We start from the raw sequence: 57671 nt of genomic DNA, 5'->3' as shown, positions 1-57671 counted from the left end.
CGGGTGGCGCACTGATTGATGTTGCGGGTAATTTAATTGGTGTGAATACAGCAATTTTCTCACAATCTGGTGGTTCTTTAGGAATTGGTTTTACTATTCCAGCCAAAATTTGTCAGCAGATTATGAATGCCATTTTAAAAGATGGACGTGTTGTACGCGGTTATATTGGTATTAGTGTACAGTCTGTGACAAATGATGATGTGTTTGATGCGAAACAGCAAACTGGGGTAATTGTTGCGGATGTTCAGGATGGTGGTCCTGCTGCAGTGGCAGGCTTAAAGCGTGGTGATAAAATTTTGAAAGTGAATGATGAACAGATGACATCTCCATCAAATCTAATTAACTACGTTGCATTCCAAGCACCAAACACGACGGTAACATTGTCTATTGAGCGTGATGGAAAACCAATGAACTTAACAGTAGGTATTACTGAACGTAAAGTGAAAAGTCGTAATTCAAATTCGCAATATATTCCTTTACCACGTTAATTCGATTTATATTGAAAGCACCTGAAAAGGTGCTTTTTTTGCATAATGTTTAAATAGCCGATAATAACTCAACAATAAAAGAACAGCTGATGTAAATTTTGGTTGCAAAATAAGCAGTATGAATAAAATTGCGTTAGGCTATATTTAAGTCAAAATAACAACTGAAGAGCATAAAAATGAGCTTTATTAGCGCAAAAGAAGCAAAAGAATTTTCTACACATGCCAATTTAAATATTGAGCAATACAAAATGCGTTTAGCACAACAAATTGAAAGCAATGCCAAACAGGGCAATACTGCAGTTTTTACTGTACTGCCTAAGCATTTACCTTTAGATCAAATTCGTGCTTTGTCTGCGGAATTAACACAGCTGGGTTATCAAGTGCGTTTTGAAGTAAACGAATTTTTTTATAGCTTTAATGTTTACTGGATTTAAACCTATTGCTCAGTGGCAAACTGAAACGGCATGAAATAGGCACATATTTTGCTAAATGGTAAAATATATATCTTATAAAGGCCATTCAATGCACTATCAGATTCATCGCTGTATGCTCAATCCACATGCAGATTATGTGGTATTTTCATCAGGTTTAGGCGGGCATGGCGCATTTTGGCAGCCTCAAATTAACGCCTTTCAGCAACATTTTCATGTGGTGCTTTATGACCAAGAGGGCTGTCATGCGGGTGCAACGCACCTTCCACAAGAATACAGCATGCAACTGATGGCAGAGCAACTGCTAAACATTCTATTAGATACTGAAATTTCCACATTTCACTTTATTGGGCATGCGTTAGGCGGGCATATTGGTATAGAACTAGCGCGTTTGATTACTCAACAAAAACTTCCATTAACTATGAAAAGTCTAACGCCCATTAATGCATGGAATGAATTAGACCCGCATACGCAGAAATGTTTTCAAGCACGTATTAGCTTATTAAAAAACAGTGGTGCAGAGGCTTATGTACGAGCTCAAGCTTTGTTTTTATATCCGCCACAGTGGATTTCAATACATATTGAACAGCTCACACAGGCTGAAAATGCTCAGCTTAGTCAGTTTCCACCGCATGAAAATATTTTAGCGCGGTTAAATGCATTACAACAGTTTAAAGTGGGGCATGCACATGTTGAGGCTTTAGCACATATACGTATGCACTACGTGGCCAATCAGGATGACTTTTTAGTTCCTGTGCAAAAGTCAGCAGACTTAAAACAGCAAATTGGCCATGGCCAACTGAGTATTTTTGCACAGGGTGCTCATGCATCAACGCATACGCAGACGGCTCAAATCAATCAGGCATTGCTGGATTTTTTACTACAGTCATAATTTTGCTACCTATTCATTTTAGCTTAAAAAACCCGAATTTTTATTCGGGTTTTTTTAATGAAAGTTAAATTTTCAGATTGAGTGAAATATACATGATCTGATGGTGTGCCTAGCTGTATCTTAGGTCGCAATGTGCACTGTTTTAATACAGAACTACCTAAAACAGATCACAGTGCTAGGTATTGTTTTTTACTAAAAAGTAAAATATAAAAATATTAAATATTTGATAAATATAGATAAAATATATTTGGCACAGCATTTGCTAAATATTCATTAAGAATGAAAGGCTGATTAAAAACAGCTGTTTTTTATCAAAATGTAAAAAGAGGTGGTGTCTATGAAAATCGGTGTCTTCTGTCCAATTGGCAATAATGGCTGGCTACTTTCTGAAAATGCGCCACAGTATAAACCTAGTTTTGAAATGAATAAACAGATCGTGCAACGCGCAGAACATTATGGTTTTGACTTTGCATTGTCGATGATTAAATTACGCGGTTTTGGGGGAAAAACTGAATTTTGGGATCATAACCTCGAGACATTTACTTTAATGGCGGGCTTAGCCGCAGTTACCAGCAAAATTAAAATTTATGCAACTGCAGCAACGCTGGTAATGCCACCCGCAATTGTAGCGCGTATGGCTTCGACCATTGATTCGATTTCCAATGGGCGCTTTGGCCTAAATGTCGTAACGGGCTGGCAAGCGCCAGAATATACCCAAATGGGCATGTGGCCGGGCGATGAATACTTTGCTCAACGTTATGAATATTTATCTGAATATGTACAGGTATTACGCGAACTTTGGGCGACAGGAAAATCAGACTTTAAAGGCGATCATTTCCAAATGGAAGATTGCCGTGTAAGCCCAAAACCGCAAGCAGATATGAAAATTATTTGTGCAGGTCAGTCCGATGCAGGCTTAGCATTTTCCGCACAATATGCAGATTATAACTTTGTCTTTGGTAAAGGTTTAAATACACCAACTGCGTATGCAGAAATTAATGACCGTTTAAAAACACATACCGATGCGACGGGACGTGATGTACAGACTTATGTGCTGTTTATGGTGATTGCAGCTGAAACAGATGAAGCTGCATTTGCAAAATGGCAAAGCTATAACGATGGCGCAGACATTGAAGCCATTAATTGGTTAATGAATCAAGGTGGCAAAGACACCAAATCAGGTGCGGATACCAATATTCGCCAAATGGCTTCGAGTGTTTCGCCTGTGAACATCAATATGGGCACATTGGTGGGTTCATTTGAAAATGTTGCAAAAATGCTAGATGAACTGGATGAGATTGAAGGCACAGGCGGTATTTTACTGACCTTTGATGATTTTATTCAAGGTGTAGAAGATTTTGGCCAGCGCATTCAGCCTTTAATGAAAAGCCGTCAAGACATCGTGGTTGACGCTGACCCAGCACCACTTTCTGTACTGGAGAAATCAGCATGATTGAATTAAATAGCAAAGATACCGTATGTAGCACTTTTACAGCCAAAGCAGGAACTGGCAAGTGCCTTGTGGCAGCACCAGAGTCCATTATGCTGGCACCTGAGCAAACGGCGCTGATTGTGATTGATATGCAAAATGCCTATACATCTCAGGGTGGCTATTTGGACTTGGCAGGTTTTGATGTCTCTAAAACCAAACCTGTGGTCGAAAATATAAAAAAAGCAGTTGATGTAGCGCATGCTGCTGGCATTCAAGTGATTTATTTTAAAAATGGTTGGGATGAACAATACCGTGAAGCGGGCGGTGCAGATTCACCGAATTTTCATAAATCCAATGCCTTAAAAACTATGCGTAAAAATCCTGATTTGCAAGGCACATTACTGGCTAAAGGTCATTGGGATTTTGAGTTAATTGATGAACTGCAACCTTTGGATCATGACTTAGTCATTGAAAAGCCACGTTATAGCGGTTTCTTCAACACAGCCTTAGACAGCATGCTTCGTTGCAGAGGAATTCGTAACCTCGTGTTTGTTGGCATAGCGACCAATGTGTGTGTGGAATCAACCTTACGTGACGGTTTCTTCCTTGAATATTTTGGTGTGGCTTTGGACGATGCCTGCTATCAAGCAGGTCCAGTAGAGGCACATGAGGCGAGCCTATTTAATATTAAAACATTCTTTGGCTGGGTATCGGATACGGCAAATTTTGTCGAAACATTTCAACCCAAAGCGCAATTAGATAAATCAGCATAAATACAGATCAACCATTTAGAGGCTCCAAATATGCCAAAAGAAATCATTGTTCCAGAAGGAACGGCTAAACCACTCGCACCTTTTGTACCTGCCACCAAAGCAGACAATATTGTTTATGTGTCAGGTACTTTAGCATTTGATGAAAACAACAATGTGGTGCACGTTGGTGATTGTGCGGGCCAAGCACGCCATATTTTAGAAACCATTAAAAAGGTGCTGGAAACTGCTGGAGGCACAATGGATGACGTGACTTTTAACCATATTTTTCTTAAAGACTGGGCCGACTATGCCGCATTTAACACGGTCTATGCAGAATATTTCCCAGGGGATAAACCAGCACGTTATTGCGTGCAGACGGGCTTAGTAAAGCCCGAAGCTTTAGTCGAAATTGCATCCATTGTGCATGTATAACTAAATGAATAACTTAGGCTGAAAACGCTAAGTGATGAACTTGGCATGTATTTTCAGTCTGCGGAGCAGGCTATGAACAGCAAAATTAGCACATCGGATGCGATGCATACGTTTTCTACACCGCATATTCCGACACTCGAAACGGTAGAGGCGCAAACCTGTAAGGCGGTCGATCAAGCCACTTTTCGACAAGGCATGGCCAATTTAGGTGCAGCAGTCAATGTGATTACCACCCAAGGAGATGCTGGCCAAGCAGGCTTTACGGCATCCGCAGTGTGTAGCGTGACCGATATGCCACCCACATTATTGGTATGTTTAAACCGCTCTGCATCTGTCTTTGAAACATTTAAAGCCAATAAAGTGCTGTGCGTAAATACGCTGCATGCACAGCAAAGTCATCTATCCAATATTTTTGGCGGTAAAACTCCAATGCTGGAACGTTTCTCGCATGGTGTTTGGCGCACATTAATAACGCAAGCGCCTGTTTTAGAAGATGCTTTAGTGTCTTTCGATTGCGAAGTAGTACAGAGCATGTCTGTGGGGAGCCATGATGTACTGATTTGCGAAGTGAAAGCCATGCAGAGTCAAGAAGGCGCGAATGCCTTGATGTATTTCAATCGTAGCTATTGTGAACCTCAACCTATGAACTAAGATCCAGTCCCATCTGAAGGAGGGGAGCCGAATGAACGCAAAAGAACCGTGGTTTCCAAAATTTAAGCCTTATACAGGCAACCTAGATACAACGCCAGTACAAACTGACGAATACTTACCCCCTTCAAAGAGCATGGTCTTGGGCCTGCAACACGCATTTGCCATGTTCGGCGCGACTGTGCTGGCTCCCTTGCTGATGGGTTTTGATCCGAACCTGACCATTTTTATAACAGGTATTGGCACCATTTTATTCTTCCTGATGACTGGCGGACGCATGCCGAGTTATTTGGGATCAAGTTTTGCTTTTATTGGTGCAGTGGCTGCCGCAACAGGATATAGCGGTGTCGGTTCTAATCCAAATATTGCATTAGCGCTTGGCGGTACGATTGCATGCGGTCTGATTTATGCAGGTATTGGCCTTGTGGTAATGAAAACAGGTACAGCATGGATTGAAAAACTCATGCCACCGATTGTGACGGGCGCCATTGTGATGATTATTGGTTTGAACTTAGCGCCAGTAACTATTAAGAGCGTATCTGCGAGTACTTTTGATACGTGGATGGCAGTAGTCACCATTTTATGTATCAGTGCTGTGGCGGTATTTACCCGCGGTATGGTACGCCGTTTACTCTTGTTGTTGGGACTTGTTGCTGCTTATGTGCTGTATTTCTTGCTCACAAATCTAATGGGCTTTGGTAAGCCGATTGATTTTGCTGCAATTTCAAATGCCGCTTGGTTTGGCTTACCAACATTCCATGCACCTGTCTTTGAAGCTAATGCGATGTTGCTGATTGCTCCAGTTGCTTTAATTTTAGTGGCAGAAAATTTAGGGCACTTTAAAGCCGTATCTGCCATGACGGGTAAAAACCTTGACCCATACATGGGCCGTGCATTTTTAGCGGATGGCGTGTGTACGACTATGTCTGCTTCAGTCGGTGGTACAGGTATGACGACTTATGCTGAAAATATTGGCGTAATGGCGGTCACCAAAGTGTATTCAACAACGGTGTTTGTAGTGGCAGGGGTATTTGCGGTTTTACTGGGTTTATCACCAAAATTTGGTGCAGTGATTAGCACTATTCCCGTGGCATTGTTAGGCGGTGCATCTATTGTGGTGTTTGGTTTAATCACCATTGCTGGCGCTAAAATTTGGATCGATCATAAAGTCGATTTCACTAAAAACAGTACACTAATTATTGCTGCGGTCAGCTTAATTATGGGGGCGGGTAATTTTAGTTTGCATATTGGTAGTTTTGATTTGGGCGGTATTGGTACTGCAACATTGGCTGCGATTTTCTTAAACTTTATGTTGAACCGTGGTGAAGAAAAAGATGCACCAGTTGAATCTACAGAATCTAAGGATGATGCTGCACCAGCAGTAGTACACCACTAGGAGATAATTTTGAAACAAACTGTGGCATTTATTGGTTTAGGCGCGATGGGTTGGCACATGGCTTCCCATTTACCTAAAACAGGTTTAGATGTTTTGGTCTGGAATCGTACTGAAGCAAAAGCACAACAGCACGCATCACACTTTGCCACTCAAGCGGTGACAATTGAGCAAGCGGTTCAAGCCGATTACATATTTTCCTGCTTGCCCACCAGTGCAGATGTAGAGCAATTAATTCAAGCACATCCACCTAAAGCGGGTAGTGTTTGGATTGATTGCACTAGTGGTGTGCCAGAATCAGCGCAAAAACTCAGTAAACAATTGCAAACGATAGGCGTCGCTTATTTAGATGCGCCTGTGTCTGGTCAAACCATTGGTGCAGAAAATGGTACTTTAACCGTGATGGTGGGTGGCGATGCACTTGCTTTTGAGCAAGCAAAGCCCGTGATTCAAGCCTTTGCTGGTTTGATTGAGCATGTTGGTGATAGTGGTTCAGGCTTTGCAGTAAAAGCTGTGAATAATACGCTCATGGCGACACATTTATGGGCACTAGCAGAAGGTATGACGTTATTGAAGTCTAAAGGGGTTGATTTGGCTTCTGCGCTGAGCTGTATTAATCATTCTAGTGGTAAAAGTAGCATGTCGGAAAATATTATGGCGCAACGTGTCCTAAACCGCGGCTTTAATAAAACCTTTGCGCTGGATTTACTGCAAAAAGATATCGGCATCGCAGTAGATTTAATTCAGCAGGAGCAACTTCAATTGCCTGCTATGCAAATGGTGCAACAACAATTTACCCGTATTGAAAAATCTAAAGCGCAAGATTTGGATTTTTCTGCAGCGGTACAAAGCCTTGAGCAAATGAATCGGATTGAATTGTCATAATCTTTCAGGCAGATCATTGGGCTACCTGAGTATTTAAATAAAAAAACCGCAGTGAACTGCGGTTTTTAATTTCGAATTGGCAAATCCTGTTTTATTCAGGCTTTTGATATTCGTTAATCACTTCTAATGCTGCACGAAAAGCTTCTTGTGTTGCAGGTGCACCGCAATATGGCAGGCTATGTAATAACACTTCCTGAATTTCTTCCACGCTTGCACCATTGTTTAATGCACCACGGACATGGCCTTTGAGTTCAGTTGGGCTCTTTTGCGCGGTTAAAAATGCAATGGTAATGAGGGAGCGATATTTACGTGGCAATACACCTTCGCGTTGCCATGTTGAACCCCATGCATGTTCATTAATCCAATCTTGTAACGGTTGCGTAAATGCTACGGTATTGTCTTGTGCGCGTTTAACAAAACTTTCCCCCATGACTTCAGTACGTACTTTTAGGCCATTTTCATAATCTTGTTGCGACATTTTTACCCTCGGTTTTTATATTTCTGCTATAGCCTATACCTCTGAGGGATCAAAGCCATTGGCTGATAGTCGTATAAATAACCCTTCAGCAGTCGAATATCACCGAAGGGTTAAGATTTCAAAAATAATTGAAAATACTATTTAAAAGCGAAGGAAGGCCTCAGGCTCGTCATTGCTATTTTGCGAAGATGTATTCTGTTTTTCAGGCTGGCTATCGTCGTGTGGGTTGACCAGCTCAAGCTCATCTTGAAGTTCTGCATCAAAAATATCGGTCAGCATGCTGTCATAGCGCTGAATGTTGTAGCTTTTCAATTGTTGCACTTCTTCAATAGTGATAAAGCCAGTCGCTTCAGCATCTGTTAAATGTTCCTCAAAGCTCAATCCTTTAAATTGGCCTTTAGATTCAGCCTTCTTAAATTTATCCCACAGTGGTTCAATGCGAAGTAATTGTAAAAATGCAGTTTCCATGCGGCCATTCACATCATCTGGTTCTACAGAATAATGTACATGCTGTTTTAGTTGCTGACGGAAAGCATTATCTTGCATAAAGGCTTCGGACACTTTTCTTTTTAACTCATCGCTTGGTTTGTTCAGTGGGCGACCAAATGGGAAGCAGATGAATTTCACTAATATTGCGGCAAGGCGCATAGGGAAGTTTTCAAACAGGCCATAAAATGCTTCTTGCGCCTGATACAGTGCTTTGTCTAAAGCCAATTGCGCATGCAACTGTTCAGCTTCAGTCTTTGAACCATGTTCATAAAACTTTAAAATAGACGTAGCAATAAATAGATATGAATGCATATCTGCCAAACGTCCAGAGAGCATTTCTTTACGTTTAATATCACCTGCGAGCAAGCCCAGGCACATATCCGCGGTGAGAGCAAAGTCTGTGCTCAAACGGTTAATGATTTTGTAGTAAGGCGCTGTAAAGTCATCTGAGTGCTCAGAAGCATTGCTCGAGTCACCTGTAAAGCCATAGGCGAAAGCACGTGCAGTGCGGTTAAAGGTATACGCGAGATGTTTAAATAACAGTGTGTCAAATTGAGGAAGTGCTGCTACACTGTCTTCTGCTTGTAGGAGCTGCAGTTCTTCATATAAATAGGGATGGCAACGCATAGAGCCTTGTCCAAAGATCATTAGTGAACGGCTCAGAATATTGGCACCTTCAACAGTAATTGAGACAGGGATCGCTTGATAATTCAAAGCCAAGAAATTTCTTGGCCCATGCTGTACCGCGCGACCGCCAACAATATCCATACCGTGATTGACCACGCGTCGCATTGTTTCAGTGGCATAGTATTTGGCCATTGCTGTCATCACAGCAGGTTTACCCCCTTGGTTTAAACCACAGGTCACCATGTAACGGAAAGCTTCAAGCATATAGGTATCACTGGCAATATCACTTGCAACTTCCTGTACGCCTTCAAATTTACCTACAGAAATTTTGAACTGTTGGCGAACTTTGGCAAATGCACCGACATTTAAATAACTCATTTCACTTGCAGCTGTAGACAATGCGGGCAGGGAAATACCACGACCAACAGCAAGACACTCCATTAACATGCGCCAGCCTTTACCTGCATTTTTGACCCCGCCGATAATCCACTCCAGTGGGATAAAAACATCTTTACCTTCCACAGTCCCATTCATAAATGGCGAACCTGGATTATGACGTGCGCCAGTCACTACGCCGTGATGGTGAGCAGGGAGCAATGCACAGGTAATGCCATAATCTGATTGATCTGGATCGCCCAGCAAATGTTCTGGGTCGTAGAGCTTAAATGCTAAACCAATCACGGTAGCAATGGGTGCCAAAGTAATCCAGCGTTTAGAGAAATTCATATTTAAGCCCAAAACTTGCTGGCCTTCATATTCGTCATAGCACACCACGCCAGTATCGGGTATTGCACCAGCATCTGAGCCTGCTTCTGGACTGGTCAAGCCAAAGCAAGGAATTTCCGTTCCTTTTGCAAGGCCCGGTAAGTAACGATCTTTTTGTTCTTCAGTACCGTAGTGTAATAGTAACTCGCCTGGGCCAAGAGAGTTTGGCACCATGCAACTCACGGCAGTGGTTAATGAACGTGAAGCGATTTTGCTCATGATACGACTTTGTGCAAATGAGCTGAACTCACGTCCGCCGTATTCTTTTGGAATAATCAGACCTAAAAACCCATTATCTTTAATGAAATGCCATGCTTCTGGCGGTAAGTCTTTATATTTATGATGGATATCCCATTCATTTACCATGTTACAGAGTTGTTCAACTTCGTTATCTAAAAAGCTTTGCTCTTCTGCGCTGAGCTGTGGATATGGATACGCATCAAACTTTTTCCAGTCTGGTGCTCCCATAAAAAGTTCTTTTTCCCACCAGCTGGTGCCAGCATCTAACGCTTCACGTTCTGTGCTACTCATACTCGGCATTGCATTGGCTAGCGTTTTATAGGCTGGCTGACTGATAAATTTAATCCTAAGTGGTTCAATCAGTACAAGTAGGCTAATCAGAATGAGCGGTAGACCTAGCAACAGTGACCAAGGACTGATCCACGCCACAATTAAAGACAGTATGATCAGCGTAGCACTGCCAGCGATACGGGAGAGTTCAAAAAAGAAGATGGCCCATAAGGCTACGACAAGTAAAATAATGCAAAGCAGGAATAACATAGAACTGTGCTCCTTTGGCTTGCGCCGGATTGTGCATCAGCACGGTGAGATTAATAGATTGAAAAAGCGGTGTGCTGTTGTTTTAAATGTGTTATGTCATACAGTTATAAAGTCTTAATGCTCAAAATCTGACAGAGCAAAAATGCATGTTTTAAGGCTGAATAAAAAATGATCGCTATACAATATTTTTATGTTTTAGAAATGTATTTTTAGGTAATTTGGCCGTGTTGGTATTGCTACAACAAAGTCATTAGCAAAATAAAAGCCCTCTATATGAGAGGGCTTTTATTTTCAGTGTGCGGGAAAGACACTTAAAACATTAAGCTTCAATTGTTTGCACAGCAATTTTTTTAGCAGGGTCAGTTTTACGGCGTACTTGAGGTACAGGCTCGCCATAATATTGACGGTCTGCAAAGTAGCTTGAACGTACCATTGGTGCGGCCCAAATATTTTTGAAACCTAATTTCTGACCATGCTCTGTATAACGTTCAAACTCTTCAGGAGTGACAAAGCGGTCAAGTGGCGCATGTTGCTTAGATGGCTGTAGATATTGACCAATAGTTATATAGTCAACATCATGCGCTTTTAAATCATCCAGCAATGCCAAAACTTCTTCTTCTGTTTCACCAAGACCCACCATCAAACCGCATTTTGTAGGTACGTCTGGGCAGTATTCTTTAAACATTTTGAGCAAGTTTAAAGAGTGCTGATAGTCAGAACCTGGACGCATTGCTTTATATAAACGGGGTACAGTTTCGATGTTGTGGTTAAATACATCGGGTGGGCACTCAGTCATAATGCGAAGTGCAATATCCATACGCCCACGGAAATCTGGTACCAAAATTTCTAAAAGTGTTTTTGGGCTGAGCTCACGTGTTTCTTTAATACAATCTACAAAGTGCTGCGCACCGCCATCCAGTAAGTCATCACGGTCTACAGAAGTGATTACGGCATATTTCAAACCTAAATTTGAAATTGTTTCCGCCATGTGGCGAGGCTCATCAGGATCAAGTGCATTTGGACGGCCATGGGCAACGTCACAGAATGGACAACGACGGGTACAAATGTCGCCCATGATCATAAATGTTGCAGTACCGCCACCAAAACATTCTGGTAAGTTCGGGCACGCCGCTTCTTCACATACGGTATGTAGTTTTTGTGCACGCAATGTAGTTTTAATGCGCTGCACTTCTTCTGGTGCAGACATTTTTACACGGATCCAGTCTGGCTTACGTGGCGTTTCAACCGTAGGAATAACTTTTACAGGAATACGAGCGACTTTTTCTGCGCCACGAAGTTTGACACCCTGTTCAGGTTTACGGTTTTCAGACATATTCAACTTTTCCACTGTTTCAGACGGGGAGAGATACGAAAATAAGTCCCAATATTATAGCCGAGTTAAGCTTAAATGTGGGAAAAACGGTATTCATTTAAAAAATGTTGTTATCATCTAATATGTGTGAGCTAAATACAGCAAAAGCACAATATTTGCGTCATAATATAGGCCAGAATCAAGCAATTTTGAATTTTTAGATTTTTTAAGGAGCGTTGAATGCCACGTAAAAAAGAGGTCGTTAGTGGGAATTTCGTCAAGTACGATGCGGTAGTTCTCGGCTCGGGCCCTGCGGGTGAAGGCGCTGCAATGAAACTTGCGAAATCTGGTAAGCGCGTCGCAATTGTAGATATGCGTGAGCAACTTGGTGGTAACTGTACACACGTAGGTACAATTCCAAGTAAAGCATTACGTCAAACAGTTTCGAGCATTATTCGCTACCAGCGCGATCCGATGTTCCAAAAAGTAGGTGAATGGAAACAATTCACCATGAAGCAAGTGCTTCGTAATGCACATAAAGTGATTCAGTTACAAGTAGACACGCACTCACGTTTTTATGACCGTAACAAAATTGATATCTATCATGGTCGTGCTTACGTACAAGACAAAAATACCGTGATGGTATTTAGTGCGGATGGCATAACAGAAACGCTTGTTTTCCAACAATTGGTGATTGCAACAGGTTCACGTCCATACCGTCCAGACATTTTAGACTTTAATCATCCGCGTGTATTTGATTCAGACAAAATTTTGGATCTAGATTTTTCTATTAAGAAAATCATTATTTACGGCGCAGGTGTAATTGGTTGTGAATATGCATCGATCTTCATTGGTCTCGATCATAAAGTAGATTTGATCAACACGCAGCATAAGCTTTTAAGTTATTTAGATGATGAAATCTCTGATGCATTGTCTTATCACTTACGTGAGCAAGGTGTATTAATTCGTCATAATGAACAAATCGATTTCTTAGAAACCTTTGATGACCATGTTGTCATGCACACACAAAGTGGCAAGAAAATTAAAGCTGATGCGATTTTGTGGTGTAACGGCCGTTCAGGCAATACTGATGGTTTAGGCTTAGAAAATGTAGGCTTAAAACCAAATAGTCGTGGTCAATTGACGGTGAATGAGCAATACCAAACCGAAGTTGAAAACATCTACGCGGCGGGTGATGTTATTGGCTGGCCATCATTGGCTTCTGCTGCTTATGACCAAGGGCGTAATGCTGGCGGTAACATGAGCGGTGAAGAAGGTTTGAAACCTGTCACTTCTATTCCAACGGGTATCTATACTATTCCGGAAATTTCATCTATTGGTAAGACTGAACAGCAGTTAACTGAAGAAAAAATTCCGTATGAAGTGGGTCAAGCATCTTTCCGTCATTTGGCACGTGCGCAAATTACTGGCGATACCGTGGGCGAATTGAAGATTCTATTCCACCGCGACACTTTAGAAATTTTAGGTGTACATTGCTTTGGTAACAACGCAGCGGAAATTATTCACATTGGACAGGCTGTTATGAATAGCCCGAATAATACGATTAAGTACTTTGTAGAAACAACATTTAACTATCCAACGATGGCGGAAGCTTACCGTGTGGCAACCTTAAATGGTATGAATCGCTTGTTCTAAGTCTAGAGCAGATTAAAAAACCCGCTACGGCGGGTTTTTTAATGCCTTTAAAACAGATCAATATGCAACGAATGGTGGGTTAAAAAGACTTCACTAAAAAACACGAAAAGTGCATAAAAATTACATCGTGTAAATGCAATGAAAAAAATAGCATAGTTAGATGAATAGGGCATAAAAGAGTGGGACAGGGCAAAGATGATAGAAAGAGTGCGTTTAGCATCATGGTCTATGTTGTGCCTAATTGTGTTCGAGTTGATTGGTGCAAATACAGTCGTGGCACAAAGCAGAATTAAAGATCCAATACAAATGACCTATAGTCAGCAACAGGCATGGAAAGATATAGAACAGTTTTTACCTAGAGACTTCCATTTAAGCCCCGATCATTTACCCACAGAAGAGTGGTGGGCGTGGCAAGGACATAATATTCATTTAGACACTTTTCGAAACCCTCAAGCTCAGATTAAAGTGATTTTATTTCATGGCGTGGGAACAAATGGACGTCAATTGAATTTGGTTTTGGGTGGTCAATTGGCCAAGCGTGGTTATGAAGTCATTGCCATAGATTTACCAGGCTATGGTATGACACAAGTTGGCGCTGGAATTAATATTGCCTACGACGATTGGGTGCAGGCAGGAAATCAATTGATTATCAATGAGCAAGCCCACGATGAACGACCTATTGTACTGTATGGATTAAGTGCAGGAGGCATGCTGGCCTATGATGTAGCAGCAGAAAATAAGCATATTAAAGCCATCGCAGGCATGACATTTTTAGATCCACAAAATAGTGTCGTTAGAGATCAAATTTCACTGAATAAATGGATGAGCCGTGTAGGTTCGAGTACTGCACACTGGACAGCCAAGTCGGCTTTTAAAAATACTAAGATACCCATTCGTTGGGTGAGTAAAATGTCTGCTTTGGTAAATAATCCACAAGCTTTGGACGTATTTTTGGCTGATAAAAGTTCTGCGGGAAATATGGTTTCAGTGGCCTTTTTAGATTCATATTTAAACCATACACGGGCGATTCAACCTGAAGACTTTAACCTTGCACCAATATTATTAGCTCAACCAGAGAAAGATCGTTGGACGCCACTGGCATTAAGTGAATTATTTTTGAAGCGGATTCAGCATGTGCCTGTAAAAACGGTCATCTTAAAGAATGCAGGACATTATCCTTTAGAACAGCCGGGCTTAAATCAAATGGTGAATGCGATTGATGCGTTTTATAAAGCCAATGCATATCACTAAATCATCACATTTTAAAAATAAAGCACCACACAACAGTGTTGTTGTTTTGAAGTATGGTGCGCGCAGATTAGAGTATTTATTATTGTTTTAACTTCTTTTTATTGCACATTTTTGTTGAGGCTAAACGTTTAAAACGGCCGGCCACCAGCCAAACTAATGCGCTTCAGTAAGCGACGTTGCTCGGATGGAAATGGGCGACGTGAATGTAAGGTCACTTGATTGTCCCAAAATACAATATCGCCTATTGACCATTGATGTTCATAACGAAACTCAGGCTTTAAGATATGCTCGCGCAATTGTGCAATCAATTCACTTCCTGCTTGATCATCATAATTCACCAATTCAACTTCATTGTGAGTACTGAGCCAAAGTGCTTTACGGCCTGACTCTGGGTGGATTCTTACCAGTGGGTGGGCATAGGCATCGCCAACAATCGGTTGGTCTTTAAAACGATAACGAGGAAATACGCCATAACCAGCACTTGGATCTTGTGCTTTATTTTGAGCTATACGTACAAATGGGTTGTAGGTAATGAGCTGTAGCTGATCAATATGCTGTTTGGTAGCATCATCTAAAGCATCGTAGGCTTTAATGGTGTTGTACCAAGAAGTTTGGCCACCATCTTGTGGGAGTTCAATTGCATAGAGCAAAGAGCCAAAAGAAGGTAACGGTGTCCATTGATGATCGGCATGCGGAGTCAGTTCACCATAACCAGTATAATCACCTTGTCCGACCGCATTCGATACAGGCACTACATCAGGGGGAGTACCCGTGTCTTTTTGAGTCGCCAAGACAGGCGTGTCTGCACTTGGACGAAAGATTGAACCGAAGTAGCTGGCAAAAGCGAGGTACTGTAGATCATCTAAACTTTGCTGTTTAAAAATTAAAATCAGATGTTCAGCCAAGGCCTGTTTTAAGCGAAGAATAGTTTCGCCTGCTTGCGCTTTTTTTGCATCGAGTCCGTAGACTTCCGCACCCAATGCTTCACCTGATAAAGGCACAATTTGAATTTCATTGGGGTTCTGAAATTGATCCGCTTGATGCCAACGTGGTGCATCATGTATAGCTTGAGAAAGTTGAGTTAAAGCTGTCATTTTTATTTCACAGAAGTTGTATTTGGATTCACAAAATTTATGAAATAACAAACACATTGAGAAATTAAAAAATAAGATAAGTTTATGAAAAATTAATAAAAATAGCTTAAGTAAATGATTTATTTTCTTTTAGTCTTTCTTGCAAAAATATCCTTAAAATCAGCTAAAAAATGTCAAGTTTTTGACATTTTTTAGCTCAGGTTTTGCGGTTTAATAGCGTTAATGCGCACAAAAAGCTTGTTGGAAATGGGTAAATAATGACGGCGTTTGCATCCATAAAGCAATCGACAAGATGAATAACAGAGCGATGCCTGCTGAAATGGAAAATCTAAGCCAAAACATGGAATTATTCATGAACTACTGTATCCTCATTAACCCACAAATGCACCAATACACCAAATACACTGAGTAGAATGGAAAATGCCCAGACCATATTGTAGTTACCCGTCATGTCGTGATTTAGACCACCGAGCCAACCGCCAAAAAATGAGCCTACTTGATGGGTGAAAAATACAATACCACTGAGCATGGTTAAGTATTTAACACCAAACATATTGGCTACAATACCATTGGTCAGCGGGACTGTAGATAACCATAATAAGCCCATCGTGACACCAAAAGCATAAATCGTCCATGTGCTTAGAGGCAATAATAAAAACCCGATAATTGCGATACCACGTAAGCCATACAATAGCATGAGTAAATGAGGCTTTGAATATTTGCCACCAAGCCAACCTGCGCCGTATGTGCCCACAATATTAAACAGTCCGACTAAGGCCAGAAAGATAGTGCCCGTGGTGGCATTGTAGCCGTGGTCGCTTAAATATCCTGGTAAATGAATGCCAATAAACACCACTTGAAAGCCACAAACAAAGAAACCTAGTGATAAAAACCAAAAAGGTTTGTGCTGTTTTGCAATCACTAAAATTTGCTTAAAGCTTAAGCTTGGGTGTGGACTCTGTGCAGGAGTATTCGGGGCGATATACATGGGTGCTTTAAGCATCCATGCTAAAGGAATAATAAGCGCGACTAAAATTGCACTGACCACAAGGGCTGCTGACCAACCAATATGCTGTAATAGCAGTAGTGTGGAGGGGAGCATAATAAATTGCCCAAATGAACCTGCCGCACTGGCAATGCCCATTGCAAGGCTACGTTTTTCTGGAGGTGCCGCACGCCCTACAGCAGACAGTAAAACGGGAAATGAAGTCGCTGAAAGCGCTAAACCTAAAATTAAACCTACGCTTAGATTTAATAATAATCCTGTGGAGCTAATTGCCATAAGCAGTAAGCCAATAACATACAGCATGCCCCCAATCGCGACGACAACTTTACTGCCATATTTATCGGCAAAGGCACCTGTAATTGGTTGAACTGCACCCCAGATAAGGTTTTGCATAGCAATTGCAAGGCTAAAAACATTGTGTCCCCAGCCAAATTCATGGCTCATTGGAACTAAGTACAAGCCAAAACCATGACGTATGCCCAAAGACAAAGCCAAAATGAAAGCACTACCAATTAACATATAAATCAGAGGCTTGGAAAATCGGGTTTCTGTCATTAGCGCAGTACATTACAGTAAGAGTATCGTTATTTTATGCTAATACACTCAGTGTTACGATTAATTAAATTTAACCTGATAATAAAATTTTGTTATGTAAGACTGGCCTAAAAGCCAATAAGACAGCAGGGAGCTGTCTTATTGGTGTTGTGATTATGATTTAAAGAAGACAGTTTAAAGTTTAGAAACGTATACCTACACCGGCGTAAGCCAAAATAGGGTTAATGTCGATATCTGCTTTAGAGCGAATGAGCTCGCCTTTAGTTGCGTCACTGACTGTAATAGTGGTATCGCCTTTAAGATGTGCATAAGACACAGAGCCTACGGCAAACCATTTGTCATTAAAGTCATAAGTAAAGCCCACTGTGGCAACAGGTGCAAAAGCACTAGAGGCTTCTAAATCAACTTGAGGGTTTGCACTACTGGTTTTTCCATCAAGTGCAGCACCCGCTTTACCATCTTTAATATTGGCAATCATGTGACCAGCATTGACTAAATCTTGCTTAATTTGTGGATTCATTTCTAGTTCATTGAAGTAAGCATACATCACGCCTACTCCCACATAAGGGCGGAATTTGTTGACACCCGTTTTACCAAAGTGATATTGCAACTCAGCAGCAGGGGTCCATGCTCGTGCGGTAGCTGCAGTACCATGAGCACTTAAATCGGTAATTTCAATATCTTTTTTCAGGGGTAAATCACCTAAAATAGAACCAATACTACCAGGTGTGGCAATACCGCTAAGTGGTGCGTAAATTTTGCCTGTACCTTTTAAATCAACTTTAGGTGGAATCCCTGCTTTCATTTCTAGCGATAGATTATCGGTAAAAAAGTAGTTGGTCATAATGCCGAGCGTGGTCACGTTGTCGGCTTCTAGTCCAGTGCCCGGATTGTTCCAAGTTGATAAGCCATCAAGTTCCGCTTCGCCAGCTATGCTACTTTTAAGGTATTGTTTTCCATCACTGCCTTTAAATGAAATTAAGCCCTGTTGGGTGATGCCTGTGTCTAAAATGGCTTCTTCACCTTTTAATAGGCTAGAAAGCAAAGATTTTTTGGTGGATGCACCACTGACTGATGTATCAATTGCATCGACGACAGAGCTACCGAGTACATCGCCCACTTTAGCCTTTGTGCCTTCAGCTACAATAGTATCAACTTGAAAAGGTTGTGCTTTGCCTTGAGGCATGACATGCAATGCGCCAACTGAAACAGAAAAACGTTTAAAGCCATCCCCATCTTTGAGGCTAAAGTAGGGGGATTGAGCATGGCTGAGCATGGGTAAAGCCATACAGGATGTTGCGATACATACGAGTGTTTTATTCATTGTTTGGACTCCATGTCCGTATACTGCTAATAATTTTTCTAAGTTTTTTATTATGCAAATAACGTTATTAATTTATTGTTTCTTAAAGCGAATATTTAAGTAGTTATCCTGTTAAGGCAATGCAATTATGTCGTATTTTGTACGCTTTATTTGTTTGGTTCTGTAAATATAGAAACAGTATGAATTAAAATTTTTATGTTAAAGGGACTAAACCGTAAAGGGTTCATAGAGCTATCAGTACATAAAAAGAGTAGTGCTTTATATTGCCTTAGTGCGCTTTTTTAAGTTTCAGTATGCAAACCATAGCGCATGAAGGCTGTTTTTTTTGTACAATATACTTAGAAATTGTTGAGTGAATCACATGAGCACCCAAAACCCTCCCAAGAAAAAAGCCTTAGTACAGTTGCCTTTTCCAATGCCAGTGGCAGAAGAGTCAACTTTAGATTCTGCACATAATCAGGTTCGTCCAAAGCCGAAACAATATGCAGATGCGACTTTCCCACCGCCACGTGGCACACGTCGTTCTATGGGTAAGCGTTAAGCGTAAAAATAAAAAACCTGCATTTTTGCAGGTTTTTTATTTTTAACGTTTAAATATTTTAGGGATGGTTGAGGTTTGCATAGTAGTCTTTCTTTTTTTGGTACATCACAGCATCTGCGCGTTTCATAGTGTCTTCAATCTGCTCATCTTTGAGAGAACTGGCATGACCAATTGAGAGACTGATAGGATGATTAGAATAGAATTGATTATCTACATGCAATAGCTCTTGTAAGCTACTCAGGCAACTCTGTAATGAAGTTTCATCAGCATTGGGGAGTAACAATACAAATTCATCACCACCAATTCGTGAAGCGCTATATTGGGTGTTCAGAATTAACTGATTCAGCATTTGCCCCATGCGACGTAATTGTTGATCACCTGCATCATGTCCAAATTGATCGTTGATATTTTTTAAACCATTTAAATCGATAAAAATACACGATACAGGTCTTTGTTGACTGCGTTCTAATCGATTGATCTCATCAATGTAAAAACTACGGTTATAGAGTTTGGTAAGTGCATCATGCTTGCCGAGATATTCTAAATAATTTTCGGCTTTTTTACGCGCAGTAATATCAACCAATGCGACTTGTACGGTGCTCCAGCAATTTTCAAAACCTGGGAAAACAGTAAATTGTAAGAGCACATGGCGTATGCTTCCATCTAGGGCGTAATTCACAGCTTCGTGTTGATGATGAATTTTACCTGTCCATAGGTCCAAAAGCTGTGCGCGAAATGTTTGAGTCATTTCTTTGGCAAAAATTTTATGCGTATTTTTTAAAATACTTTGTTTGTCTGGTGCGCCAAATAAATCGAGTGTGGCTTGATTGACATCTATAATTACAATGTCTTTGATACATTGCTGAATAAAATCGGGGTGCACATCTAAAAAAGTATTAAAGTCTTCGATGCCAATATGACGTAAGTGATCTAATCTTTTTTTAATTTGGCTGAAGTCTTCAACCCAAAGCGAGGTAGGTGAGTAAATAAACCGAGCTTCTGCCAACTGGCGGTTTTTTTCCTCTAATCGACGTGCATTTTGGTATGGGGTGATGTTTTCTGTACTAATTAACACTTGTGACCAATCTTCTGCATAATCGGGCAAAATGGTACAACGCAGTTGGATATCTAAACGTTTGCCATAAATGGTGTAGTTAATGGCAGTATTGATGTAGTGCGTTTTGCCTTCCCAAAGCTGTACTAGCTCATCAATATGTGTATGCAACATTTCCTGCTGAAAAATTTGATCAAGATGTGCACATAAATGGCTAAAATCATTGGCTTCGTATAGCGCTAATGTTTGTTCATTCACCTGTAAAATTTTAATTTTTTTAACACTTTCTCGGACTAAATCTAAGTTTTGCAATAGATGCTCGGACAAGTCTTCAATACCATCCTCACGCCACTGGTTTAACTGCTTTTTGACTGCGCTAAAGTCTTCCAACCAAAGTGGGATAGGGGACATATTAAATATAGCATTGTCGTGGTGGGTCATGATGAGCTCGAGAGAGGATTAACTTCAGGCTTAAGCTTGAAAGGTATTATTGTAAAGTGTGCTTTAAGTCACAAAAATAACCGAAAATTAATAAAAAGCCAATCATTAAGATTGGCTTTTTTCGATCTATTTTTTTGCTTTATGGGCGGGCTTTGGAGGCATAATTTCGCGTTGCCCCAGCCAAATGTCGGCAAAGTCTTTTTCATTAATATTATACAGTTCTAATAAAGACAAAATGACGCCTCCAAAAATCATAGGGCCTTCAGAATTACTTTGAAATTCGAAAATTTTGCCATTTAAGTTATGCAAAATATCCGCAATTTCAAATACACGATCACGTCCATTACTGTCAGTTGGATACATTTGTGTATTGAGCAAAATTCTGGCTAAACTTTTCTCATTGTCTGTAAGTGCTAAAACATCAATTAATTCATCACTCACAGGAGCAAAAATAACAGAATCACGGAAGATGGTATGCAATAGTTTTTTAGTGAGTTTAGGCAGTGGGCGTTCTACAAAAGGACGAAACGACACAGGAAAAATTACGTTATGTGAAATGCCTTTAAACATTGGTGCGATTTCTTCAACTGTATAGCCCGCAACACCACAGCCTATAGAAGTTAAAAAGTATTTTTGTTTTGGGTGATTTTTGGTGTAGATCTTAAAATCATCAACATAGTGTTGAATTTGTGAAAGTGGCATTTGTTGAAGATGTTCATTCATGGTTGGAATAGCAAAACTTTGCCCTGACCAACCACGTCCAACACCTTTGAGTGCACCAAAATATTGTTGTGCTGTTCGTGCGGCACCACCAGCATGTTGACCTGCTAAATTACTGCCAAATACGAAGATGGTATCTTCTGCTAAAGATTTCACGATACTTTCGTCATGGTAATGGTAAGTCATGCGTATTCACTTATGCTGTGGTTTCATCTCATGGTGCAATTGCTTGATGACTTGGTCAAGTCATGAACAGGTTATTTTTCTGATTTATAGACATTTTGATGCATTTATTGATTAAAAGGATTGAATTTTGCTTTGCTAAATTGAGTGGTTGAAGGGCTGGTCCTTGATTTCACACGATCATTGATCGTTGTGTATGTTTGAAGTGACTGACAATGACCATTCAACATAGAGGTGAAGTTTTTACAAGTTTAGGTTGTATCGATTACATTAGCCCTCATAATTGATAGTGATGTTAAGTTAAAGAATAAGCCAAAGCCTATGAGTGATGCTCTGTCATTTGAATTAGTTACGAACTTTGAACCTGCTGGTGATCAGCCACAAGCCATTGAAAAATTGGTGAAAGGCGTAGAGCAGGGTATGCATGATCAATTGCTATTGGGGGTAACCGGTTCGGGTAAAACTTATACCATGGCCAATGTGATTGCACGTACGCAACGACCGACCATTATTATGGCGCATAACAAAACTTTGGCCGCGCAACTATATGGTGAGTTTAAGTCTTTCTTTCCGCATAATGCTGTGGAATATTTCGTCAGTTATTATGATTACTATCAGCCAGAAGCCTATGTGCCATCATCAGATACATTTATAGAAAAAGATTCTTCAATTAATGATCATATTGACCAAATGCGTTTATCGGCAACGCGTGCACTTTTAGAGCGTCGTGATGCAATTATTGTCGCATCGGTATCGGCAATATATGGTTTAGGTGATCCAAATGCCTACATGAGCATGTTATTGCATATTGTGCAGGGTGATCGAATTAATCGTGATGACCTGATTCGTCGTTTGGTTGAAATGCAATATACCCGTAATGAGCTGGAGTTTTTGCGAGGGACTTACCGAATTCGCGGTGAAATTCTAGATATTTTCCCTGCTGAATCTGATCAATATGCGATTCGTGTGGAGTTGTTTGATGATGAAGTGGATTCAATTCGTTGGTTTGATCCAATCACAGGCAAAATGGTACGTAAAGTACCGCGTATCACGATTTACCCAAAAAGCCATTACGTGACGCCAAAAGATAATTTGCGCCGTGCCATAGACACGATTCGGGAAGAATTAACCGAGCGTTTGGGATTTTTCAGAGCTAATGACAAATTGCTTGAAGCACAGCGGATTGAACAACGCACCCGTTATGATTTAGAAATGATGCAACAATTGGGTTATACCAATGGCATCGAAAACTATTCACGGCATTTATCGGGCCGTCCAAGTGGCGAAGCACCACCAACTTTATTTGATTATATTCCAGAAGATGCTTTATTAATTATCGATGAATCGCATGTGACCGTGCCACAGATTGGCGCGATGTATAAAGGCGATCGTTCACGTAAAGAAAACTTGGTGAATTATGGTTTTCGTTTACCAAGTGCCTTGGACAACCGCCCAATGAAATTTGAAGAATGGGAACGCATTGTACCTGCGACTATTTATGTGAGTGCAACACCCGCACGTTATGAGTTAGAAAAATCTGAGCAAATTGTAGAGCAAGTGGTAAGACCGACAGGTTTGGTCGATCCAACCATTGAAATTCGACCTGTGCTTACACAAGTGGATGATGTGCTCTCAGAAATTAATAATCGTCGGGAATTAAACGAACGTGTGTTAGTCACTACGCTGACCAAACGAATGGCCGAAGATTTAACTTCATATTTAAAAGAATATGGTGTGAAAGTGGCCTATTTGCATTCGGATATTGATACCGTTGAACGGACCAAAATCATTCATGAACTACGTTCTGGTGTGTACGATGCTATCGTCGGTATTAACTTATTGCGTGAAGGTTTGGACATGCCAGAAGTATCGCTGGTGGCAATTTTAGATGCCGATAAAGAAGGCTTCTTACGTTCTGAACGTTCACTCATTCAAACTATTGGTCGTGCTGCACGTAATTTAAATGGTAAGGCTATTTTATATGCCGACAGAATTACGGATTCAATGCAAAAAGCGATTGATGAAACCGACCGCCGTCGCGCAAAACAAATTGAATTTAACCAAATTCACGGCATTGTACCACGTAGTGCTGTGCGTAAAGTCGTACAAGAAATTGATACAGGTGAAGTACTTACAGACGATGAGGTAGAAGTACAAATCGCAGACCAAGCAAAAGCCTTAAGTGCAGATCAACAGTATTTAATGTCAGATCCGAAATTATTGGCAAAACATTTGGCTAAGTTAGAAAAGGAAATGCTCAAAGCATCTAAAGAACTTCAGTTTGAACAAGCGGCACGTCTGCGAGATGAAATTTTGCATCTAAAATCGCAATTATTGCAGTGATTTTGTCGCTTTAAGGGAGATTGAGTTCATTACATAATTTAGACACATGGTCGAATTTTACACGTTATTGTAATTGAGAAACTTTGAGCTTAAATATGTTTTTGAATCAAAATTAATCTATTTATATAAAAATGTAGGACATTATTTATGGTGAATCATCTCCCAAAAGCTGGCTTTAAATTGGCAAAAATTGTTGTAGGTGGTGCGGTACTGGTGGGATTAGGCGCTGTCACTATGGCTTATGCTCAAACCAAACCATTGGCTGTTGTGGAGCGAGTTGAGCTCGATCGCTATTTAGGAACATGGTATGAAGTGGCACGTAAGCCCATGGTCTTTCAAAACAAATGTGATCGTGATGTGACTGCGGTATATACCTTAAATGAAAATGGCAATGTGAATGTAGATAACCGCTGTGTGATGAAAGATGGCAAAGTTAACTCATCGCAGGGTGAGGCATTTGTGCAAAATGCACCATTTAACAGTAAGTTAAAAGTGAGCTTTTTACCTGATGCAGTTCGTTGGTTACCTGTAGGTCGTGGCGATTATTGGGTACTCAAAATAGACGAAGATTATCAGACAGTTTTAGTGGGTGAACCTCGTCGAAAATTCTTATGGGTTTTATCGCGTGATCCACATCCAGATCAGCATGTGATTAATGAATATTTAGACTATGCCAAAGGCCTTGGCTATGACTTGAGTGATGTCATTCATACCAAGCAAACCAAAAAAGCACCACATTAATTTAAGCTTATAGAACAAATGATAAAAAACCATGCTTAGCCATGGTTTTTTATTTGCTAGAATAGTCACTTATATAGATACTGTTTGCTGTTCATTTGAATATGCATAATCCAGAGGTCACTTGAGGTGAATGATGTATAAAGGCGTTGCATTGTCTGTTTTGGCCTCAGTTACTTTTGGTGTACTGTATTTTTATACTCAATTTTTACAGCCCTTAGATAGTGAGCAAACCTTTGCTTGGCGTATGTTGGCCACATTGCCATTTTTAACGCTGTTTATGTGGTATTCAGGTGATTTAAAACATGTCAGCGCAATTTTTAAACGGATTGTGCAACAACCTGCTATTTTGATTTGGCTGATCATCAGTTCTTTATTATGTACCACACAGTTATGGCTGTTTTTATGGGGTCCTATTAATGGTCGTGGCCTGCAAGTTTCTTTGGGTTATTTTTTATTGCCTTTAGTGATGGTGCTGGTTGGATGTATTTTATATAAAGAAAAACTGTCTTATTGGCAGTGGGCCGCCGTAATTCTAGCTGTATTAGGAGTAGGGCATGAAATATGGCGAATTGGGAGTATTGCTTGGGAAACCATTTATGTTGCACTAGCTTATCCCTTATATTTCTTTTTGCGACGTGTTTATAAAACAGATCATTTAGGCGGTTTTTGGTGGGATTTATTACTCATTATTCCTGTCGCCATTTATTTAGGATTTTTCTATAGCGACAGTATTCCTTTGATTGCGCAATTTCCGCATTTAATTTTTGCAGTCATTGGTTTGGGTATATTAAGTGCATTTGGTTTAGGTAGTTATATTCTAGCTAGTCGCATGTTGCCTTTTGTCATCTTTGGTTTATTAAGTTATTTAGAGCCAATTTTATTGGCTTTTGCCTCTTTGGCTTTAGGCGAGCGTATTGAAGCCAACGAATGGTTCACCTATATTCCAATTTGGTGCGCTGTATTGCTATTAATGTTGGAAGGCACAGTACATTTATTTAAACAAAAGCAAAAAGAAAGCATGTTGAAAAAAAATGTCGATGCTCTGCAAAAGCGTTTAGATTCATAAATATCTATAATGAGTTAAAGGATTGCTTTAAAGCGAACGATATTAATCAAAAATGATAAATACAGATGAAAGCATCATTTTGATTGATATCGCGACAATAAAAATTGTTCAATTAAAAAATAAAAGATTTTGAGAACCACTTCCTCTTAGAAAATACGATGATTTTTTAAAATCAGATAAACCGTTTATCTTTTCGCTCAAAGACAGAATCACGCTATTGATTAAAAAATGATAACTGTTTAACATTTATGCTTATAAAAAGACGAATGCTTTAAACTTAGATAAATTTCATAACATTTGAGGGCTAGGACATGCAAAATAGCAGTATTCCATACCAAATACGCGCCGCATTACTGCAGCTAGAGCCTAGCCTTGATGTGGATTGGGAGGCTCGACTACATAAGATTCTGGATGAGTCTGATATGGCGTTGCGTGAAGAAATTGATCATCAAATTTTAAAGAGCAAAGAAATCTATTGGAACCGTATAACAGGTGGTTTTGAATACAAAGCATCATCTAGTCTTGCGATTTTAAAACACAGTCTTAGCAATGACCGTATGCAACATATTGCTAAAACGCTGAGTGAATCTTTAGAAGACCTCAAATCTATTCAAGACAGCACACAAATTGCCGATTATTTGGAAAATGCCATCGAGCAAATTGACCAAATTTCTGTAGATGAAAACTTTGTGTTGCAACGTGAAAAATTAATGATTCGCCGTACATTTTTACTGAATGCGGCCAAAGTCATTCGTCGTATGGTGATTACACCGCCAGAAGGCATCCGTAAGCTGACAGAATCACAAATTAAATGCTTTATTATTGAAGTGTTTATTAAGCAACAATTATTAGGCTATTGGTTTAAGCCGTTATTGAAGCGCCATTCGGAAATTATGAAACACCCTATTTTCCGATATTATCTCAGCAAGCAACAAAAAATCCGCCATTTTGAATTGGTCAAAACCTCACAATATATTTTTGTCACGGCACCTGTGATGCAAGTAGAGCAAAACCCATATTCAATTCGACGCTTCTTAACCGAAGAAAAAGGGGCAATCGAAGCGCAAACATTTTTAAATGTCATTGTGTTGGATATGCAGGCCACTGAAGAAAATGAATATATTGATCACTTCAAATCTTTAGTTGAATGTATGGTGACCGTACAAAGCCAAATTCATGTTGATGTGATGGATATTGTGCTGCAATTAGAAGAAGTGTGCGAAAAGTCTTTAATTCCTTTACTGATTGAACCAATTCAATTTGTTGCTAAAAATGCAGATGTTGTTGCACAAATGCATTTGAAAAAATTTGAAAATATATTAACGGCTGATTTTTTTAAACCTGTGTATGAGGCGATTAAATCGCATTTATCACATATAGAAGAATTTGATTATTTATATTTAAGCGTACATCGCCTATATTCAGAATTACTTGCCTATTATCGTGAGTTTAAACAGCAACCTGCATTGGTGTTTAATCAGCATGTGCAGTTATTTGAATATAAAATGGTCGGCTATTTAAAGTTATTAGAAAAACGCCGACAAGATACTTTTGTGCCTCTGAATCAACATGAGTGGGAAGTCATGCATCAACGCTCACTGAAACCATTGCAAGATATTCGTTTTGCCATGACAGAGCACTTGCTGGATTACCGTGAACTGACAATCTATATTAATAAATTGAAACGCCAACAAAATGCGGATAAAGGTTCTTTCTTCAAGAGAATGACCAAGAGCAATCAAGCAGAGCGTGATTTGGCTGAGGCACACAAGCTGGGGCAACAGATGAAGCACAAAATGTTTATGAGTGTTTTGCAGGCACCACGTCAAAATCCAAAATGTTCAGTGTTTTTAGAGTTTGAAACCCTACATAACTTTAGTGAACATGAGCGCCACTACGCATTCCCATGTGGAGACAATGGCATTACGCGGTTGCCAATTTTATTACGATTACCCGAAACCTATTCAGATTTTGATGTAGAAGACTTTAATGCTTCTATTAATTTTGACCTTAACTTTTCTGTGGCGTCAAAAGCTGAAAAAACCAGTTATGAGTTAAATTACTCGCATTGATCAGGACTTTAATTGTAAACAGCTTAATTCACTGATTGATAAAGAAACGATTAAATAAAAATGTATTTTAGGGCTACTAAAATGCATTTTAAAAATCTTTTAAAACAAAATCATAAAAATAATTACAACTATTTTTATAATTTATAGTGAATATATAAGAAAATAAGCCTCCAATATCAGCTTTTGGATTCTATCTTTTAGATAATTCCATTACAATTGTCGGGTTTTGAAATTTAAGCTTCGATTTACAATTAATTAGAGGACGTATCTGTGAGCAAAGACACTATCGTTGCCCTACATGCAGAGCACCAAGGTCGCTGGAAAAACCGTGAAGAACTTGCGGAACGTATGATTGCCCTAGTGGGTCAGTTATACCGTGAAAAAAACATCGTAGCTACAGTATACGGTCGTTCTTTAATTAACCGTTCAGTGATTCAAATTCTTAAAGCTCACCGTCGTACTCGCGTATTAGACGTTGAACTTTCAGTAGTAAACACATTCCCAATTCTTGAAGCTTTGGCGAAAGTTGAAAATATCGGTACTGCTGAAATCGACTTGGGCAAACTTGCTGTTGAATTTAAAGAAAAAGGCGGCGACATCGACGCATTTGTTGCTGATGCTGTTAAATCATTACAAGGTAATGCTGCATCTGTAGAAAACAAAGATGTAGTTCTTTACGGTTTCGGTCGTATCGGTCGTATCCTTGCGCGTTTAATGATTGGTCAATCTGGTTTAGGCCGTGGTCTTAACCTAAAAGCAATCGTTGTTCGTAAATCATCTGACGGTGACCTAGAAAAACGAGCTTCTTTACTTCGTCGTGACTCTATTCACGGTCCATTTGCAGGCACAATTTCTGTAGATGAAGAAAACGAAGCAATCATTGCAAATGGTCAATTCATTAAAGTGATTTATGCGTCTAATCCAACAGAAGTTGATTACACTGCATACGGCATTAACAATGCACTTGTGATTGATAACACAGGTAAATGGCGTGATGCTGAAGGTCTTGCACAACACCTTCAATGCCCAGGCGCTGCTCGCGTAATTCTAACTGCACCTGGTAAAGGTGACATGAAGAACGTTGTATTTGGTGTGAACCAAGCAGACATCCTTGATGAAGATACAATCATCTCTGCTGCAAGTTGTACAACAAACGCAATCACACCAACACTTAAAGTGTTACATGACAAATATACAGTTCTTGGCGGTCACGTTGAAACAGTTCACTCGTTCACAAACGATCAGAACTTAATTGACAACTACCATAAAGCTGACCGTCGTGGCCGTGCTGCAACACTGAACATGGTTATCACTGAAACTGGTGCTGCGAAAGCAGTTGCGAAAGCGCTTCCTGCACTTAAAGGTAAGTTGACTGGTAACTCTGTACGTGTACCTACACCAAACGTTTCTCTTGCAATTTTGAACCTGACTTTGGATAAAGAAGTTGAACGTGATGAAGTAAATGAATACCTTCGCCAAGTTTCAATTAACTCTAACCTTCAAGGTCAAATCGGTTATACAAACTCTACTGAAGTTGTATCTTCTGACTTTATCGGTTCACGTACTGCAGGTGTATTTGATGCGCAAGCAACAATTACTGCTGGTAACCGCTTAACTGCATACGTATGGTATGACAACGAAGTGGGTTATAGTTGCCAAGTACTTCGTATTGCTGAGCAAATGGGTGGCGTAAGCTATCCAAAAGTTCCTGCTGAAACGAATGCATAATTAGTTCAGTTTGATATAAAAAAGAGTCTCTTATGAGGCTCTTTTTTATTGTAAATAATGTCGCTTAAAGCGTAGCTGATGAGTTGTTTTGAATGGATTGATGAACAAAAGTAAAAATAAAGAACTGTTTATACAATCAATACTTAGCATGTTGTAGATATTAATAGGTGGTCTAATTACAGCACTGAAGTATAGGCTTTTTAGAATTCGAAGAAACAATTTATGCTAAGTTAAACGCGATTAAACTATTTCTAATAGAAGAATATGTTAAATATTGAGATTAAAACTTTAGATATCAATGATGTTGAAGATTTTAGAACGATTAGACTTTCAGCTTTAAAAAAATCACCAAAAATATTTGGATCTACTTATTCGGCTGAGGTAAATCAATCATTAATATTTTTTGAAGCCTGCTTATCAAATTCGAGTGTACTTGGTGTATATCACAAAAATAAAATCATAGGCTTAGCCACATTAACACAAGAAGTTGGAGCAAAATTTTCTCATAAAGCACATTTATCTAGTGTTTTTATTGAGCCTGAATTTCAACAAAAAAGTATTGCAAATCAGTTACTAAATATAATTATAAAATATTGTAAAAACAAGATAGAACAAATTCTATTGACTGTTGCAGATGATAATAAGGTAGCAATTCATCTTTATGAAAAATTTGGTTTTCAAACGTATGGAATTGAACATAAAGCTTTAAAAGAGAATGATGGGTATATTGATGAGCGGCTAATGAAGTTTTTTGTGATCTAATATTTATATTTTTAAGAATATATTAAATAATTTATTTAATATCATATATTTAAAATAAATAAATCCTGTTTTAATGCATGAATTTTTAGGCAGGTGTCATTTTTTATGCCTATTGAATAGCTCATTTATACAGTTTCATACAGTCCCGCTTAACTCTAAATAAGAAAAAATACCCAGCTGGAACCAAAATAGAAATCTAAACGGTTACCGATTTTGCAAATTAACATACAAAAAATTGCACACCTGCATGTATTTATTGCGCACACTGAGATATTCAAAAATAAAAATACAAGGATAGGTTTTGCAGGCAAAGCACATGCTAAGTGGATTAGCATTAATTGTGTTGGCTTCCATTTGCGGTGTACTCATCGCGATTTGGGTGTTTAAACACTTTAATATCTATATTCCACTCGAAAATCAAAGCGTAAGTATTGATTTACAAGAGCCTTTACAAGCAGAAGTGAAAATACACGATGCACTTAATGTTGATGTTTCTGGTCGAGTGAACGCTTCTATTCCAATACAAGAACAGTTGCACATTCCACTCACACAAACCTTAACACCACGCGTGTATTTTGATAATCAGGTGCCTATTCAAACGGTTATTCCAGTACGAGAAGTGCTTAAAATTAATCAAGACATGCCCATTAATACCAAGGTTCAAGTGCGTGTGCTAGGGCGGGATATCACTCTACCTTTAAAAGGAAATATTCCAATTCAATTAGACGTGCCTATTAATATCGATGTACCTCTATCGCAAAAAGTTCATTTAAAATTTGATGCTCCCGTCAAAACACAGCTGAAAGAAAATTTAAATATTCCATTAAACACGAAAATTAATGCCAATATTCCTATAAATGGCCATTTGAATGTGCCAATTTCAACAGCACTGAAGGCAACTGTTGATGTGCAAAATACTTTACCAGTCAAAATTAAGCAGGGTGAATTGGTCATTCCACTCAAAGACATGACATTGTCTCGTCAAACTTCTAGTACGACAGGCAAGTAGGCTATGAAAAGTCATTATTCTATAAAGTACTGGCTATGGGGATTTGTTGCGATCACCAGTTTGGTGGCATTGCTGTTTTGGATCTATCTCAATGTACAGGCATCTTTGCAGGTAAAAGCACAACAAGCCAATATTCAATTATCACATTCACTGCCTACAATTATTCACGTAGGTAATTATTTACAAGCACATGCGCGTGGCACTTTAGATACAAAAATTGATTTAAAAAGACAACTGGACTTACCTTTGAAAGGTAAGTATTTGGCAGATTTAGCATTTACTGTAGAAGTACCGATTCAAGTTGATTTGGACTATCAAACACAATTGAAAATTCGACAAAATATGCCATTGGAAACCACAACAGACTTAATTTATCAAAATAAACTTTTGCCTAAATTCCCTTTAAAACTCGATATTCCGATTCATTTAGATGTGCCGTTTCATTTAAAGCGCCAATATCAGCTACCCGTAAAAATTATGTTTCATGGGCCTGTTTATTTCGACTTTAATGAGTCCGTCCATTTATATGTAGATCATCAATTTACGCCAAAGCTAAACCTCAATGATCCAATTACCTTACAAAACATCGCAGCTTTTCATGCGACCATGTACAACACTGAGCGTAACACCAAAGCCAATTTAAATATGCAAATGAATTTGCCACTCAAAAATATTCATCCTTAATATGAAGTGCTTCACGTGATTGAATATTCAATTACGTGAAGCTATGGGGGAAATTTCAAGAAAATTGAATATTATTTAAACAAAGCTTCTACTTGCGATTGAATGGAGATGGTTTTACGGCCAAGTAATTGTTCTAAATCCGTACGGTCACTAAACATCGCACCATTTGCTGTTTCCACATCAGCTTGAGTGATTAAGTTCACTACAGGTTCTGGTAAGCCTGCTTGAGTAAGCCCTTGAGCGAAGCTTTCTGCATCAATTTCTACATATTGCACGGGTTTAGATGCTGCATTTGCAATATAAGTCGCTAAGTCTGCTTTGGTAAAACTTTGTGAGCCAGCGAGTTCATAAGTTTTTTGCTCATGGCCCTGAGTTGTTAAAACTTCAGCTGCTGCTTCTGCATAGTCAGCACGAGATGCCGAGCTGATAAGGCCATTTTGTGTTGCACTAAAGAGTTTTCCAGACGCTACATTGTGCTCAACGCCCGCAAGATAGTTTTCGCTGTACCAATTATTGCGTAATAAGGTATAGCTTAAACCGCTGGCTTGAATAAGCGCTTCGGTCTCACGATGCTCTTGTGCTAGGCCTAAAGGTGAGCTGTCTGCACGTAATAAGCTGGTATAGGCAATATAAGGAACTTTCGCCAATTGAGCTGCTTCAATCACTGCTTTATGCTGTGGTGTACGACGGCCAACTTCATTGGCAGAAATAAGTAATAATTTGTCGATGCCTTGTAGCGCTGGTGCTAAGCTTTCAGGCGCGTCATAATCAAAATGACGTAATTCAACGCCTTGCTCAGACAAAGCTGTTGCTTTGCTTTCGTTACGTACTAAAGCCACAATTTGATCCGCACTGACGCGTTTTAATAAGGCTTGAATAACCAATTGACCGAGTTGACCTGTTGCACCAGTGATTGCAATTTTCATCTATAAACCCTCATGTTGTTGTATGAAAAATAAACTTGATGCATAAATACTAATCTGTTAACTTACTAAATGTAAGTACGTACCAAAAAGTAAGTTTATTACCATTAGGAGAGATTTGATGTCTAACTACGCTTCAAGTAAATTATTAGGTCAAGTTTTATCCACGAATTGTCCATCACGTGACATCTTGGAGCACTTAACCAATAAATGGTCGGTGCTGGTATTACGTTGTTTAAATGATGGTGTGCATCGTTTTAGTGAACTTAAACAACGCATAGAAGGCATTAGTGAAAAGATGCTGGCGCAGACACTGAAAATGCTCGAAAGTGATGGCTTTATTTTGCGTACAGTTTATCCAGTTGTACCGCCAAAGGTTGAATATCAGCTGACCATTACAGGCTCACAAGCCGCTGAAAAAGTACTGTATTTGATTGGTTGGATTGAAACAAAATTACCCGATATTTTAGATAATAAAGCAGCCGTTTCTAAAGTGTCTTAGTTTATAAGTTGATAAATTTGTCTACCTAACGACTAAATCGGGCGTGAACAAGGTTGCTTTCTAGCAACCATAGCTCACCTATTTTGAGTGTACGACACTCGTTAAATCATACAGCCCTAGTTTAATATTGTTGTGTTGTATATGTATCAGTCTTAACGTGCTTGGGTGGCTGATTGCATGGTTCTAAAATCCAAACGGTCGAGGATTAGAATACCAAGCGCGAAAATAAAGGCACAGCTAACACAGCCCAACCAGCCCCAATGTTGCCATGCATATACGGCTGTTAAAGAGCCTAAAGCTGCGCCCGAAAAGTAAATGGTCATATACACTGCATTAATGCGGGATCGTGCTGTTGGGTTAATGCGATAGACCAAATTTTGGTTCAGTACATGAAATGCAGTTAGACCAAAGTAGCTCATAAGCACGCCTATGGCGTAGGCCACAATATTCAATTGTGCAAAAGCCATTGGCAGGCAAGACAATAGCATAAGACTGATGCAGATCAGCGCGACTTTATTTTCCTGACCTAAGCCGACCTTACGCCCAGACCAGCTGGATGAGTAAATACCAATCACGCCCAGCAAGCCAAACAAACCAATCTCAAAATCTGAAAAGTGATAGGGCGGATTGGCCAGCACAAAGGTCATAGAAGTGAAAACCATTGATAAAATGGCAAAACCTAAAGCACCAGCACAGGCGCGTCGGATTAAATGCGGTTCTGATTTTGCAAGATTAAATAGCGACTGATAAATTTTTGCGATTGTGAGCTGTGAATTGGCTTGAGTGTTGGGCAGTTTGTGCCACATCAGTAGTGCAAATAAAAGTGTGGTAATCCCACTGCTTAAATACACCATGTTCCATGACCAATAGGTAGATACGAAACCCGCAAATGTTCGCGATAAAATAATGCCCATGACCAAACCACTCATGAGTTTTCCTACTGTGGCTGCACTTTGAGCGGGTGAACTGATGCTTGAAGCAAAAGGAATTAAAATTTGAGCTGAAATTGCGCCAAAAGTCGCACAAAGAGTGAAGCTATACAGCCAAATCACGTGAGTGCTAAAAGATAAAAGAACTTGTGAAATGGCCGCAAAGACCATCAGGCATACAATAAGCTTTCTTTTGTTGAGTAAATCCCCCAAAGGCACAAGAAGCATAAGTCCTAAGCCATAGCCAACCTGAGCCAATACCACAGACAAACCCGCTTGATCTGTAGTAATTTTAAGGCTGTGCTGAATAGAATAAATCAGTGGCTGATTAAAATAAGCTGAACCTGCACATAAACCACATGCAAGCGCCATTAAAAGGACAAATTGAGCAGAAAGTTCAGATTGCATTTCATTGCTATACTGAGGAGGCATGATATATCCCTATAACATCATGTCAGAAATATATCGATCTGATGAAATGAAGACAAATAAGTTTAAAAGATGAGCCGATATATAAAACCAATTAATGAGGTAAATTTTTCCAAAAATTGCTGGGTAAATGCCAATTACTGACTAGGTATCGCACAAAATATCGCCCATAAAATAGAAATACTCAGCGAATGCTGAATAATTCTATTCGAGAAATTCTTTAAAATATGGCAGAATAGGCGGTTTTAAAGTTTTTAGAGGATTGGCAATATGCGCTTTGTTGATGAAGCAGTCATTACCGTAGAGGCTGGCGACGGTGGCAATGGCGTAGCCAGTTTTCGCCGTGAGAAATTCGTACCATTTGGTGGTCCAGATGGTGGTGATGGTGGCCGTGGCGGTAGTATTTTTGTTCAGGCTGATGAAAATACCAGCACACTTGTAGATTATCGTTATACCCGTAAATTCCGTGCAGAACGTGCGAAAAATGGCCGTGGTGCAAACTGCGCAGGTCGTGGCGGTGAAGACACAGTGTTATTTGTTCCAATTGGAACAACGATTGTAGACATCGATTCTGGTGACATCATTGCTGACTTAATTGAAGATGGTCAGAAAGTGATGGTTGCTCGTGGCGGTGATGGTGGTTTAGGTAATACTCACTTTAAATCATCAACGAACCGTACTCCACGTCAGTGCACACATGGTAACAAAGGCGAGTTTCGTGAAATTCGCTTAGAGTTAAAAGTGTTGGCAGACGTTGGTTTATTGGGTATGCCAAACGCGGGTAAGTCAACATTTATCCGTGCAGTATCAGCGGCGAAGCCAAAAGTTGCAGACTATCCATTTACCACGATGGTACCGAACCTTGGTGTGGTCGATGCAGACAGTCACCGTTCATTTGTAATGGCCGATATTCCAGGTTTGATTGAAGGTGCGGCTGAAGGCGCTGGTTTAGGTATCCGTTTCTTAAAGCATTTGGCACGTACACGCATTTTATTGCACATTGTAGATGTACAACCAATTGACGGTTCAGATCCCGCTTATAACGCAAAAGCAATTTTGGGCGAATTAGAAAAATTCTCTCCAACATTGTCTAAACTTCCAGTGGTATTGGTGTTGAATAAACTGGACCAATTGCCAGCGGAAAGCCGTGATGAGTGGTGTAATCATATTCTTGAAGAGCTTCAATGGACAGGTCCAGTATTTAAGACGTCTGGTTTGACATTAGAAGGCACGAAAGATGTTGTGTATTTCTTGATGGATCAAATTGAGCAGCAAAAAGAACGCGAGATTGAAGACCCTGAATATGCAGCAGAGATGAAAGCATTCCGTGATCAGCTTGAAGCTGAAACACGTGAACAAACGATTGCTGCGAAAGAAGCGTATCGTGAAATGCGTCGTCAACAACGTCTTGCTGGTATTTTGGGTGATGACGAAGATGATGATGAAGATGGCGAAGATGCAGCAGAGTCGTATTACGTACGTTAAGCTCTATAATTAAGAGTAACTGAGGACAAGATGATACAAGTGGTAGATGGACAGCGTCAGCTTAAGGATTGCAAAAGAATCGTTGTTAAAATCGGATCTTCTTTACTCACAGCAAACGGAAAAGGTTTAGATCTAGATGCAATCTCGCATTGGGCGGGGCAAATTGCAGATCTACACAATGCAGGGCACGAGATTATTCTAGTGTCTTCTGGTGCTGTGGCTGAAGGCATGGTTCGAATGAATCTAGACAGCCGACCCACAGATCTACCCAGTCTTCAGGCGTGTGCAGCCATTGGCCAAATGGGCTTAATTCATACTTGGTCAAGTGTATTAGAACAACGTTCTATTCGCACAGCCCAAGTGCTTTTAACCCATGATGACCTTGCAGATCGTCGCCGTTATTTAAACTCATGTGATGCTTTGCAAAACTTGATCGACTGGCGTGTCATTCCAGTGATCAATGAAAATGACACAGTATCTACAGACGAAATTCGTTTTGGTGATAACGATACATTGGCTGCTATGGTTGCGGGTCAAGTTCATGCGGATCTTTTGGTGATTCTAACGGACCAAGAAGGCATGTTTGATTCAGACCCTCGTTCAAATCCTAATGCCAAATTGTTCCATACAGTACGTGCTATGGATGAGTCATTGTTTGATATGGCTGGTGGCGGTGGTAAGTTTGGTCGCGGTGGCATGTTGACCAAAGTTCGTGCTGCTCGTCTTGCTGCAAAATCGGGTTGTCCTACTGTTATTGCCAGTGGTGATAGTGATTGCGTACTTTCACGTGTAATGGCGGGTGAGTTATTAGGTACGTTATTTATTACTGATAATGACCGAGTCACTGCACATCAACAATGGTTGGCAGCGCATTTGCAAACTGCTGGCCGTCTCGTGATTGATGATGGTGCTGTAAAAGCAATTCGTGATAATCATCGTAGTTTATTGCCTGTAGGTGTAAAAGCTGTTGAAGGGCATTTTGAGCGTGGTGATGTGGTGGAATGTGTGGATACACATGGCCATCGTATTGCAGTAGGGCGTGTGAATTTTAGTTCGCGTTCTGCGGAAATTGTCAAAGGCTTAGCTTCAGACAAAGTGCATCAAGTTTTGGGCGAGGCACGTTCACTTGAAATGATTCATCGAAATCACATGGCGATTTACTAATTGGCATAAAAAACAGCTCTCAGGAGCTGTTTTTTTTTCATTCAAAATTCTGATTTAGCAGAGTAAAACAGATTTATTTAATAATGCCTTTTTCAATTAAAGGGCGAAATAATTTTTGATGAACATTCATCACCCACATCATGATTTGGTCTTTATATTTATTCCACAGTTTTAAGCCAGAATAATTAACCACCCATGCAATAAAGAAACCGCCAAGCATATCAATTGGGAAATGTACGCCAACATAAACACGTGACCAAGCCACCAGCCATGCGACGGCAATTAAAAATCGGCCAATATCTCGACGTTCAGAAAAATAATATGAGAAAGCAATCGAACTCAAGATAGCCATGTGATTACTTGGGAAAGAACCGGTAGGCGAGTGTTCAATCAGTGTTTGACCAACGTCGATCACAAAGGGGCGTGGGGTATCAAAAACTAAGGAGAGGATTTCGCCAATAGAAAGGGTAATTGCGGTAAAAATAAATGCTTTTAGAATTAATTTTTTAGTTTGAAAGCTCCCTCTCAACCAGCAAAAAATAAAAATAAATAGCATGAGATAAATCAGATCATGCGCCACAAAAATAGCATAATTCATCATGCCATTAGAGGCTTGCTCAGGCACATTCAGTAGTTGATACAGCCATAAATTTAAATGTTCAAGTGAAATAGGCATAGCGAAAAATAAACGAAAAAATATGCGACAAAATGTAGCAAATTTATGAAATAACTATGTAATAAAAATGCAAAAAATTAAGACTAAATATTAAATAAAAATTTAGCCCGTAGTTTAATGCTACGAGCTAAAGAGAAAACCATCAATTAGGCTGATTTTTCAATGACATCAAATACTGGTGAATAATCAGACTATTTCAACTGAATTGTACCTGAAGCATTCACGCTAATTTTTGACTCACCGCCAGCCATTTGCTGATCTGCAATTTCAAGTGAATTAGATGATGCTTTCATCATGGCCATACGAGGTACAGGCTGACCACCATAATTGCTAGTGTTTAAATTAATATTCACCAAGTTATAGCCTGATTTATTCCACGCTTGTGACAATGTTTGCGCACGTTGTTGAAAGTTTTTAGAGGCCTCTACGACAAGCTCATTTTCGACTTTTTTGCGTTGGGCATCAGATACAGTAAAGTTGATGGATTGTGTTTGGAAATTCTGTTGGAGCTCACTAATGAGCTGACTTGCATTTTTGAAGTCTGTACTTTCAATACGGATTTCTGCACGGCCTCGCCATTCTTTTAATTTTTGGCTGTCATTGTCGTAAATTGGGTAGGTACTTTGTGAACCTGTTTCAATTTTGATGCTTGGATATTTTTTTGCAGTCTGTACTGCTTGTGACATAAGTTGATTAATTTGATTGGCCAACTCTGTCGGCTGTTTGTTGGATTTTTCAATATAAAGTACGGCATTCATTTCGTCATTGCTCACTTGACGACTCGCCTCAGCCTGAATGTTAATGAGGTTGTAGTTAATCGTCTCATTACTTTGAGCAAAGGCTGTAGTACTTAATGCTAAACCCAATAGAAGGGTGCTATAAGAAAAGCTACGCATAATTTAACCTTTTATATAAAATTCAATTGTGAAGAGTTATGTCAGATACTAAGCCTGAATCGTGGTTTATTTTAGAAAATATTGTGAGGAGTTTGTAAAAACCGATATCGATTTTGAATATGGTTATATTTAATAATATTTATTTAAAACAATAGTTTGATCAGTGGAATTTAGTTTAGATGAGTTGTGTGAATTGATATTTTAAAAAACAACGAAAACATACTATTTTCTTTGGTCTGTCACAATGTAAGATGATAATTCATTCTAACGGTGAGCTTGATCCCTTTTTTCAATTAGGAAACTAGATATTTGGTTCGAAAAGTTATTTATTTTCCTGAAAAAAACTGTATCATCCGCCCTCTAGTTAGCCAATACAGAAATCGTTTTTCTGGACTAACTAGAAACTCATAAAGCACCGAGTCAAAGGACCGCAAGTCACCCGACTTATTTCTTTCAACCCATATCAGAGATGGTAATTCGATATGAGCGTTTCTTCTGTAAACCCTGCCACTAATTCTACTAACGAATACTATTTGACTCGCCAAAGCCAGATGGAATCCAATGTTCGTAGCTATCCGCGTAAACTTCCACTTGCGATAGCAAAAGCTTTAGGCTGCTGGGTTACTGATGTTGAAGGTACAGAGTACCTCGATTGTTTAGCTGGGGCAGGAACATTGGCATTGGGCCATAACCATCCTGCGGTAATTCAAAGTATCCACGACACACTTGCAAGTGGTCTCCCATTGCATACTTTGGATTTAACAACGCCTTTAAAAGATGCATTTACTGAAGCATTACTTGAGCAATTACCTGGTGGTAAAGAAGAGTACTGCTTACAGTTCTGTGGTCCATCTGGTGCAGATGGTACAGAAGCAGCAATTAAATTAGCAAAAACTTACACTGGTCGTAGTTCAGTAATCAGCTTCTCAGGTGGTTACCATGGTATGACTCACGGATCTTTAGCAATGACAGGTAACTTGTCTGCAAAGAATGCTGTGAACGGTTTAATGCCGGGTGTTCAATTTATGCCATATCCGCATGAATACCGTTGCCCACTAGGCATTGGCGGTGAAGCGGGTGTAGATGCATTAACTTATTATTTCGAAAACTTCATTGAAGATGTAGAAAGCGGTGTAACTAAACCGGCTGCAGTTATCTTGGAAGCAATCCAAGGTGAAGGCGGTGTGGTAACTGCACCTGTAAAATGGTTAAAGAAAATCCGTGAAGTGACTGAAAAGCACAACATTGTGTTGATTCTTGATGAAGTTCAAGCGGGCTTTGCACGTTCAGGTAAAATGTTTGCCTTTGAACATGCAGGTATTGAACCAGATGTTGTTGTAATGTCTAAAGCCGTAGGTGGTAGCTTACCGCTTGCAGTACTTGGTATTAAACGTAAGTTTGATGCATGGCAACCAGCGGGTCACACGGGTACATTCCGTGGTAACCAATTGGCGATGGGTACTGGTCTTGCAACGATCAAAACCATTAAAGAGCAAAACTTGGCTCAAAACGCGCAAGAGCGTGGTGATTTCTTACAAGCTGAAATTAAAAAGTTAGCTGTTGAGTTCCCATGTATCGGTAACGTGCGTGGCCGTGGTTTGATGATTGGTGTTGAAATCGTTGATGAACGTCAAAAAGCTGATCACATGGGTTCTTTACCTGGTGATTCTCAATTGGCAGCGGCAATTCAGGCAGCATGCTTTAACAACAAATTGTTGTTAGAAAAAGGTGGTCGTAACGGTACTGTAATTCGTTTACTTTGCCCATTGATCATTAATCAAGCTGAATGTGAAGAAGTGATTGTTCGCTTCAAGAAAGCACTTGCTGAAGCACTTGTTGCAACTCGAGGCGCATAAGTCATGGTAGATTTTGCAGAACATCGTAAAGCGTTATTCTGCAATGATGCACAATCCATTGCTGACTATGAGTCAGTAATGGGCGAGGCGGTGAAAGCCGTTTCTGCATGGTTGCAAAATGACAAAATGTATACGGGCGGTAGCATTAAAGAGCTTCGCTCTGCAATTGCATTCAATCCTTCTAAAGAAGGTATGGGCGTTCAAAAATCATTAGACCGTATGGTTGAGCTTTTCTTAAATAAAAGCTTAAAAGTGCATCATCCGCATTCACTTGCGCATTTGCACTGCCCAACTATGGTGACAAGCCAAATCGCAGAAGTGTTGATTAACGCAACCAACCAATCTATGGATTCATGGGATCAAAGTCCAGCGGGTTCATTGATGGAAGTTCAGTTGATCGATTGGCTTCGCCAAAAAGTAGGCTATGGTGCGGGTCAAGCAGGTGTATTCACCTCTGGCGGTACACAGTCTAACTTGATGGGCGTTTTGCTTGCGCGTGATGCATGTATCGCGAAAAACTGGAAAGACGAAAACGGTAATCCGTGGTCTGTTCAGCGTGATGGCGTACCTGCGGAAGCGATGCGTAACGTTAAAGTCATTTGTTCTGAAAATGCACATTTCTCTGTGCAAAAGAACATGGCGATGATGGGCATGGGTTTCCAGTCTGTCGTGACTGTTCCTGTAGATGCAAATGCACGCATGGACATGGACGCACTTGAGAAAACCATGGCACACCTTCAATCTGAAGGCAAAATCGTGGCATGTGTGGTAGCAACTGCGGGTACAACCGATGCAGGCGCAATTGACCCACTCAAAGAAGTACGTGAAATCACCAATAAATATGGCGCGTGGATGCATATCGACGCAGCATGGGGTGGTGCACTGATTCTTTCAAATGACTATCGTTCAATGTTAGATGGTATTGAGCTATCTGACTCAGTAACGCTTGATTTCCATAAGCATTATTTCCAAACGATTTCATGTGGCGCGTTCTTGCTGAAAGACGAAGCGAACTATCGTTTCATGCATTATGAAGCTGAGTACTTAAACTCTGCTTATGATGAAGAGCATGGCGTACCTAACCTAGTATCTAAGTCATTACAAACAACTCGCCGTTTTGACGCGTTGAAATTGTGGATGACTGTTGAAGCGCTAGGTGAAGAGCTTTACGGTTCAATGATCGATCACGGTGTAGGTCTTACACGTGATGTTGCAGATTATATCAATGCAACTGACGGTCTAGAAATGTTGGTTGATCCTCAATTTGCATCTGTGTTGTTCCGTGTAATTCCTGAGGGTTACCCTACAGAATTACTGGATACACTGAACCAAAACGTGGCAGACGAATTGTTTGCACGTGGTGAAGCGAACATTGGTGTAACTAAGGTTGGTCAAGTTCAATCATTGAAAATGACGACTTTAAGCCCAGTAGCAACTTTAGATAACGTGAAGAATTTGCTTGCTCTTGTGCTTGCAGAAGCTGATCGTATTAAAGATGCAATCGCTGATGGTACATATACACCTGCAATTGACTAATCAATTGTTTGTGTAAAAAAGGAGCTCAATAGAGCTCCTTTTTTTTAATGAAATGGAGCTTGTTATTGCACGGCCACAATTTTTCATTGAGTAAGGATATTTTAATTCGTACGCAGATTGTTACTTTGATGGATCAAAGTAACCAAAATCCTTGTTAGGCAAAAGGCACATCCATGTAACCTTTGCCTAACGGCGACATCCATGTCGCCAATCACGATAGTAATTGATGGGTGAGAAATTCATGGGCGAGGTTCCACAAAATTTCAAAGAATAAAAGTTCGCAACCTAGGTTCCTTTTCTCTTAGGGATAAGCATAGCGCGAGAGGAAGAGAGGGTAATAAATTTGATCGATAATGGATATCTATACACGTTTACAAAATCGGTGATATTACTTATGCTGCAAACAACGGGCTAAAGCCTTTCTTACGCAATAATTTACGGTACATACTTGAACTGCGGTCAGCAGGAAAATGTGCTTCTATGCTCAAATCCAATGGCAAATATTCAGGCTTTTGTGATTCGGATACTAACCGGTCTTCTTCAAATATTTTCAGGTTAAAGTCATAAGCATCTTCTACAGGCAAGTCTTTGTCATAATTACGGCAAATAGGTGCAAATAGGCGTGTAGAACGGGCTGTCATAGGACTGGCAGCATTCATAATTACTTGTTTGGCATTGTTTGGAAAATGGATGGTCAGTGTTGCAGTAAAAGGCAAGTGAATTTCAAAATGACGTAGCCACTGGAAACCGTCTTTGCCTCTTTGATCTAAACCAATAGGATAACGTCCTACGCTGCTCCAATAGTCTGCGTTAAAGCCTGTTTCAGTTTCCACAGTTTTATAATCGGGCACTTCGACATTTTCAGGGTCACCAAAGGTATCAGGATGTACCCAAGCAAAATGTGCAACATCTATAAAGCCTTCGAGCTGACGACCTGCAAAACATTGAAAATCTACAGTGGGGCAAACCAATTGCTGAAACTCGGCGTTATCCCAATTTGGCATACATGGAATATTGGGTTCAGCATCTTTATTTGCAGTTAGGCAACACCAAATTAAACCATAACGTTCTACAGAGGCATAAGTGCATAAGTTAAAGCGTGGAGAAATTTTGTGTTCGGGATGAGCGGGAATTCGGTTGCACTGACCTTGTTTGCCAAAGCGTAAGCCATGATAACGACAGACGACACCTTGGCCATCATTTTTACCTAAACTAAGTGGCACGCCTCGATGCGGGCAGGCATCTTTAGCAACAATCAGTTCATCTCCCATTTTATAAATCACCAATGGCATGTCGAGTAACATCGTGCCATAGGGCTGTTCGCTAATGTCTCGCGCAAGTGCGATGGGGTACCAATATTCCGCTAGCAAATGCCAGTCATGTTCTTCAAATGTCATGTGGACTGGCAAATCAGGATTAAAGGTCGCAATGGTTTTGCTATTCATTTTTCTGTCATCAAGCTGGCTTTTTTTGAATATAGGTCAAGCTGGTGTGTATAGAAATTTCAATTATTGGAATGAAGCGTATGTTAAATCAGAACACTATATTTAAAAGATGAGCATCGAAGCAGATTTAAATTGAAGATTTATGCAGGCCGAGCGTCATTCACAGGTCATTAAAATATGACACCCTGTTGAAGTGTTACGAAAAAGTATGAAAAAATGCTTTAAGAACATATTTGGTAAAATTAACTTACACATTGAATTTTAAAGAAAATTATTTAAATCAAAGCCTAGTGATTAATTATCATCAAAGCGTCATAAAGTTGTAACTTAGTTGTCATATTCTAAAATCAAAATGCAGTTATCCAAATAAGTACAAAACTTAATAACAAAGTGGCGTACTCCAAAAATGCATCAACTGAGAGAGATGAGAATGCGCTTCAATAATATCGCACTTGCATTGGCACTAACTGGCGCGGCTGTAGCAACAACTGCAAACGCTGCGCGTGACACGATTCAAATCGCTGGTTCTTCTACAGTTTTACCGTATGCAAGTATTGCAGCGGAAGAATTTGGCAACACATTCCCACAATTTAAAACACCAGTTGTAGGTTCTGGCGGTACTTCAGGTGGCTTGAAACAATTCTGTAATGGTGTGGGTGATAATACAATTGATATCGCAAACGCATCACGCAAAATTAAAGATACTGAATTAGCAGCATGTAAAAAAGCTGGTGTAAACCAAGTATTAGAAATCAAAATTGGTTATGACGGTATTGTATTTGCATCTAACTCACATAAAGCAGCATACAAATTACGTCCACAGCACGTATTTGCAGCTTTAGCAGCAGAGCTTCCTGCAGATGGCAAAATGATTCCTAACCCGTATACACGTTGGAATCAAATTGATAAATCATTACCAAATGAACCGATTACTTTAGTCATTCCTGCATCTAACCACGGTACACGTGAAGTGTTCCAAGAGAAAATGGTAGATGCTGGCTGTGAAACTTATGAAGCTTTCGCAAAATTAGATAAAGATGCTCAGAAAAAAGCATGTTCTAACTTCCGTAAAGATGGCAAAGTAATTGAAATTTCTGGTGATTATACAGAAACATTGGCACGTTTAAAAACTTCTCCAAGTGCAGTAGGTGTGTTTGGTCTAGGTTTCTATGATCAAAACCGTGACAAGCTACGTGTTGCAACAGTAAACAACGTTGTGCCTTCTGAGAAAACAATTCTGAATGGTTCTTACCCTGTATCTCGTCCATTGTTCTTCTACGTGAAAGGCGAGCACTTAAAAGCAATTAAAGGCTTAAAAGAATATACAGAATTCTTTATTAGCAAAAAAGTGACAGGTAAAGGCTCTAAGCTAGAAAAAGCAGGCTTAATTTCAATGTCTGATAAAGAGCGTGCAAAAGTACTTGCAGACTTTAAAGCAGGTAAAGCAGTTAAGTAATAGAAAGACCATTGGCTGATGGCAGGGAAACCTGTCATTGGCTTTTTGCAAATACATTTTTTTCAAAGAATGAAAATTGAAAAAATGGTGGAGAGTACATGAATCTACTGCTTATAGGGGTGCTACTGGCAATTGTAGCAATAGCCTATCAGGTTGGTTTAACCAAAAGCCGCAACTTGGCTGGCAAGGGAAATAATTCGGCAATGTTGCATTCGCGTCCAGGCTATTATGGCGCGTTAGTTGCACTTTGGTGTGGTATACCTGCTTTTTTAATTTTGATTGTTTGGAATATTGTTGAACCCACCATTTTTAAACATGTGGTGTTAAGCAATGTGCCTGAGCAAATTAAAGCCACGATGGATCCTGCTAGTATTAGTGTGCTGATTGATCGTGTGCAATCGATTGCTTCAGGCTTTGGTGTGAGCGATACGCCTGCTCAGTATGAAATAGCGGCAGCAGAACACCTAAAGCACGTTGAGTCGATAGGCACTTTTGCAAAACTGGCCGTAGTTCTGTGTGCTGCGCTAGTAGGATTGGTCTGGGCGAAGCGTCGAGTTGCAACGCAATTTCGTGCACGTAATCAAGTCGAAAAAGTCTTAAATATTGGCTTGGCATTATGCTCGGGTGTCGCGATTTTGACGACTGTTGGCATTGTGATGTCGATGTTTAGCGAAGCAATGCGCTTTTTCAGCTTTGTGAGTCCACTCGATTTCTTCTTTGGTACTGTATGGAATCCAGGTTTTAGCACCTCAGGTAATGCTGAAGGCAGTTATGGTTTATTACCATTGCTGTGGGGTACGCTGATGGTCAGTGGTATCGCCTTACTGGTTGCAGTGCCTGTTGGTTTGATGATTGCTATTTACTTGGCAGAGTATGCCAAACCAAGTTTCCGTGCATGGGCAAAACCAGCAATTGAAGTGTTGGCAGGTATCCCAACCATCGTATATGGTGTGTTTGCACTGATGATTATTGGCCCATTCATTAAGCAAATGGGGGCTTATATTGGCCTAGACATTAACGCAACCAGTGCTTTAACTGCTGGCTTCGTCATGGGCATCATGATCATTCCTTTTGTTTCATCACTCTCAGACGACATTATTACGCAAGTGCCACGTGCACTACGTGATGGTTCACTCGGTTTAGGGGCAACCAAATCTGAAACCATTCGCCAAGTGGTGATCCCAGCAGCATTACCAGGAATTATTGGTGCATTTTTATTGGCAGCTTCACGTGCAATTGGTGAAACTATGATTGTGGTGCTTGCTGCAGGTAATAGCCCACTTCTTCATGTGAATCCTTTAGAAGCAGTTTCAACTGTAACGATCACCATTGTGAATCAGTTAACAGGCGATACAGATTTTGCTAGTCCACAGGCATTGGTGGCATTCGCATTGGGTTTAACCTTATTTGTGATTACCTTAGGTCTCAACATTGTTGCACTGTATATCGTGCGCAAATACCGTGAGCAATACGAATAATGAGTACTTCAAATACATCTTCTATGGATCAAGCAATGGATCCACGTGTTGCAGCAGAACTGCGAGAAAAGCGTAAAAAAACTATCGAAAGCTCTTTATCTAAGCGCCATCGTAAAGAAAAAGTGTTTCGCATCTTTGGTTTTTCAGCAGTCATCACAGGGCTATGTTTTGTTGTCTTATTATTTGGCAGTATCTTAATTAAAGGACTTCCAGCATTCTGGCAAAGTTCGATGAATGTGCCAGTCTATTTTGACCCAAGTATTATTACGGCAGGGCCAAAGCCAATCCAAAAAACTGGTGAATCTCCAGCGCATTATCAAGAACGCTATATTGCATGGCAAACTGAAATGGGGATGGTGGATTGGGATGCACTTATCGTTAATGGCATCATTTCGAAAGACAAAGCACTTGAAGCAAAACGTGACGATCTGAGTAGCTTATATACCAGTTCTGAAGCCTACCGTTTACGTGATATGGTTTTTGCAGATCCATCATTGGTGGGCAAAAAAGAAGACCTGAAAATTTTAGCGGATGCCAATGTAGATGTTTGGTTAGCAGGCAATATCAATCGTTCATTACCTGATGATCAGCAACAGTTAAGCCCTGAAGTACGCCAATTGGCAGACCAGTTAAAAGCTGAAGGAATTATTAGTAGCACCTTTAACACCAATATTTTCACCAGCCCAGACTCACGAAGTTCGCCTGCAACTTCTGGTTTAGCGGGTGCATTTATGGGTTCATTATTCATGATGCTGATCGTGATTGTGATCTCCATTCCAATTGGTGTTGCTTCAGCTATTTACCTTGAAGAATTTGCACCTAAAAACTGGGTGACAGACGTGATTGAAGTCAACATTAATAACTTGGCGGCTGTTCCATCAATTGTATTTGGTCTATTAGGTGCTTCGATCTTTATTGGTTGGCTACATTTGCCATTATCTGCACCGTTGGTGGGTGGTTTAGTCTTAAGCCTTATGACGCTTCCGACAGTAATCATTACTACACGTGCATCATTAAAAGCAGTACCACCTTCAATTCGTCAGGCAGCTTTAGGCTTGGGCGCATCGCGCTTGCAAACTGTGTTCCATCATGTGTTGCCTTTGGCTTTACCTGGCATTTTAACAGGTGCAATTATTGGTGTAGCGCAAGCATTAGGTGAAACTGCGCCATTGCTACTGATTGGTATGAGTGCCTTTGTTGCCAGCGTACCTGCAACACCATTGGATCAATCTTCAGCATTACCTGTACAAATCTTTTTGTGGCAGGGCAATGAAATGCGTAACTTCTTTGAAGGCCGTACTGCAGCTGCCATTATCGTATTGTTGGCACTCATGATTGGCTTAAATAGCTTGGCTATTTGGTTACGAAAGAAATTTGAAGTTCGTTGGTAATAGGATTAAAACATGAATACAGCAACGGCAACATCTACAACGAATTCCTCAAATCAGGATAAGTCAGTGAATCAAAACGAAACGCAATTTACGTCTGATGACGCAGTCGCTCAAGCTCCTGCAACGTCTTTTGTCTCTCAATTTGATACGCAAGCTTCTGCAAAAAAAGATGCAAAGAGTGCGAATGTAAAACTGAGCACGACAGATGTGCATGTTTATTATGGTGAAGCTGAAGCGATTAAAGGCATTGATCTGAACATTTATGAAAATGAAGTGATAGCTTTTATTGGCCCATCGGGCTGTGGTAAGTCAACATTCTTACGTACTTTAAACCGTATGAATGACACGATTGATAGCTGTCGTGTGACAGGTAAAGTGATGTTAGATAGCCAAGACATCTACGATCCAAATTTGGACGTGGTGTTATTGCGTGCTCAAGTCGGCATGGTATTCCAAAAACCAAACCCATTTCCAAAGTCTATTTTTGATAACGTGGCATACGGTCCAAAACTACATGGTCTGGCACGTGACAAATACGATATGGAAGAAATTGTCGAAAACAGTCTGCGTAAAGCTGGTTTGTGGGATGAAGTAAAAGACCGTTTAAGTCAACCGGGTACAGGGTTATCTGGTGGTCAGCAGCAACGTTTATGTATTGCCCGTACTATTGCAGTTTCACCTGAAGTAATTTTGATGGATGAGCCTTGTTCTGCACTTGATCCAATTGCAACAGCAAAAGTAGAAGAGTTAATTTCAGAGCTTTCTACTCAGTACACTATTGCCATTGTGACGCACTCAATGCAACAGGCCGCGCGTGTATCTGACCGTACGGCATACTTCCATTTGGGTGATCTTATTGAAGTGAACTCAACTGAGAAAGTATTTACACAACCCGACCATCAGTTAACTGAAGCCTATATTACAGGCCGATTTGGTTGATTTCTTAGATTTATATTTATTAAAAACAGAGCCTTATGGCTCTGTTTTTTGTTATGATGATTTAATATGAAAGATAAAACCATCAAAATAACGCAATATGAAATATTCCAAACCACAAGCATCGGCTGAAGATATTCAGGATTTAATCAATAAAGCTTTATTTGGAACAGAGCATATTGGAAAACTCTATGCATGTGTAATGGTCACAATAAGTTTGATCTGTGCGATGTTCATACCGCATGATGGTTTTTTTGCGACATCGCAAAGTGTGGGTATGAGCAATTATCATCGCTGGCTATATGATGTTTTTGTTATCACCTCATGTGTTATGGGTTGTATGGTATATCTACGTTTACAGCATAAAAAACAAGATTTGAAATTTCGACGCTTATGGTTTAGCACAACTAAACTTATTGCAGAAGCAAGGTTTAGAGAATATCAATATGCTCAATCACAACATAAATCGACCATCATGTATTCAAGTAAAATCATATTTTACATGGTGATGTTAGTAATGAGTGTTGGGGTGGTCGCGATGTATATATGGATGACACCCTATACAGGTACATATAAATCTACATTTTGGATTTTATCGTGGTGGCCAATCAATGCTGTAATTATCTGGACATTTTATTGTTGTCAAATTTATCTTTTTCTAAGACTTTATTCTACTGAAGATATGCATAAGCATTTCCAGAGGATGCAAGCAGAAGCAAAAAGGCAAGAACAAAAAAGTCTTATACAACAAGAGGAAGCTTAAGCAAAAACTTTATTATGCTCTTCATATCCGGATTGAATTCATAGAATATGATCGAAATAGATCACATTTTTAAGGGAAAAATCCTTCAAGCTATTGCACTATGAGTATGAAAGCTCATGCTTAAGCTGGGTGAGTATACAATTTTTGAATGTGATAGCTTATTTTTATTTTATAAAAACCTAATATAATACATATATTTAAATTGTATGTTATGGTGGTTGTAATATTTTAATGAGTGCGTGGGAGCCACATGACTCCAGATAAACAGCAAGCTGAACTATTAAAACAGACCCAAAAAAAACTCTTTGCAGCTATCTTTGGCACGCCTCATATTGCATTGTTGATTGCATTTATACTGGTGGCAGTTAGCCTGATTTTAGCTAAATTTTTACCCTATGAAGGTCTATTCGCTACAGCCTCTAGTTCTGGTATGAGTAATTATCACCGTTGGCTATACGATATATTTGTAATTGCAAGCATCATAATGGGACCCGTACTGTATGTTTTAATTCATCGCCAGTTTAAGCGAGGTGAAGGACGACAGGTCTGGCGTGAATATACGCGGACACATGCACAGTTTAAAATGCGTAGATTTATCAAAGCAGAAGCTGAAGGGAAAAAAGCGATATTAGACAGCTGGCTTTCGGAAGGGCTGGTTTTCATTATGATCATTACTGTTTTAATTCTCATGTATTCGGTTCTGACACCTGATGGATCTGGTCGTCGAGGTTATTTTTGGATTCAAACATGGTGGCCGATTAATGCGTCGCTGATCGGACTTTTTTACTACGCTATTTTTTGTTTATATGTTCGGTTCTTTGCTCTCTTAGAGATAGATCGTCAGTATCAGTTATTACATGCTCAAGCAGAACGAGCGCTACGTAAGCAGTTAGAGGAAGATGAGCAACAACTGAATGAGGATGCCTAAGTTGGATTTAGCAAGTGAGTTAAAAAGCTTAATTGTTCCGAAAAAGCGTTTATTCGCAAAAATGCTATTGAAAAAACATACAATTGGCCTAATCTAAAAATATAAGCTTAGCGCCGATTTGAGAAAAGAAAATATTATGTTATTTCATACATCTAAACTGCCTGCAGAAATCCGCATCAGTCATTTGAATGCGCGTATTAATGAACAAAGAAAAAAAATAGCGCAAACCACGGCTTCAAAATTTGAGCTCTTACAACTTACGCAGCAACTGTCAAAAGAAGCTCGCGTACGCAAAAAGACCAATGAAAAAATTTATGTCTTAGACTTTAATGGTGATACAGCAGCATCTGCTGTTGCAAGCTTACGTGAAGAAATTACCTTAATTTTAGCCACAGCAAAAGCTGGGCGCGATCGTGTGGTACTACGTTTAGAAAGTCCAGGTGGCATGGTTCATGGTTATGGTTTGGCAGCAGCACAATTGGTGCGTTTACGTGATGCTGGTTTTCACCTAACGATTTGTGTTGATAAAGTCGCGGCCAGTGGTGGTTATATGATGGCGTGTATTGCCTCTGAAATTGTATCTGCACCATTTGCAGTGGTTGGTTCGATTGGTGTGGTTGCGCAAGTGCCAAACTTTAATCGTTTGCTCAAAGAAAAGCATATCGACTTTGAACTTTATACTGCGGGTCAGTTTAAGCGTACAGTCACCATGTTTGGTGAAAATACAGCGGAAGGCAAGGCGAAGTTTGAAGAAGAATTGCAGCAAACGCATAATTTATTTAAGCACTTTGTAGAAAAATACCGCCCGCAGTTGAATGTAGAAAAAGTTGCTACTGGTGAACACTGGTATGGTCAAGATGCAATTGATCTGAACTTGGTGGATCAGTTAAAAACATCGGATGAATATTTGTTAGGGCTTTTGCCACAGCATGATGTGTATCTGATTCAAACTCGTAAAAAACCAACTTTGGGTGAAAAATTGGGTCTGCAAGCGGCTCAAATGGCAGATTCATTGGTGCCTGCTGTCATGTCTAAAGTGATGGAGTCATTGAGTAAAGCCAATGCAAGCTTGGTACAGCTACGTGATCCAAAGTTATAAAAGTTTTTTGATTTAAAGTATTTAAAGCTCACTTCGGTGGGCTTTTTTTATGTAAAGCGATCCTGATGTGATAGATTGCTTAGGTATATATATTTTGACGATAATCATGTCTAATTTTTTGATTATTTTAGGGTTAATTCTATTTTTCTTTTGTTTTTTTGGGTTCATGGCCACCTTGGTTATTTATTTGCCTAAGGCTGAAAAAGATGGGGAAAAATGGGCGATCTGGCCTTTTGCTATATTTTTAGGAATGTTAGTCACTGGGATAGCATCGTATCATTTTGGTATGTCGATGAAAAAAGACAAGCCAATGGAGCGCTCTAAAGCTTGTGCAGTGGTATTGGGTTATAAGCACTATAAAAATTGCAGTGGGCGTGACCAGACACGCTGTAACCCTTATGAAAAAATAATATTGAAGCTTGATGGTTCAGCATATAGCCGTGATATGCGGTTTGATACGAGTTTAGCCCGAAAGCAAGTGAACGAAAGGGTATGTTTTAGCTTTTATGATCGGTATAAATACTCACATTTAAAAAATTCACAAATTGTTGAGTGGCTTGCGCCTTAAAATGTCATCCAGGGGATCATCATGTTTAGTTTTATGATTTTTATTGGCATATTAAGTTTAGTAATGATGCCATTTTTAACGATCATTTTTATCGTGCCTAAGTTAAAGGATAAAAATCATAGAGATACTTTTCCATATTATGCTCTACTGCCAGGTTGTTTAATTTTGGCTTTAGCGGTGTATTTAAAAGAAGAAAAACCTGTTTTAATTTCGCATGCCTGTGGTGTTGTGCAATTTTATAAGACCTATTCAATTAAGCATGATCATTTTGAGCGAATCACGATTTTATTTGACGGCCGAAAATATAATCGGCATTTACGTTTTGATGAACAGATTGAAAGAAAAAACAAAGGTGAAAAAGTCTGCTTTGAATATTTAGATAAGTTTGAATATCCAGATTTGGCTGAATCTAAAATTTTAAAATGGGTTGATCGTTAGTTTGGCTTATGATTGCAGGTTAAGGAAATTAGACACATGATGACGCTGCTGTTTATTTTAGCTGGTGTTATTTGCATCGGTGTTTGGCCATGGGTGTATTTGCTCCATGTGCGCGATAGTCATACATCTGTATTGATGCCGTATACGATGCTATTTGGCCCAGCAGCAATTTTGTTCACAGGCTATATTTACTATTCAGCACAGCAAACTGAAATACGCTCTCAAACTTGTGGTACTGTTGTGGCTTATCAAAGCTATGTGAGCAGTGGAAATAAAAATAAAAGGCAGTCATTCGAGCGTGTGGAAATGATATTTAATGATACAAAATACGCACGCCATTTACGCATGGATAAAGATTTGCAAAAGTTGTCCGTAGGTTCCAAGGTGTGTTTTGAATATTATGATCGGAAACTGAATCCGCAGCTCAAGGATTCAGTTTTAATTCAATGGCAACATTAAGCTTTTGGTTTTGCTGTTTTGCATAAACAAATTGTACCAGTGATGATTGTGCCAAGTGTGGCCAGTAGCATGTCTTTGTGTGCATCCCAGATATCACCTTGTTGTCCATTATAATTTTCAGCTTCTTCGGGTGATAAGCCAATCGCAATCAGCCATTCGATCCATTCATAAAATAGGCTGGTGGCCATTACAAATTGAATGACCAATACATACAGCGTCAATGGTTTGAGTGAAGGTAGCCACACTTGAAATAGACGTAGAAACAGTGGGTATAAAAACAAACCATAAGCGAAATGTACCAGCCGATCGTACATATTACGCGACCAACCCATGGTTTGATCGAGATTGAAGCCAAAAAGCGCTTGAGTCCAATCACTATAAGGTACATAAGAATAGAGATAGTGTGCGCCTACAATGTGAATAAGTAAAAAACCAATGTAGAGAGCGAAACTAGCAAAGCTCAGGCCGATTTTATAGAAGCATAAAAACAGTAGGCCAAGCATGAGTAGTGTGCCAATTTGATGCAATAAATAAGGCACATATTCGAGAGGGTGAATGCTGGCAATCACGATGGCAATAAGTAAAATGCCAAGCATAATCCAGTGCTTTGGCTGGAGTTGAGTTTCAATCATTATTGTTATTCGCTAAATATTAAAAAAGTATAGTTATTCGACTGTGCGAGTTTAACTGAAAACTCAGCTTTTACAGTTGAAACTGAGTAATCAACTTTGAATGCAGTGTTTTAGATTTTAAGTAATGCATTTAAATTTAAGCTATCAAATTAGCTTATGTTTTAACCTTCACATAAAATATGGAATTGGGCATTATAGGCTTGAATCCGTTACACTTGCATACTGTATTTTAAATTGATTCGAGACAGCGCATGGCGGTTGTAGAAGCATTTGTTGCACAGCAAAATTGCTATTTTAATTATGAGTTTGAAGAACTGAATCATTTAGATGGTGATTTCCCAGAAGAGTTATCGGTCTCTTTGCGCGGTATGTTATACCGACATGAAATTGAATATCCAGAAGCGACTTACTATATTTATTTTAGTGACTTACTGACAGGATGTGAGTTACAGCGTATGAAGGATGATTGGGCTAAGTATTGTCCTTTGGAGGATTGTTAGGCCGACTGTGAATAGGATAGCCTCTTCATTTTGCGAGGTGGGGTATATAGCTTCATCAATGATTAGGATGTTAATTTTTAGCTCAGTATTCTTTAAAAAGAGCTTTTTAATAAGTCACAAAAAACGAGGCGCAGGGCCTCGTTTTTTTACACAATTTTAATTAGATTTTAGCAATCAAATCTTTGATTTGTTTCGCTTGATCTGCAGCATTACCTGTGTAAGTTGCAGGAGTCATTTCTGCAAGACGTGCACGGTCAGCAGCAGGTACAGCTTCTAATTCGTTACCGTTTACGAAATTAACCATCATGTCACGAGTCATTGCTTGACCACGTGTAAGCGCTTTAAGTTTTTCGTATGGTTTTTCAACTGCATAGCGACGCATTACAGTTTGAATTGGTTCAGCCAAAACTTCTTGAGCATGGTCAAGATCTTCTAGAATACGTGCCGCATTCAATTCAAGTTTGCCAATACCTTTTAAGCAAGCTTCAAAAGCGATTAAGCTTTGTGCCATACCTACGCCCATGTTACGAAGTACTGTTGAGTCAGTTAAGTCACGTTGCCAGCGAGAAATTGGAAGTTTTTCGCCAAGGTGAGCCAAGACTGCATTTGCAATACCTAAGTTGCCTTCAGAGTTTTCGAAGTCAATTGGATTCACTTTATGCGGCATTGTTGAAGAACCAACTTCACCTTCTTTTAAACGTTGTTTGAAGAAACCAAGAGAGATGTAGCCCCAAACGTCACGGTTAAAGTCAATTAACACTGTGTTGAAACGACGAAGTGCATCGAACATTTCTGCGATGTAATCGTGTGGTTCAATTTGAGTTGTGTACGGGTTAAATGTTAAACCTAAAGATTCAACAAATGCTTGTGAGTGAGCAGGCCAGTTAATTTCTGGGTAAGCAGAGTAGTGCGCATTGTAGTTACCTACAGCACCGTTAATTTTACCTAGAAGTTCAACATTGTTGAATTGTTTGATTTGGCGTGCAAGGCGATAAGCCACGTTTGCCATTTCTTTACCCAATGTGGTTGGGCTTGCTGTTTGGCCATGTGTACGAGACAACATAGGTTGTTCAGCGTGAGTTTCAGCCAAAGCAGCAATCGCATCGACGATTTGTTGCATAGACTCAACTAATACTGCACGACCATTTTTAAGCATTAAAGCATGAGACAAGTTGTTAATGTCTTCAGAGGTACATGCAAAGTGAATGAATTCACCTGCATTTTTAAGCTCTTCGATGTCAGCAATTTGTTCTTTGAGGAAGTACTCAACGGCTTTAACGTCGTGGTTTGTTGTACGTTCGATTTCTTTAATGCGGTTTGCATTGTCTTCAGAGAAATTTGAAACAATTGCATCTAGTGCTGCATTTGTTTCGCTTGAAAAAGCTGGAACTTCTGTAATTTCAGGACGGTTTGCAAGCGCTTGTAACCAACGCACTTCAACAGTCACACGAGCATGGATGAGACCAAACTCAGAGAGGTAAGGACGCAAAGCATCACATTTGCTTGCGTAGCGTCCATCTAATGGAGAAAGTGCGGTTAAAGCGTTCATAGCGATTCCTTAAACTTTGGAATTAAACGTAAAACAAAAAAGCCCGAATTCAGCATCATTCATACGGTTTGATACTGTAAACGGGCAAGATCCTGAATATCCTGCAGTAGCTTGCGCTTACTAAAAATCATGCCCCAAGAGCTACCACCCAGTTGGCGCCATAAATGCGCCATTTGCAGGCCTGTAAATAACGAGGCACGGATGCGATTGGTGTGGTTTGAGTCTTTAAAGGCTTCAGCATTGCCACGAACCATAATGCGTGGATTAATTGATCCAGCTGTTTCAACATAGGTTTGTGCGAGGTTGGCAATGATGCTTGGGTGTAAATAGTTATTATCAAAAAATGAAAGTTGCTTTAATATTTTTTGTTGGGACTGTTCAATAATTTCGACAAATTTGGGATTGCTATAAACTTTCTTCTCAAGTTGCAACAGTGCCATTGCATAATTCATTGGAAGTTTAGTATTGGCTAGTTTAGGCAATCTGGATTTAGGAGAAGTATTAAAAGGATGGTTTATGCTATTTTCTAAGGTTTTTAAACCGAGAGAAATATCGGCCAATTGATTAAAGAAAGCTAAAGTTTGACATTGGCAGGGGCCACTTGGTCGAATATTTAGACTGGCTTTAATCAATTGTTCAAAATAAAAGTTACCGCTTTCACCAATACTCTGGCGACCCGTTAGCGCAGTCATGTGCGTTAACTGGGTGGCTTGAAAAACACCTGCCAACGCTAATGCGCGATTTTGACGGGTGCTCAGAGTCTGGGGTTGTTGAAACGGTAACTCTGTCATGCCGAGACAATCCTTTTAAATAAAATCCGGTTTAGGTGCATTGGTATGATGAATCACACCACCGCCTAAACAAACTTCACCAGCATAGAACACAACGCTTTGACCTGGAGTCACTGCACGCTGTGCTTCATCAAATTCTACACGTACACCATTGGGTGCGTCTGGGTCTTTGTACAATGTACATGCCTGATCACCTTGGCGATAACGTGTTTTTGCAGTACAGCGGAAACCTGATTCAGGAATCTCTTGCTCACCTGCAACCCAATCAATGGCTTCAGACCATAAAATGGTGCTTTGCATGAGTGGATGTTCATGGCCTTGACCAACGACTAAACGGTTACCTTCGATATCTTTATGCAGTACAAACCAAGCGCCTTCAGAAACGCCTTTCATACCACCAATACCAATCCCACCGCGTTGGCCGAGCGTATAGTACATTAAGCCGTGATGATCACCAACCTCTTTGCCGTCTTCAAGCACAATTTTTCCGGGCTGCGCTGGTAAATATTGTTTTAAAAAGTCATTAAAGCGTCGTTCACCAATAAAGCAGATGCCTGTTGAGTCTTTTTTCTTCGCAGTGGCTAGGCCTAATTCTTCTGCAATTTTACGCACTTGCGGTTTTTCAATTTCACCGACAGGGAATAAAGTTTTATTAATTTCACGGCCATGTACGGCATGTAAAAAGTAAGTTTGATCCTTATTGTTGTCTACACCGCGAAGTAAAGGCGCATATTCTTCACCACGTGAATTTTTTAGAGTTTCCCCGCGACGGCAATAATGGCCAGTTGCAATAAAATCTGCACCAAGG

53 protein-coding genes (2 of these 53 cut by a window edge) are annotated in these 57671 nt (G+C 39.8%); 36 read left to right on the top strand and 17 right to left on the bottom strand.

Going from position 1 to position 57671, the window contains the following annotated elements:
- The 9 genes from D9K81_RS08380 to D9K81_RS08340 form a co-directional block, all read left to right on the top strand.
- Nucleotides 1-488, top strand: the 3' portion of a protein-coding gene (locus D9K81_RS08380; protein WP_120375269.1) for a S1C family serine protease. Its footprint begins 700 nt before the window's first position; the window shows 488 of its 1188 coding nt (coding positions 701-1188); the start codon falls outside the window, past its left edge; it ends in the stop codon at nt 486-488.
- 176 nt (nt 489-664) lie between these two features.
- Nucleotides 665-922 (top strand): hypothetical protein, encoded by a 258-nt coding sequence (locus D9K81_RS08375; protein WP_120375268.1) that lies wholly within the window; start codon nt 665-667, stop codon nt 920-922.
- A gap of 88 nt (nt 923-1010) precedes the next feature.
- Nucleotides 1011-1811, top strand: coding sequence for a pyrimidine utilization protein D (gene rutD / locus D9K81_RS08370; RefSeq protein ID WP_120375267.1), 801 nt, complete (start codon nt 1011-1013; stop codon nt 1809-1811).
- Nucleotides 1812-2148: 337 nt separating this feature from the next.
- Nucleotides 2149-3264 (top strand): pyrimidine utilization protein A, encoded by a 1116-nt coding sequence (gene rutA, locus D9K81_RS08365; RefSeq protein ID WP_120375266.1) that lies wholly within the window; start codon nt 2149-2151, stop codon nt 3262-3264.
- Nucleotides 3261-4016 (top strand): pyrimidine utilization protein B, encoded by a 756-nt coding sequence (gene rutB / locus D9K81_RS08360; RefSeq protein ID WP_120375265.1) that lies wholly within the window; start codon nt 3261-3263, stop codon nt 4014-4016. Before rutA ends, rutB begins: the two co-directional genes overlap by 4 nt.
- Before the next feature lie 30 nt (nt 4017-4046).
- Entirely contained in the window at nt 4047-4427 is a 381-nt protein-coding gene (gene rutC, locus D9K81_RS08355) for a pyrimidine utilization protein C (RefSeq protein ID WP_120375264.1), read from the top strand.
- 102 nt (nt 4428-4529) lie between these two features.
- Nucleotides 4530-5078: an NADH-dependent FMN reductase RutF gene (rutF, locus tag D9K81_RS08350; RefSeq protein ID WP_227601954.1), complete on the top strand. Its 549-nt coding sequence runs from the start codon at nt 4530-4532 to the stop codon at nt 5076-5078.
- A gap of 31 nt (nt 5079-5109) precedes the next feature.
- On the top strand, nt 5110-6471 hold the full coding sequence (gene rutG, locus D9K81_RS08345; protein ID WP_120375263.1) for a pyrimidine utilization transport protein G: 1362 nt from the start codon (nt 5110-5112) through the stop codon (nt 6469-6471).
- Between the two features lie 45 nt (nt 6472-6516).
- Nucleotides 6517-7353, top strand: coding sequence for an NAD(P)-dependent oxidoreductase (locus D9K81_RS08340; protein WP_235831035.1), 837 nt, complete (start codon nt 6517-6519; stop codon nt 7351-7353).
- Nucleotides 7354-7444: 91 nt separating this feature from the next.
- Here the strand turns inward: D9K81_RS08340 and D9K81_RS08335 are convergent, their stop codons facing one another.
- From D9K81_RS08335 to lipA, 3 genes are all read right to left on the bottom strand, one after another.
- Nucleotides 7445-7831 (bottom strand): carboxymuconolactone decarboxylase family protein, encoded by a 387-nt coding sequence (locus tag D9K81_RS08335; protein WP_120375261.1) that lies wholly within the window; start codon nt 7829-7831, stop codon nt 7445-7447.
- A gap of 141 nt (nt 7832-7972) precedes the next feature.
- Entirely contained in the window at nt 7973-10492 is a 2520-nt protein-coding gene (locus tag D9K81_RS08330) for an acyl-CoA dehydrogenase (protein WP_120375260.1), read from the bottom strand.
- 319 nt (nt 10493-10811) lie between these two features.
- Nucleotides 10812-11825 (bottom strand): lipoyl synthase, encoded by a 1014-nt coding sequence (lipA, locus tag D9K81_RS08325; protein WP_120375259.1) that lies wholly within the window; start codon nt 11823-11825, stop codon nt 10812-10814.
- Between the two features lie 219 nt (nt 11826-12044).
- Between lipA and sthA the strand changes: the two genes are divergently transcribed.
- Nucleotides 12045-13460, top strand: coding sequence for a Si-specific NAD(P)(+) transhydrogenase (sthA, locus tag D9K81_RS08320; protein ID WP_120375258.1), 1416 nt, complete (start codon nt 12045-12047; stop codon nt 13458-13460).
- Nucleotides 13461-13655: 195 nt separating this feature from the next.
- A complete protein-coding gene (locus D9K81_RS08315; protein WP_407923625.1) occupies nt 13656-14711 on the top strand; it encodes an alpha/beta hydrolase in 1056 nt (351 codons plus the stop codon).
- A 128-nt stretch (nt 14712-14839) separates the two neighbouring features.
- Here D9K81_RS08315 and D9K81_RS08310 read toward each other — a convergent pair whose 3' ends face one another.
- From D9K81_RS08310 to D9K81_RS08300, 3 genes are all read right to left on the bottom strand, one after another.
- Entirely contained in the window at nt 14840-15805 is a 966-nt protein-coding gene (locus tag D9K81_RS08310) for a TauD/TfdA dioxygenase family protein (RefSeq protein ID WP_120375257.1), read from the bottom strand.
- A gap of 346 nt (nt 15806-16151) precedes the next feature.
- Complete coding sequence (locus D9K81_RS08305) at nt 16152-17366, bottom strand: MFS transporter (RefSeq protein WP_120375256.1); 1215 nt, start codon at nt 17364-17366, stop codon at nt 16152-16154.
- A 181-nt stretch (nt 17367-17547) separates the two neighbouring features.
- Nucleotides 17548-18690 carry an OmpW/AlkL family protein gene (locus tag D9K81_RS08300; RefSeq protein WP_120375255.1) on the bottom strand — a complete coding sequence of 381 codons (1143 nt, stop codon included), beginning with the start codon at nt 18688-18690 and terminating at the stop codon, nt 17548-17550.
- A gap of 361 nt (nt 18691-19051) precedes the next feature.
- On the opposite strand from D9K81_RS08300, the gene D9K81_RS08295 reads away from it, so the two are divergent.
- Entirely contained in the window at nt 19052-19231 is a 180-nt protein-coding gene (locus D9K81_RS08295) for a hypothetical protein (RefSeq protein ID WP_120375254.1), read from the top strand.
- A gap of 58 nt (nt 19232-19289) precedes the next feature.
- On the opposite strand, the gene D9K81_RS08290 is transcribed toward D9K81_RS08295, so the two are convergent.
- Nucleotides 19290-20726, bottom strand: a complete 1437-nt coding sequence (locus tag D9K81_RS08290; RefSeq protein WP_120375253.1) for a sensor domain-containing diguanylate cyclase — start codon at nt 20724-20726, stop codon at nt 19290-19292.
- A 126-nt stretch (nt 20727-20852) separates the two neighbouring features.
- Nucleotides 20853-21632 carry an A1S_2505 family phage non-structural protein gene (locus D9K81_RS08285; RefSeq protein WP_120375252.1) on the bottom strand — a complete coding sequence of 260 codons (780 nt, stop codon included), beginning with the start codon at nt 21630-21632 and terminating at the stop codon, nt 20853-20855.
- A 318-nt stretch (nt 21633-21950) separates the two neighbouring features.
- On the opposite strand from D9K81_RS08285, the gene uvrB reads away from it, so the two are divergent.
- The 8 genes from uvrB (at nt 21951) to D9K81_RS08245 (ending at nt 32034) form a co-directional block, all read left to right on the top strand.
- Complete coding sequence (uvrB, locus tag D9K81_RS08280; RefSeq protein ID WP_120375251.1) at nt 21951-23972, top strand: excinuclease ABC subunit UvrB; 2022 nt, start codon at nt 21951-21953, stop codon at nt 23970-23972.
- Nucleotides 23973-24119: 147 nt separating this feature from the next.
- Nucleotides 24120-24713 carry a lipocalin family protein gene (locus D9K81_RS08275; protein WP_120375250.1) on the top strand — a complete coding sequence of 198 codons (594 nt, stop codon included), beginning with the start codon at nt 24120-24122 and terminating at the stop codon, nt 24711-24713.
- A gap of 133 nt (nt 24714-24846) precedes the next feature.
- Nucleotides 24847-25779 carry an EamA family transporter RarD gene (gene rarD / locus D9K81_RS08270; RefSeq protein ID WP_120375249.1) on the top strand — a complete coding sequence of 311 codons (933 nt, stop codon included), beginning with the start codon at nt 24847-24849 and terminating at the stop codon, nt 25777-25779.
- Nucleotides 25780-26090: 311 nt separating this feature from the next.
- A complete protein-coding gene (locus D9K81_RS08265) occupies nt 26091-27851 on the top strand; it encodes a hypothetical protein (protein WP_120375248.1) in 1761 nt (586 codons plus the stop codon).
- 270 nt (nt 27852-28121) lie between these two features.
- Nucleotides 28122-29579, top strand: a complete 1458-nt coding sequence (locus tag D9K81_RS08260) for a glyceraldehyde-3-phosphate dehydrogenase (RefSeq protein WP_106984673.1) — start codon at nt 28122-28124, stop codon at nt 29577-29579.
- A gap of 264 nt (nt 29580-29843) precedes the next feature.
- Nucleotides 29844-30341 carry a GNAT family N-acetyltransferase gene (locus D9K81_RS08255; RefSeq protein ID WP_121523191.1) on the top strand — a complete coding sequence of 166 codons (498 nt, stop codon included), beginning with the start codon at nt 29844-29846 and terminating at the stop codon, nt 30339-30341.
- 316 nt (nt 30342-30657) lie between these two features.
- Nucleotides 30658-31350, top strand: a complete 693-nt coding sequence (locus D9K81_RS08250) for an MFS transporter (RefSeq protein WP_171406898.1) — start codon at nt 30658-30660, stop codon at nt 31348-31350.
- A 3-nt stretch (nt 31351-31353) separates the two neighbouring features.
- The gene (locus tag D9K81_RS08245; RefSeq protein ID WP_120375245.1) at nt 31354-32034 is read left to right on the top strand and encodes a hypothetical protein; all 681 of its coding nucleotides are present in this window, start codon (nt 31354-31356) and stop codon (nt 32032-32034) included.
- Nucleotides 32035-32105: 71 nt separating this feature from the next.
- On the opposite strand, the gene D9K81_RS08240 is transcribed toward D9K81_RS08245, so the two are convergent.
- Nucleotides 32106-32960, bottom strand: coding sequence for an SDR family oxidoreductase (locus D9K81_RS08240; RefSeq protein ID WP_120375244.1), 855 nt, complete (start codon nt 32958-32960; stop codon nt 32106-32108).
- 118 nt (nt 32961-33078) lie between these two features.
- Between D9K81_RS08240 and D9K81_RS08235 the strand changes: the two genes are divergently transcribed.
- A complete protein-coding gene (locus D9K81_RS08235) occupies nt 33079-33459 on the top strand; it encodes a winged helix-turn-helix transcriptional regulator (RefSeq protein WP_120375243.1) in 381 nt (126 codons plus the stop codon).
- A gap of 152 nt (nt 33460-33611) precedes the next feature.
- Here D9K81_RS08235 and D9K81_RS08230 read toward each other — a convergent pair whose 3' ends face one another.
- The gene (locus D9K81_RS08230; RefSeq protein WP_227601941.1) at nt 33612-34820 is read right to left on the bottom strand and encodes an MFS transporter; all 1209 of its coding nucleotides are present in this window, start codon (nt 34818-34820) and stop codon (nt 33612-33614) included.
- A gap of 267 nt (nt 34821-35087) precedes the next feature.
- Between D9K81_RS08230 and cgtA the strand changes: the two genes are divergently transcribed.
- Together cgtA and proB are read left to right on the top strand one after the other, a co-directional pair.
- Entirely contained in the window at nt 35088-36302 is a 1215-nt protein-coding gene (gene cgtA / locus D9K81_RS08225; RefSeq protein WP_120375242.1) for an Obg family GTPase CgtA, read from the top strand.
- 30 nt (nt 36303-36332) lie between these two features.
- Nucleotides 36333-37466, top strand: coding sequence for a glutamate 5-kinase (gene proB / locus D9K81_RS08220; protein WP_120375241.1), 1134 nt, complete (start codon nt 36333-36335; stop codon nt 37464-37466).
- A 73-nt stretch (nt 37467-37539) separates the two neighbouring features.
- On the opposite strand, the gene D9K81_RS08215 is transcribed toward proB, so the two are convergent.
- Together D9K81_RS08215 and D9K81_RS08210 are read right to left on the bottom strand one after the other, a co-directional pair.
- A complete protein-coding gene (locus D9K81_RS08215) occupies nt 37540-38136 on the bottom strand; it encodes an undecaprenyl-diphosphatase (RefSeq protein ID WP_120375322.1) in 597 nt (198 codons plus the stop codon).
- Between the two features lie 197 nt (nt 38137-38333).
- Nucleotides 38334-39038, bottom strand: a complete 705-nt coding sequence (locus D9K81_RS08210) for an SIMPL domain-containing protein (RefSeq protein ID WP_120375233.1) — start codon at nt 39036-39038, stop codon at nt 38334-38336.
- A 482-nt stretch (nt 39039-39520) separates the two neighbouring features.
- Between D9K81_RS08210 and D9K81_RS08205 the strand changes: the two genes are divergently transcribed.
- Nucleotides 39521-40894, top strand: a complete 1374-nt coding sequence (locus D9K81_RS08205) for a diaminobutyrate--2-oxoglutarate transaminase (RefSeq protein WP_120375232.1) — start codon at nt 39521-39523, stop codon at nt 40892-40894.
- Nucleotides 40895-40897: 3 nt separating this feature from the next.
- Nucleotides 40898-42430 (top strand): pyridoxal phosphate-dependent decarboxylase family protein, encoded by a 1533-nt coding sequence (locus D9K81_RS08200; RefSeq protein ID WP_120375231.1) that lies wholly within the window; start codon nt 40898-40900, stop codon nt 42428-42430.
- 392 nt (nt 42431-42822) lie between these two features.
- Here D9K81_RS08200 and D9K81_RS08195 read toward each other — a convergent pair whose 3' ends face one another.
- A complete protein-coding gene (locus D9K81_RS08195; RefSeq protein ID WP_120375230.1) occupies nt 42823-43875 on the bottom strand; it encodes a Rieske 2Fe-2S domain-containing protein in 1053 nt (350 codons plus the stop codon).
- A gap of 430 nt (nt 43876-44305) precedes the next feature.
- On the opposite strand from D9K81_RS08195, the gene D9K81_RS08190 reads away from it, so the two are divergent.
- From D9K81_RS08190 to D9K81_RS08145, 10 genes are all read left to right on the top strand, one after another.
- On the top strand, nt 44306-45331 hold the full coding sequence (locus D9K81_RS08190; RefSeq protein ID WP_120375229.1) for a substrate-binding domain-containing protein: 1026 nt from the start codon (nt 44306-44308) through the stop codon (nt 45329-45331).
- 98 nt (nt 45332-45429) lie between these two features.
- Nucleotides 45430-46809: a phosphate ABC transporter permease subunit PstC gene (gene pstC / locus D9K81_RS08185; RefSeq protein WP_120375228.1), complete on the top strand. Its 1380-nt coding sequence runs from the start codon at nt 45430-45432 to the stop codon at nt 46807-46809.
- Complete coding sequence (gene pstA, locus D9K81_RS08180; protein ID WP_120375227.1) at nt 46809-48200, top strand: phosphate ABC transporter permease PstA; 1392 nt, start codon at nt 46809-46811, stop codon at nt 48198-48200. Before pstC ends, pstA begins: the two co-directional genes overlap by 1 nt.
- A 12-nt stretch (nt 48201-48212) precedes the next feature.
- Nucleotides 48213-49139 (top strand): phosphate ABC transporter ATP-binding protein PstB, encoded by a 927-nt coding sequence (gene pstB, locus D9K81_RS08175; protein WP_120375226.1) that lies wholly within the window; start codon nt 48213-48215, stop codon nt 49137-49139.
- A 97-nt stretch (nt 49140-49236) separates the two neighbouring features.
- Nucleotides 49237-49899 (top strand): hypothetical protein, encoded by a 663-nt coding sequence (locus tag D9K81_RS18580; RefSeq protein WP_198488223.1) that lies wholly within the window; start codon nt 49237-49239, stop codon nt 49897-49899.
- Nucleotides 49900-50149: 250 nt separating this feature from the next.
- Nucleotides 50150-50827: a hypothetical protein gene (locus D9K81_RS08165; RefSeq protein ID WP_121523189.1), complete on the top strand. Its 678-nt coding sequence runs from the start codon at nt 50150-50152 to the stop codon at nt 50825-50827.
- A 136-nt stretch (nt 50828-50963) separates the two neighbouring features.
- Nucleotides 50964-51926 carry a protease SohB gene (gene sohB / locus D9K81_RS08160; RefSeq protein ID WP_120375224.1) on the top strand — a complete coding sequence of 321 codons (963 nt, stop codon included), beginning with the start codon at nt 50964-50966 and terminating at the stop codon, nt 51924-51926.
- 106 nt (nt 51927-52032) lie between these two features.
- Entirely contained in the window at nt 52033-52494 is a 462-nt protein-coding gene (locus D9K81_RS08155) for a hypothetical protein (RefSeq protein ID WP_120375223.1), read from the top strand.
- Between the two features lie 21 nt (nt 52495-52515).
- Entirely contained in the window at nt 52516-52932 is a 417-nt protein-coding gene (locus tag D9K81_RS08150; RefSeq protein WP_120375222.1) for a hypothetical protein, read from the top strand.
- 36 nt (nt 52933-52968) lie between these two features.
- On the top strand, nt 52969-53391 hold the full coding sequence (locus D9K81_RS08145; RefSeq protein WP_120375221.1) for a hypothetical protein: 423 nt from the start codon (nt 52969-52971) through the stop codon (nt 53389-53391).
- Here the strand turns inward: D9K81_RS08145 and D9K81_RS08140 are convergent.
- Nucleotides 53388-54023: a DUF2238 domain-containing protein gene (locus D9K81_RS08140; RefSeq protein WP_120375220.1), complete on the bottom strand. Its 636-nt coding sequence runs from the start codon at nt 54021-54023 to the stop codon at nt 53388-53390. The two genes, D9K81_RS08145 and D9K81_RS08140, sit on opposite strands and share 4 nt — an antisense overlap.
- Nucleotides 54024-54274: 251 nt before the next feature.
- Here D9K81_RS08140 and D9K81_RS08135 point away from each other — a divergent pair, with 251 nt between their 5' ends.
- Entirely contained in the window at nt 54275-54523 is a 249-nt protein-coding gene (locus tag D9K81_RS08135) for a hypothetical protein (RefSeq protein ID WP_120375219.1), read from the top strand.
- A gap of 160 nt (nt 54524-54683) precedes the next feature.
- Here D9K81_RS08135 and purB read toward each other — a convergent pair whose 3' ends face one another.
- The 3 genes in view from purB to mnmA are tightly spaced (at most 59 nt apart) and all read right to left on the bottom strand, a layout consistent with a single transcriptional unit that may run on beyond the window.
- The gene (gene purB / locus D9K81_RS08130; RefSeq protein WP_120375218.1) at nt 54684-56072 is read right to left on the bottom strand and encodes an adenylosuccinate lyase; all 1389 of its coding nucleotides are present in this window, start codon (nt 56070-56072) and stop codon (nt 54684-54686) included.
- A 59-nt stretch (nt 56073-56131) separates the two neighbouring features.
- Nucleotides 56132-56863, bottom strand: a complete 732-nt coding sequence (gene hflD, locus D9K81_RS08125) for a high frequency lysogenization protein HflD (RefSeq protein WP_120375217.1) — start codon at nt 56861-56863, stop codon at nt 56132-56134.
- 15 nt (nt 56864-56878) lie between these two features.
- Nucleotides 56879-57671 carry the 3' portion of a tRNA 2-thiouridine(34) synthase MnmA gene (gene mnmA / locus D9K81_RS08120; RefSeq protein ID WP_120375321.1) on the bottom strand. The gene runs 341 nt beyond the window's last position, so only the last 793 of its 1134 coding nucleotides appear in the window; the start codon falls outside the window, past its right edge — the gene reads right to left on this strand; its stop codon occupies nt 56879-56881.

This window comes from Acinetobacter chengduensis (assembly GCF_003664645.1).
GTDB lineage: Bacteria > Pseudomonadota > Gammaproteobacteria > Pseudomonadales > Moraxellaceae > Acinetobacter > Acinetobacter chengduensis.
The sequence above is the reverse complement of the archived record's forward strand: the minus strand, read 5'-3'. Positions and strand labels throughout refer to the sequence as shown.

Excerpts from the sequence above, each read along its gene's own strand:
- D9K81_RS08375 (WP_120375268.1), top strand. The coding sequence starts at position 665 with ATGAGCTTTATTAGCGCAAAAGAAGCAAAAGAATTTTCTACACATGCC.
- rutD (WP_120375267.1), top strand. The coding sequence starts at position 1,011 with ATGCACTATCAGATTCATCGCTGTATGCTCAATCCACATGCAGATTAT.
- rutA (WP_120375266.1), top strand. The coding sequence starts at position 2,149 with ATGAAAATCGGTGTCTTCTGTCCAATTGGCAATAATGGCTGGCTACTT.
- rutB (WP_120375265.1), top strand. The coding sequence starts at position 3,261 with ATGATTGAATTAAATAGCAAAGATACCGTATGTAGCACTTTTACAGCC.
- rutC (WP_120375264.1), top strand. The coding sequence starts at position 4,047 with ATGCCAAAAGAAATCATTGTTCCAGAAGGAACGGCTAAACCACTCGCA.
- rutF (WP_227601954.1), top strand. The coding sequence starts at position 4,530 with ATGCATACGTTTTCTACACCGCATATTCCGACACTCGAAACGGTAGAG.
- rutG (WP_120375263.1), top strand. The coding sequence starts at position 5,110 with ATGAACGCAAAAGAACCGTGGTTTCCAAAATTTAAGCCTTATACAGGC.
- D9K81_RS08340 (WP_235831035.1), top strand. The coding sequence starts at position 6,517 with ATGGGTTGGCACATGGCTTCCCATTTACCTAAAACAGGTTTAGATGTT.
- D9K81_RS08335 (WP_120375261.1), bottom strand. The coding sequence starts at position 7,831 with ATGTCGCAACAAGATTATGAAAATGGCCTAAAAGTACGTACTGAAGTC.
- D9K81_RS08330 (WP_120375260.1), bottom strand. The coding sequence starts at position 10,492 with ATGTTATTCCTGCTTTGCATTATTTTACTTGTCGTAGCCTTATGGGCC.
- lipA (WP_120375259.1), bottom strand. The coding sequence starts at position 11,825 with ATGTCTGAAAACCGTAAACCTGAACAGGGTGTCAAACTTCGTGGCGCA.
- sthA (WP_120375258.1), top strand. The coding sequence starts at position 12,045 with ATGCCACGTAAAAAAGAGGTCGTTAGTGGGAATTTCGTCAAGTACGAT.
- D9K81_RS08315 (WP_407923625.1), top strand. The coding sequence starts at position 13,656 with ATGATAGAAAGAGTGCGTTTAGCATCATGGTCTATGTTGTGCCTAATT.
- D9K81_RS08310 (WP_120375257.1), bottom strand. The coding sequence starts at position 15,805 with ATGACAGCTTTAACTCAACTTTCTCAAGCTATACATGATGCACCACGT.
- D9K81_RS08305 (WP_120375256.1), bottom strand. The coding sequence starts at position 17,366 with ATGACAGAAACCCGATTTTCCAAGCCTCTGATTTATATGTTAATTGGT.
- D9K81_RS08300 (WP_120375255.1), bottom strand. The coding sequence starts at position 18,690 with ATGAATAAAACACTCGTATGTATCGCAACATCCTGTATGGCTTTACCC.
- D9K81_RS08295 (WP_120375254.1), top strand. The coding sequence starts at position 19,052 with ATGAGCACCCAAAACCCTCCCAAGAAAAAAGCCTTAGTACAGTTGCCT.
- D9K81_RS08290 (WP_120375253.1), bottom strand. The coding sequence starts at position 20,726 with ATGACCCACCACGACAATGCTATATTTAATATGTCCCCTATCCCACTT.
- D9K81_RS08285 (WP_120375252.1), bottom strand. The coding sequence starts at position 21,632 with ATGACTTACCATTACCATGACGAAAGTATCGTGAAATCTTTAGCAGAA.
- uvrB (WP_120375251.1), top strand. The coding sequence starts at position 21,951 with ATGAGTGATGCTCTGTCATTTGAATTAGTTACGAACTTTGAACCTGCT.
- D9K81_RS08275 (WP_120375250.1), top strand. The coding sequence starts at position 24,120 with ATGGTGAATCATCTCCCAAAAGCTGGCTTTAAATTGGCAAAAATTGTT.
- rarD (WP_120375249.1), top strand. The coding sequence starts at position 24,847 with ATGTATAAAGGCGTTGCATTGTCTGTTTTGGCCTCAGTTACTTTTGGT.
- D9K81_RS08265 (WP_120375248.1), top strand. The coding sequence starts at position 26,091 with ATGCAAAATAGCAGTATTCCATACCAAATACGCGCCGCATTACTGCAG.
- D9K81_RS08255 (WP_121523191.1), top strand. The coding sequence starts at position 29,844 with ATGTTAAATATTGAGATTAAAACTTTAGATATCAATGATGTTGAAGAT.
- D9K81_RS08250 (WP_171406898.1), top strand. The coding sequence starts at position 30,658 with ATGCTAAGTGGATTAGCATTAATTGTGTTGGCTTCCATTTGCGGTGTA.
- D9K81_RS08245 (WP_120375245.1), top strand. The coding sequence starts at position 31,354 with ATGAAAAGTCATTATTCTATAAAGTACTGGCTATGGGGATTTGTTGCG.
- D9K81_RS08240 (WP_120375244.1), bottom strand. The coding sequence starts at position 32,960 with ATGAAAATTGCAATCACTGGTGCAACAGGTCAACTCGGTCAATTGGTT.
- D9K81_RS08235 (WP_120375243.1), top strand. The coding sequence starts at position 33,079 with ATGTCTAACTACGCTTCAAGTAAATTATTAGGTCAAGTTTTATCCACG.
- D9K81_RS08230 (WP_227601941.1), bottom strand. The coding sequence starts at position 34,820 with ATGCCTCCTCAGTATAGCAATGAAATGCAATCTGAACTTTCTGCTCAA.
- cgtA (WP_120375242.1), top strand. The coding sequence starts at position 35,088 with ATGCGCTTTGTTGATGAAGCAGTCATTACCGTAGAGGCTGGCGACGGT.
- proB (WP_120375241.1), top strand. The coding sequence starts at position 36,333 with ATGATACAAGTGGTAGATGGACAGCGTCAGCTTAAGGATTGCAAAAGA.
- D9K81_RS08210 (WP_120375233.1), bottom strand. The coding sequence starts at position 39,038 with ATGCGTAGCTTTTCTTATAGCACCCTTCTATTGGGTTTAGCATTAAGT.
- D9K81_RS08205 (WP_120375232.1), top strand. The coding sequence starts at position 39,521 with ATGAGCGTTTCTTCTGTAAACCCTGCCACTAATTCTACTAACGAATAC.
- D9K81_RS08200 (WP_120375231.1), top strand. The coding sequence starts at position 40,898 with ATGGTAGATTTTGCAGAACATCGTAAAGCGTTATTCTGCAATGATGCA.
- D9K81_RS08195 (WP_120375230.1), bottom strand. The coding sequence starts at position 43,875 with ATGAATAGCAAAACCATTGCGACCTTTAATCCTGATTTGCCAGTCCAC.
- D9K81_RS08190 (WP_120375229.1), top strand. The coding sequence starts at position 44,306 with ATGCGCTTCAATAATATCGCACTTGCATTGGCACTAACTGGCGCGGCT.
- pstC (WP_120375228.1), top strand. The coding sequence starts at position 45,430 with ATGAATCTACTGCTTATAGGGGTGCTACTGGCAATTGTAGCAATAGCC.
- pstA (WP_120375227.1), top strand. The coding sequence starts at position 46,809 with ATGAGTACTTCAAATACATCTTCTATGGATCAAGCAATGGATCCACGT.
- pstB (WP_120375226.1), top strand. The coding sequence starts at position 48,213 with ATGAATACAGCAACGGCAACATCTACAACGAATTCCTCAAATCAGGAT.
- D9K81_RS18580 (WP_198488223.1), top strand. The coding sequence starts at position 49,237 with ATGAAATATTCCAAACCACAAGCATCGGCTGAAGATATTCAGGATTTA.
- D9K81_RS08165 (WP_121523189.1), top strand. The coding sequence starts at position 50,150 with ATGACTCCAGATAAACAGCAAGCTGAACTATTAAAACAGACCCAAAAA.
- sohB (WP_120375224.1), top strand. The coding sequence starts at position 50,964 with ATGTTATTTCATACATCTAAACTGCCTGCAGAAATCCGCATCAGTCAT.
- D9K81_RS08155 (WP_120375223.1), top strand. The coding sequence starts at position 52,033 with ATGTCTAATTTTTTGATTATTTTAGGGTTAATTCTATTTTTCTTTTGT.
- D9K81_RS08150 (WP_120375222.1), top strand. The coding sequence starts at position 52,516 with ATGTTTAGTTTTATGATTTTTATTGGCATATTAAGTTTAGTAATGATG.
- D9K81_RS08145 (WP_120375221.1), top strand. The coding sequence starts at position 52,969 with ATGATGACGCTGCTGTTTATTTTAGCTGGTGTTATTTGCATCGGTGTT.
- D9K81_RS08140 (WP_120375220.1), bottom strand. The coding sequence starts at position 54,023 with ATGATTGAAACTCAACTCCAGCCAAAGCACTGGATTATGCTTGGCATT.
- D9K81_RS08135 (WP_120375219.1), top strand. The coding sequence starts at position 54,275 with ATGGCGGTTGTAGAAGCATTTGTTGCACAGCAAAATTGCTATTTTAAT.
- purB (WP_120375218.1), bottom strand. The coding sequence starts at position 56,072 with ATGAACGCTTTAACCGCACTTTCTCCATTAGATGGACGCTACGCAAGC.
- hflD (WP_120375217.1), bottom strand. The coding sequence starts at position 56,863 with ATGACAGAGTTACCGTTTCAACAACCCCAGACTCTGAGCACCCGTCAA.